58 protein-coding genes, 1 tRNA gene and 2 pseudogenes are annotated in these 55,839 nt (G+C 66.0%); 32 read left to right on the forward strand and 29 right to left on the reverse strand.

Annotated elements, in window-relative coordinates; all coding sequences use genetic code 11:
- A partial coding sequence (locus AB4Z47_RS16835) for an integrase core domain-containing protein (protein WP_441951937.1) occupies positions 1-119 on the forward strand: 119 nt, incomplete at its 5' end.
- Positions 120-146: 27 nt separating this feature from the next.
- Here AB4Z47_RS16835 and AB4Z47_RS16840 read toward each other — a convergent pair.
- On the reverse strand, positions 147-503 hold the full coding sequence (locus AB4Z47_RS16840; protein ID WP_441951799.1) for a hypothetical protein: 357 nt from the start codon (positions 501-503) through the stop codon (positions 147-149).
- Positions 504-747: 244 nt separating this feature from the next.
- Positions 748-1,611 carry a LysR family transcriptional regulator gene (locus AB4Z47_RS16845; RefSeq protein WP_441951802.1) on the reverse strand — a complete coding sequence of 288 codons (864 nt, stop codon included), beginning with the start codon at positions 1,609-1,611 and terminating at the stop codon, positions 748-750.
- Between the two features lie 81 nt (positions 1,612-1,692).
- On the opposite strand from AB4Z47_RS16845, the gene AB4Z47_RS16850 reads away from it, so the two are divergent.
- Together AB4Z47_RS16850 and AB4Z47_RS16855 are read left to right on the forward strand one after the other, a co-directional pair.
- Complete coding sequence (locus tag AB4Z47_RS16850; RefSeq protein ID WP_441951803.1) at positions 1,693-2,418, forward strand: SDR family oxidoreductase; 726 nt, start codon at positions 1,693-1,695, stop codon at positions 2,416-2,418.
- Between the two features lie 733 nt (positions 2,419-3,151).
- A complete protein-coding gene (locus AB4Z47_RS16855) occupies positions 3,152-3,664 on the forward strand; it encodes a hypothetical protein (RefSeq protein WP_441951804.1) in 513 nt (170 codons plus the stop codon).
- A gap of 45 nt (positions 3,665-3,709) precedes the next feature.
- Here AB4Z47_RS16855 and AB4Z47_RS16860 read toward each other — a convergent pair whose 3' ends face one another.
- The 4 genes from AB4Z47_RS16860 to AB4Z47_RS16875 are packed head-to-tail and all read right to left on the reverse strand — an operon-like array spanning position 3,710 to position 8,501.
- On the reverse strand, positions 3,710-4,798 hold the full coding sequence (locus AB4Z47_RS16860) for a hypothetical protein (protein WP_441951805.1): 1,089 nt from the start codon (positions 4,796-4,798) through the stop codon (positions 3,710-3,712).
- Entirely contained in the window at positions 4,795-7,068 is a 2,274-nt protein-coding gene (locus AB4Z47_RS16865; RefSeq protein ID WP_441951807.1) for a hypothetical protein, read from the reverse strand. Before AB4Z47_RS16865 ends, AB4Z47_RS16860 begins: the two co-directional genes overlap by 4 nt.
- A complete protein-coding gene (locus tag AB4Z47_RS16870; RefSeq protein WP_441951808.1) occupies positions 7,065-7,805 on the reverse strand; it encodes a hypothetical protein in 741 nt (246 codons plus the stop codon). The genes AB4Z47_RS16865 and AB4Z47_RS16870 overlap by 4 nt, the downstream gene beginning before the upstream one ends.
- A gap of 51 nt (positions 7,806-7,856) precedes the next feature.
- Positions 7,857-8,501, reverse strand: coding sequence for a Crp/Fnr family transcriptional regulator (locus AB4Z47_RS16875; RefSeq protein ID WP_441951810.1), 645 nt, complete (start codon positions 8,499-8,501; stop codon positions 7,857-7,859).
- 713 nt (positions 8,502-9,214) lie between these two features.
- On the opposite strand from AB4Z47_RS16875, the gene AB4Z47_RS16880 reads away from it, so the two are divergent.
- Together AB4Z47_RS16880 and AB4Z47_RS16885 are read left to right on the forward strand one after the other, a co-directional pair.
- Positions 9,215-9,403: a DUF2637 domain-containing protein gene (locus tag AB4Z47_RS16880; RefSeq protein ID WP_441951811.1), complete on the forward strand. Its 189-nt coding sequence runs from the start codon at positions 9,215-9,217 to the stop codon at positions 9,401-9,403.
- Positions 9,404-9,427: 24 nt separating this feature from the next.
- Positions 9,428-9,871: a hypothetical protein gene (locus AB4Z47_RS16885; RefSeq protein ID WP_441951812.1), complete on the forward strand. Its 444-nt coding sequence runs from the start codon at positions 9,428-9,430 to the stop codon at positions 9,869-9,871.
- Positions 9,872-10,086: 215 nt separating this feature from the next.
- Here AB4Z47_RS16885 and AB4Z47_RS16890 read toward each other — a convergent pair whose 3' ends face one another.
- Positions 10,087-11,409, reverse strand: coding sequence for a hypothetical protein (locus tag AB4Z47_RS16890; protein ID WP_441951813.1), 1,323 nt, complete (start codon positions 11,407-11,409; stop codon positions 10,087-10,089).
- A 183-nt stretch (positions 11,410-11,592) separates the two neighbouring features.
- Here AB4Z47_RS16890 and AB4Z47_RS16895 point away from each other — a divergent pair, with 183 nt between their 5' ends.
- The 8 genes and pseudogenes from AB4Z47_RS16895 to AB4Z47_RS16930 all read left to right on the forward strand — a co-directional run bounded on the left by AB4Z47_RS16895 (position 11,593) and on the right by AB4Z47_RS16930 (position 18,848).
- Positions 11,593-12,234 (forward strand): class I SAM-dependent methyltransferase, encoded by a 642-nt coding sequence (locus AB4Z47_RS16895; RefSeq protein ID WP_441951815.1) that lies wholly within the window; start codon positions 11,593-11,595, stop codon positions 12,232-12,234.
- Positions 12,235-12,971: 737 nt separating this feature from the next.
- A complete protein-coding gene (locus tag AB4Z47_RS16900; protein WP_441951817.1) occupies positions 12,972-13,328 on the forward strand; it encodes a YciI family protein in 357 nt (118 codons plus the stop codon).
- On the forward strand, positions 13,325-14,500 hold the full coding sequence (locus AB4Z47_RS16905; RefSeq protein WP_441951939.1) for an RNA polymerase sigma factor: 1,176 nt from the start codon (positions 13,325-13,327) through the stop codon (positions 14,498-14,500). Before AB4Z47_RS16900 ends, AB4Z47_RS16905 begins: the two co-directional genes overlap by 4 nt.
- A 221-nt stretch (positions 14,501-14,721) precedes the next feature.
- Positions 14,722-14,882, forward strand: a pseudogene (locus AB4Z47_RS16910) (helix-turn-helix domain-containing protein); the annotation flags it as partial.
- A 217-nt stretch (positions 14,883-15,099) separates the two neighbouring features.
- Positions 15,100-15,762 carry a diguanylate cyclase domain-containing protein gene (locus AB4Z47_RS16915; RefSeq protein ID WP_441951819.1) on the forward strand — a complete coding sequence of 221 codons (663 nt, stop codon included), beginning with the start codon at positions 15,100-15,102 and terminating at the stop codon, positions 15,760-15,762.
- 432 nt (positions 15,763-16,194) lie between these two features.
- Positions 16,195-17,715: a class I adenylate-forming enzyme family protein gene (locus tag AB4Z47_RS16920; protein ID WP_441951821.1), complete on the forward strand. Its 1,521-nt coding sequence runs from the start codon at positions 16,195-16,197 to the stop codon at positions 17,713-17,715.
- A gap of 69 nt (positions 17,716-17,784) precedes the next feature.
- Positions 17,785-18,030: an aldo/keto reductase gene (locus AB4Z47_RS16925; RefSeq protein WP_441951941.1), complete on the forward strand. Its 246-nt coding sequence runs from the start codon at positions 17,785-17,787 to the stop codon at positions 18,028-18,030.
- 335 nt (positions 18,031-18,365) lie between these two features.
- Positions 18,366-18,848: a polyketide cyclase gene (locus AB4Z47_RS16930; protein WP_441951823.1), complete on the forward strand. Its 483-nt coding sequence runs from the start codon at positions 18,366-18,368 to the stop codon at positions 18,846-18,848.
- 414 nt (positions 18,849-19,262) lie between these two features.
- Here the strand turns inward: AB4Z47_RS16930 and AB4Z47_RS16935 are convergent, their stop codons facing one another.
- From AB4Z47_RS16935 to AB4Z47_RS16945, 3 genes are all read right to left on the reverse strand, one after another.
- Positions 19,263-20,009: a class I SAM-dependent methyltransferase gene (locus AB4Z47_RS16935; protein ID WP_441951825.1), complete on the reverse strand. Its 747-nt coding sequence runs from the start codon at positions 20,007-20,009 to the stop codon at positions 19,263-19,265.
- Entirely contained in the window at positions 20,006-20,206 is a 201-nt protein-coding gene (locus tag AB4Z47_RS16940) for a hypothetical protein (protein ID WP_441951827.1), read from the reverse strand. The genes AB4Z47_RS16935 and AB4Z47_RS16940 overlap by 4 nt, the downstream gene beginning before the upstream one ends.
- Before the next feature lie 183 nt (positions 20,207-20,389).
- Positions 20,390-20,749 (reverse strand): hypothetical protein, encoded by a 360-nt coding sequence (locus AB4Z47_RS16945; protein ID WP_441951828.1) that lies wholly within the window; start codon positions 20,747-20,749, stop codon positions 20,390-20,392.
- Positions 20,750-21,683: 934 nt separating this feature from the next.
- Here AB4Z47_RS16945 and AB4Z47_RS16950 point away from each other — a divergent pair.
- From AB4Z47_RS16950 to AB4Z47_RS16965, 4 genes and pseudogenes are all read left to right on the forward strand, one after another.
- The gene (locus AB4Z47_RS16950; RefSeq protein ID WP_441951829.1) at positions 21,684-23,171 is read left to right on the forward strand and encodes an aminotransferase class V-fold PLP-dependent enzyme; all 1,488 of its coding nucleotides are present in this window, start codon (positions 21,684-21,686) and stop codon (positions 23,169-23,171) included.
- Between the two features lie 283 nt (positions 23,172-23,454).
- Positions 23,455-23,664 (forward strand): annotated as a pseudogene (locus AB4Z47_RS16955) (transposase); the annotation flags it as partial.
- 22 nt (positions 23,665-23,686) lie between these two features.
- The gene (locus tag AB4Z47_RS16960; RefSeq protein WP_441951831.1) at positions 23,687-24,415 is read left to right on the forward strand and encodes a transposase; all 729 of its coding nucleotides are present in this window, start codon (positions 23,687-23,689) and stop codon (positions 24,413-24,415) included.
- A gap of 106 nt (positions 24,416-24,521) precedes the next feature.
- Complete coding sequence (locus AB4Z47_RS16965) at positions 24,522-24,941, forward strand: IS110 family transposase (protein WP_441951942.1); 420 nt, start codon at positions 24,522-24,524, stop codon at positions 24,939-24,941.
- Between the two features lie 192 nt (positions 24,942-25,133).
- On the opposite strand, the gene AB4Z47_RS16970 is transcribed toward AB4Z47_RS16965, so the two are convergent.
- The 5 genes from AB4Z47_RS16970 to AB4Z47_RS16990 form a co-directional block, all read right to left on the reverse strand.
- Positions 25,134-25,206 (reverse strand) — tRNA-Ala (locus AB4Z47_RS16970).
- An 89-nt stretch (positions 25,207-25,295) separates the two neighbouring features.
- A complete protein-coding gene (gene sepX / locus AB4Z47_RS16975) occupies positions 25,296-26,390 on the reverse strand; it encodes a divisome protein SepX/GlpR (RefSeq protein ID WP_441951833.1) in 1,095 nt (364 codons plus the stop codon).
- 273 nt (positions 26,391-26,663) lie between these two features.
- Complete coding sequence (locus tag AB4Z47_RS16980) at positions 26,664-27,314, reverse strand: GNAT family N-acetyltransferase (RefSeq protein ID WP_441951835.1); 651 nt, start codon at positions 27,312-27,314, stop codon at positions 26,664-26,666.
- A gap of 12 nt (positions 27,315-27,326) precedes the next feature.
- Complete coding sequence (gene glp / locus AB4Z47_RS16985; RefSeq protein WP_441951836.1) at positions 27,327-28,583, reverse strand: molybdotransferase-like divisome protein Glp; 1,257 nt, start codon at positions 28,581-28,583, stop codon at positions 27,327-27,329.
- A 139-nt stretch (positions 28,584-28,722) separates the two neighbouring features.
- A complete protein-coding gene (locus AB4Z47_RS16990; RefSeq protein ID WP_441951838.1) occupies positions 28,723-29,679 on the reverse strand; it encodes a UTP--glucose-1-phosphate uridylyltransferase in 957 nt (318 codons plus the stop codon).
- A gap of 69 nt (positions 29,680-29,748) precedes the next feature.
- Between AB4Z47_RS16990 and AB4Z47_RS16995 the strand changes: the two genes are divergently transcribed.
- The 4 genes from AB4Z47_RS16995 (at position 29,749) to mscL (ending at position 32,023) form a co-directional block, all read left to right on the forward strand.
- Positions 29,749-30,357 carry a 5-formyltetrahydrofolate cyclo-ligase gene (locus AB4Z47_RS16995; RefSeq protein ID WP_441951840.1) on the forward strand — a complete coding sequence of 203 codons (609 nt, stop codon included), beginning with the start codon at positions 29,749-29,751 and terminating at the stop codon, positions 30,355-30,357.
- Positions 30,358-30,426: 69 nt separating this feature from the next.
- Positions 30,427-30,738, forward strand: coding sequence for an FmdB family zinc ribbon protein (locus AB4Z47_RS17000; protein WP_441951842.1), 312 nt, complete (start codon positions 30,427-30,429; stop codon positions 30,736-30,738).
- An 87-nt stretch (positions 30,739-30,825) separates the two neighbouring features.
- Complete coding sequence (locus AB4Z47_RS17005; RefSeq protein ID WP_441951844.1) at positions 30,826-31,491, forward strand: SAF domain-containing protein; 666 nt, start codon at positions 30,826-30,828, stop codon at positions 31,489-31,491.
- A 127-nt stretch (positions 31,492-31,618) separates the two neighbouring features.
- Complete coding sequence (gene mscL / locus AB4Z47_RS17010; RefSeq protein WP_441951846.1) at positions 31,619-32,023, forward strand: large conductance mechanosensitive channel protein MscL; 405 nt, start codon at positions 31,619-31,621, stop codon at positions 32,021-32,023.
- Between the two features lie 78 nt (positions 32,024-32,101).
- Here mscL and AB4Z47_RS17015 read toward each other — a convergent pair whose 3' ends face one another.
- The 7 genes from AB4Z47_RS17015 to AB4Z47_RS17045 all read right to left on the reverse strand — a co-directional run bounded on the left by AB4Z47_RS17015 (position 32,102) and on the right by AB4Z47_RS17045 (position 39,863).
- Positions 32,102-32,773: an MspA family porin gene (locus tag AB4Z47_RS17015; RefSeq protein ID WP_441951848.1), complete on the reverse strand. Its 672-nt coding sequence runs from the start codon at positions 32,771-32,773 to the stop codon at positions 32,102-32,104.
- Positions 32,774-33,220: 447 nt separating this feature from the next.
- Positions 33,221-33,892, reverse strand: coding sequence for an MspA family porin (locus tag AB4Z47_RS17020; RefSeq protein WP_441951850.1), 672 nt, complete (start codon positions 33,890-33,892; stop codon positions 33,221-33,223).
- Between the two features lie 66 nt (positions 33,893-33,958).
- Complete coding sequence (locus AB4Z47_RS17025; protein WP_441951852.1) at positions 33,959-34,633, reverse strand: MspA family porin; 675 nt, start codon at positions 34,631-34,633, stop codon at positions 33,959-33,961.
- 694 nt (positions 34,634-35,327) lie between these two features.
- The gene (locus AB4Z47_RS17030) at positions 35,328-35,822 is read right to left on the reverse strand and encodes a MogA/MoaB family molybdenum cofactor biosynthesis protein (protein ID WP_195044576.1); all 495 of its coding nucleotides are present in this window, start codon (positions 35,820-35,822) and stop codon (positions 35,328-35,330) included.
- A gap of 101 nt (positions 35,823-35,923) precedes the next feature.
- Complete coding sequence (locus AB4Z47_RS17035) at positions 35,924-37,342, reverse strand: S1C family serine protease (protein WP_441951854.1); 1,419 nt, start codon at positions 37,340-37,342, stop codon at positions 35,924-35,926.
- 369 nt (positions 37,343-37,711) lie between these two features.
- On the reverse strand, positions 37,712-39,166 hold the full coding sequence (locus AB4Z47_RS17040) for an ATP-binding protein (RefSeq protein ID WP_441951856.1): 1,455 nt from the start codon (positions 39,164-39,166) through the stop codon (positions 37,712-37,714).
- A gap of 10 nt (positions 39,167-39,176) precedes the next feature.
- The gene (locus AB4Z47_RS17045) at positions 39,177-39,863 is read right to left on the reverse strand and encodes a response regulator transcription factor (protein ID WP_327110216.1); all 687 of its coding nucleotides are present in this window, start codon (positions 39,861-39,863) and stop codon (positions 39,177-39,179) included.
- 357 nt (positions 39,864-40,220) lie between these two features.
- Between AB4Z47_RS17045 and AB4Z47_RS17050 the strand changes: the two genes are divergently transcribed.
- From AB4Z47_RS17050 to AB4Z47_RS17075, 6 genes are all read left to right on the forward strand, one after another.
- Positions 40,221-42,977 (forward strand): ATP-binding protein, encoded by a 2,757-nt coding sequence (locus AB4Z47_RS17050; protein ID WP_441951857.1) that lies wholly within the window; start codon positions 40,221-40,223, stop codon positions 42,975-42,977.
- Entirely contained in the window at positions 42,974-43,384 is a 411-nt protein-coding gene (locus AB4Z47_RS17055; protein WP_327110218.1) for a roadblock/LC7 domain-containing protein, read from the forward strand. The genes AB4Z47_RS17050 and AB4Z47_RS17055 overlap by 4 nt, the downstream gene beginning before the upstream one ends.
- A gap of 7 nt (positions 43,385-43,391) precedes the next feature.
- Complete coding sequence (locus tag AB4Z47_RS17060; protein WP_441951859.1) at positions 43,392-43,763, forward strand: DUF742 domain-containing protein; 372 nt, start codon at positions 43,392-43,394, stop codon at positions 43,761-43,763.
- A gap of 100 nt (positions 43,764-43,863) precedes the next feature.
- Positions 43,864-44,421: a GTP-binding protein gene (locus tag AB4Z47_RS17065; protein ID WP_357270899.1), complete on the forward strand. Its 558-nt coding sequence runs from the start codon at positions 43,864-43,866 to the stop codon at positions 44,419-44,421.
- Positions 44,414-45,226 carry an MHYT domain-containing protein gene (locus AB4Z47_RS17070; RefSeq protein ID WP_441951861.1) on the forward strand — a complete coding sequence of 271 codons (813 nt, stop codon included), beginning with the start codon at positions 44,414-44,416 and terminating at the stop codon, positions 45,224-45,226. The genes AB4Z47_RS17065 and AB4Z47_RS17070 overlap by 8 nt, the downstream gene beginning before the upstream one ends.
- A 232-nt stretch (positions 45,227-45,458) precedes the next feature.
- Positions 45,459-46,022: a hypothetical protein gene (locus AB4Z47_RS17075; RefSeq protein ID WP_441951863.1), complete on the forward strand. Its 564-nt coding sequence runs from the start codon at positions 45,459-45,461 to the stop codon at positions 46,020-46,022.
- Between the two features lie 938 nt (positions 46,023-46,960).
- On the opposite strand, the gene rpmF is transcribed toward AB4Z47_RS17075, so the two are convergent.
- The 3 genes from rpmF to mrf are packed head-to-tail and all read right to left on the reverse strand — an operon-like array spanning position 46,961 to position 48,697.
- Positions 46,961-47,119, reverse strand: a complete 159-nt coding sequence (gene rpmF / locus AB4Z47_RS17080) for a 50S ribosomal protein L32 (RefSeq protein WP_441951865.1) — start codon at positions 47,117-47,119, stop codon at positions 46,961-46,963.
- A gap of 1 nt (position 47,120) precedes the next feature.
- A complete protein-coding gene (locus tag AB4Z47_RS17085; protein ID WP_441951866.1) occupies positions 47,121-47,387 on the reverse strand; it encodes a type B 50S ribosomal protein L31 in 267 nt (88 codons plus the stop codon).
- A complete protein-coding gene (gene mrf, locus AB4Z47_RS17090; protein WP_441951867.1) occupies positions 47,384-48,697 on the reverse strand; it encodes a ribosome hibernation factor-recruiting GTPase MRF in 1,314 nt (437 codons plus the stop codon). The genes AB4Z47_RS17085 and mrf overlap by 4 nt, the downstream gene beginning before the upstream one ends.
- Before the next feature lie 101 nt (positions 48,698-48,798).
- Between mrf and rpmB the strand changes: the two genes are divergently transcribed.
- The 5 genes from rpmB to AB4Z47_RS17115 all read left to right on the forward strand — a co-directional run bounded on the left by rpmB (position 48,799) and on the right by AB4Z47_RS17115 (position 50,426).
- Positions 48,799-49,035, forward strand: a complete 237-nt coding sequence (rpmB, locus tag AB4Z47_RS17095) for a 50S ribosomal protein L28 (protein ID WP_441951869.1) — start codon at positions 48,799-48,801, stop codon at positions 49,033-49,035.
- An 11-nt stretch (positions 49,036-49,046) separates the two neighbouring features.
- Positions 49,047-49,217, forward strand: a complete 171-nt coding sequence (rpmG, locus tag AB4Z47_RS17100; RefSeq protein WP_195094943.1) for a 50S ribosomal protein L33 — start codon at positions 49,047-49,049, stop codon at positions 49,215-49,217.
- Between the two features lies 1 nt (position 49,218).
- Complete coding sequence (rpsN, locus tag AB4Z47_RS17105; RefSeq protein ID WP_441951871.1) at positions 49,219-49,524, forward strand: 30S ribosomal protein S14; 306 nt, start codon at positions 49,219-49,221, stop codon at positions 49,522-49,524.
- 35 nt (positions 49,525-49,559) lie between these two features.
- Positions 49,560-49,814 (forward strand): 30S ribosomal protein S18, encoded by a 255-nt coding sequence (gene rpsR, locus AB4Z47_RS17110; protein WP_024802192.1) that lies wholly within the window; start codon positions 49,560-49,562, stop codon positions 49,812-49,814.
- A 150-nt stretch (positions 49,815-49,964) separates the two neighbouring features.
- On the forward strand, positions 49,965-50,426 hold the full coding sequence (locus tag AB4Z47_RS17115; RefSeq protein WP_441951872.1) for a hypothetical protein: 462 nt from the start codon (positions 49,965-49,967) through the stop codon (positions 50,424-50,426).
- Between the two features lie 207 nt (positions 50,427-50,633).
- On the opposite strand, the gene purH is transcribed toward AB4Z47_RS17115, so the two are convergent.
- The 4 genes from purH to AB4Z47_RS17135 form a co-directional block, all read right to left on the reverse strand.
- On the reverse strand, positions 50,634-52,205 hold the full coding sequence (purH, locus tag AB4Z47_RS17120) for a bifunctional phosphoribosylaminoimidazolecarboxamide formyltransferase/IMP cyclohydrolase (RefSeq protein ID WP_441951874.1): 1,572 nt from the start codon (positions 52,203-52,205) through the stop codon (positions 50,634-50,636).
- On the reverse strand, positions 52,202-52,834 hold the full coding sequence (purN, locus tag AB4Z47_RS17125) for a phosphoribosylglycinamide formyltransferase (protein ID WP_441951875.1): 633 nt from the start codon (positions 52,832-52,834) through the stop codon (positions 52,202-52,204). The genes purH and purN overlap by 4 nt, the downstream gene beginning before the upstream one ends.
- Positions 52,835-52,916: 82 nt before the next feature.
- A complete protein-coding gene (locus AB4Z47_RS17130; RefSeq protein WP_441951877.1) occupies positions 52,917-54,410 on the reverse strand; it encodes a cell division protein PerM in 1,494 nt (497 codons plus the stop codon).
- 84 nt (positions 54,411-54,494) lie between these two features.
- The gene (locus AB4Z47_RS17135) at positions 54,495-55,556 is read right to left on the reverse strand and encodes a DUF5336 domain-containing protein (RefSeq protein ID WP_441951878.1); all 1,062 of its coding nucleotides are present in this window, start codon (positions 55,554-55,556) and stop codon (positions 54,495-54,497) included.
- Positions 55,557-55,839: the final 283 nt, after the last annotated feature.

Genomic DNA, 55,839 nt, shown 5'->3' on the forward strand with positions numbered 1-55,839 from the left:
TTGCTGCGGTTGGCAATTGGATCCACAAGTACAACCATGATCGACGGCACTCCGCCCTCGGGATGCTCAGCCCCCTACGCTACGAGCAGTCCCTGACAGACGCAGCAAAAGCTGCTTGAACCCCTGTCCACCATTCGGGGTAAACCTCATGTAGCGTCCTTGCCGGGGATCTGCTCGCTCGGATAAACACCGCGTTGCCAGGTCAGCAGGCTCAGGTGTTCGAAGATATCTCTGACCGGCCGGGTCGCGTCGTAGACGGCGGCGTCGAAGAGGCGTTCATCGATCATCCAGCCGAGCGCGGGCAGCGAGCGTCGGACGAAGCACTGTGGGTCGTCGGCGTCGCCGGTGAGTGCGAGCAGGTACAGCAGGCCGCCGTGTTGCTGGTAGAGCTCCTTGGACAGGCTGGGGACGCGGTCGGCGAGGCAGTGCCAGAAGTCGATCGGGTCGTAGTGCAGCGCACGGGCTTTGGTGGTGGGAAGCAGTTGGCCGCGGTGCTCACCCAACTGTCCGAGCGCCTCTACAGTCGTGGTCTGCGTACTCGCCCTACCGCTAGGTGCCCGGCGCAGCAGGTATCGATCAGCAAGCTGGCTCGGCTGCTGCGTGACCGCTACTACCTCGGCTACCTCCCCTATCGAGGTGAAGAGCTATCCGGCCGACACGAACGCGGCATTTCCGGATGTTTCCCGAGACTTCGGTGACGCGAGGCGGTCGCGTGGCCCAGGAACCACGATGTCGGAGCGGTATCGGCTAGAGGCGTATCGCGGTGCGAACGAGGTCGGCGACGGCTTTGGATCTGCTGTGTGGCGGCCAGGCGATGACGGTCGTGACAGCCGGTGCGTCAGGCGCCGGCACAATGGCGTGATCGTCACGCAGCTGGGTTCGGACCGACTCGGGCAGGACCGCGCAGGTCCGTCCGAGCGCGATCAGCTGGGACAGCTGGGTATGGTCGCGAACCTGCGGACCGGGGCCGTCCGGATAGCTCCCATCCCGTCGAGGCCAGCGCGGCAGGGGCAGGTCCGTCAGGGCGGAGACCTCGGCTATCGACATGTGGGACCGGTTGGCGAGGGGGTGCCCCGCGGGCAGGACCACGACCTGCTGTTCGGTGTACAGGTCCTCGGTGTCGAATCCGGCCGTCGTGTCGAAGGGTCGGTGGAGCAGAGCAACGTCGGCACGCCCGTCGCGCAGCAGTCCTTCCTGCTCTCCGGGCCCGCACAGCATCACCTCGACGGCGACAGCGCCCGGTTCGGCGGCGTAGGCGTCCAGCAGCTTCGACAACAGTTCGCTGGACGCTCCGGCCTTTGCGGCCAGCACCACACCGGGCCGGTCGGCAGCGGCGCGGCGAGTGCGGCGCTCCGCGGCTTCGACCGCGGCAAGCGCGGCCCGGGCCTCCCGCAGAAGCACCGATCCGGCCTCGGTCAAGGCGATTGCGCGAGCGGTGCGGTGGAGCAAAACCACTCCGAGCCGCCGTTCGAGCTGCTGGATCGCCCGCGATAGCGGTGGCTGCGCCATTGCGAGCCGCTGTGCCGCCCGCCCGAAGTGCAACTCCTCGGCGACGGCGACGAAGTATCGCAACTCCCGCGTCTCCACCATCTCATCGTATCCGGCGCTCACCGCGACCGATATCCGTGCGGTATGGCCGCCTACCCATTCGGTCTTGGACGCGCCACCCGAGTCCGAACCAGGATCGACGGTATGAGTGAACAGACGATCGTGCTGGTGACCGGTGCGAACAAAGGAATCGGATACGAGATCGCGGCGGGCCTGGGCGCCCTCGGCTGGCGAATCGGTGTGGGCGCGCGGGATCAGCAACGCCGCGACACCGCGGTGGAGAAGCTGCGCGCGGCCGGGACGGATGCGTTCGGCGTACCGCTCGACGTGACCGACGACGCGAGTGTGGCCGCCGCGGCCGAGCTGATCGCCGACCGTGCCGGAGGCCTCGATGTCCTTGTCAACAACGCCGCGATCACGGGCGGTATGCCGCAGACACCCACCACGGTCGGTCCCGCGACCGTGCGATCTGTCGTAGAAACCAACGTGATCGGGGTCATCCGCGTCACCAACGCGATGCTGCCCATGCTGCGCCGCTCGGCATCGCCGCGGATCGTGAACATGTCCAGCAGCGTCGGCTCCCTCACTCTGCAGACCACGCCCGGCACCGAAACGGGCCCGATTTCCGCTGCGTACTCGGTGTCGAAGACCTTTCTAAACGCCGTCACCGTCCAATACGTCAAGGAACTGAGCGACACCAACATCCTGATCAATGCCGGCTGTCCCGGTTTCACCGCCACCGACCTCAACGGCTTCCGCGGTGTCCGCACTCCCCAACAGGGCGCGGCGATCGCGATTCACCTGGCGACCCTGCCCAACGACGGACCGACCGGCGGATTCTTCGACGACGCTGGAACAGTGCCCTGGTGACTGGCTCGCCGGCGGATCCCGTGCGACCACGAGTGAACCCGGCGTATGGCAGGTCCGGGTTCACATCACCACGTGCCCCGAGAGGTGGTACTCGGCAAGGGCTCCCCGCGCGGGCAGGACAAACCGGCCAGCGCGGACGGCGAATACATCCTGTATTCGGCACGAGCGCTCACTCGTTCCAGCTATGGCCAGCGCACGTGCCACCGCCGACTTCCGCCATCGACAGCCACGAGCCCATCCGGAAGCTTGTGCACGATATGCCGCGGCTGTGCGCGCTGAAGCACGGAAGTGGTTCGGATAACTACCCGAACGCAGCAAAGCTGCAGGCCGCTGAACTGCAGCTTTGCCACTCTGTGGGCCTAACGCTTCACAACGCGAACACCCTGACGGCCGATGGCCCTGAGACTCGGATCAGACCGGTAGGCGTTCGGTAGGTAAAAACCACGGCGTGAACTGCTGAATTTCACTGAGTTGTCGGCGATCGGCGCTCCGCTGGTGCATTGGAGACCACCGCGCGCACCCTAGGCGTCGGCGGCAGCGCGGCAATAGATGACCGCGCAGCGGATCTCGTCGACCTTGGCGCGCAGAAATCGCGCACGAGCCGAAGGGCTGCTCCGGTATCGGCGACGTCGTCACCGACCAGGACCCGCGCCCGCCAGATCGACCTCCGAGTGTGCACTTGTACGTGGAAACCATTGTGTCGCACTGGTGTTCTGGTCATATGAAACCTGGCATGGTGAAGACGGCTCGCAGGAAACTCCGAATGGGGCGGCTCGGTCCAGCTGAGGATCTGTCCACGGGGCTTCGGACGGTGTCGGAGATCAATCGCGTCATCGCCGCAACCGATACGAAGGTCGGATTGCTGCTGACCGCGAACGGATTCGCGCTGACGGGGCTGATTGCGGCCTCCCGCATGCACACGACCGTGCTCACGTGCGTGGTGGCCGCCACCCTCGGGGTGTCGCTGCTGGTGTGCATGTTGTACTTGGCCGCCACCCTGCGGCCGAACCTGCGCGGCGCCGGGGCCGGGAACTGGTTCAGCTTCCCGACCTTTCCCACCGAGATCGACCGGCGTCCGAGCGTTGCGGTACTGGCCGATCACGCGTGGCGGGAGGCCGCGGTGCTCGCCGAGGTCGCCCGCGGCAAATATCGCAGGTTCGCGGTGGCTTTGCGGTGGAGTGCGGTGAGCCTGATCGCGTTCGTGGTCTGGTTCATCGTGTCGTCGCTGTCCGGTATCGGCGGATGACGGACCGACGGGGACGGGGATGCGTTGGCCCACTGTGGAATCAGGTCAGATGCCTTCGTCCTCGTCGTCTTCCTCGTCGTCGTCCGGCTCGGTGTCCAGAGCGCTTAGCGTTGCGGTGTCGGCGATGATCGATGACGCGCTCAGCTCTATGTGCGGCTTCGAGGCGGAATCTGCTACCGCAGTCAGCTTGGTGGCGCCGTCGATGAGCGCGTTGACTTTCGCCAGAAGCTGGTCGCCGTCCCGCTTGTTCAGCATGCCCTTGTCGAGCAACAGGGTGATGATCTCCCGCGCGCTCTGCTTGTTGATGTCGTGCTGGACGGCCAGCTGCTCGATCACATTACCGACATCGTCCCTGCGGGAAGCCAGCTGTAGCGCGAACATGCTGAGATCGCCGTCGCGCAGCGCTTGCAGATAGTGATCCATCCGGATCTGCTCGCGCTCGATGTAGTTCTGCCCCTTCAAGTTGGCGATCTCGTGCTCGAACTTGGCAGACTGCAGGTTCAGGCCGTGTCCGGCGTCGTTCTCCTCATGTTTGAGTTCCGTGTCGCGCAGCATGACGTTGTGCTCGGCGAGCCGACGTTCCTCGGCCCGCCGGTCCATGGTCCGGTGCCGGAGATGGCCGAGGGTTTCCGCATCCGGCCGCAGCTGCACCCGGCATTCCAGCAAGGTCAGTCCGTAGCCCAATTCGATGGGGTGGGAAGCGAAGAATGAATTCACATGCTGCTCGGCGTCGAGGAACTGGTCGACGTCGAACTTGCGGCCCATCGTCCGAAGGTGTTGTTCGACGATCGGACGGTAAACCAACTCCGCAGCCTGCACATTGTCCCGGATCGCCCGCACCGGATCGGTGATCCGCCAGGACAGGTGCGTCTGGACGACGAAGTTGAGCGCGTTCTCGGCGGTGGGTACCTCGACCTGGAATGACGCGTGATGGACCGCGACATTCACCCAGAACACCCCGGCGGGCCGGGTTCCGAATAGGGCAGCCGGTTTTCGTTCGATCGGCGCCAGGCGGCCGTTCCGGTCCAGCGAGATGGTCAGCCAATATCCGCCCGACTGCGGGCGGAATTGACGCCAGCTTTCGCCGGACATCGCCAGGTAGCGGACCAATATCTCCGGATGGTTCGTATTCATTCCGTTCTTTCCTTCGAATCGAGTTGTTTCGAGTCGAGTCGTCCCATCGAATCCAGGATCGTGAGCAGCTCCTGCACCGCGCGCCGGGGCCCCTTGGGTTCGGCGGCCCATTCCTTCAGGTGGTAGGGAAGAATCTCGTTGTCTTGCATGGTATTTCCGAGATCGAACAGGAAGCGCGCGAGTGGTTCGCGCAGATTCGGGTCCTTCTCGGCGATGCCGGCCCAGTCCTGGATCTCGGCATAGGTGTCGGGTGGATGGCCAGGACTTTCCATCAGGCGGGCGAACAGGGCGATGATGGCCTCACGACGTGTCCCGGTCAGGCACACTGCCACAGGCCACTCGAGTAGGCCCTGCTCGGTTCGTACGCGCCGGTAGCGGCTCAGGTCCAGCGCGCACCGTAATCCGGTGTCGCGCAATCGAGGACGGGCCGCGGGTCTGGTCCAGCGCAGCAGTTCACTCAGGATCCGGTCGGTGAGCCCGCCCGACCAGAACAGCTGGGCCATCGAGAACGATGCGGCCAGCCGGAGTGAGAACCGGGTGCTTCGCGCCGCGCGTCGCAGCCGTGGAATGGCAGTCTCGGGCATCGCCTGCCCGATCTCGCTGCCCAGTGTCCGCGCGGCGGTGACGCGCAATGCCAGCGGCTGGTCACGCTGCAACCAGGTGTCGAGCATTCGTGAAACGAGCGGAGCGAGATCGGAATACAGGAATGGGAACTGCAACGCGGCCATCGCGGCAGCCCGGTTGTAGCGTGTGCCGCTGCGCGCCCACGGTTCGATGACCTCCGTGCGCGCATGCTCGAACTCGAAGGTGGACAGCAGGCCGGCTGCCACTCCCGCGTGCACACAGACCCTGAGATCGGAGCTGCTCCCTAGTGTCCGCAGCCACTCGCGCACCAGCTCGTGGGCGGTGTGATACTCCTGCCATACCCGGTCGAGGACCTTGGGTGGGTAGCTGGGATCGGTGAATTCGACTACGTGGACCGGGATTTCACCATAGACGGTGTTCTCGGTCGACCGGTACGACCGCGCCCGCGCCGCGGCGATGAGTTCACTGTTGCGTAATCCGAACACCGGCCATGCGGGTGTTTCGTCGGGCTGCTCTTCGCTGGCGATGAACCGGGCCAGCGTGCGGGCCGCGTCGGACACGATGTACAGCGGCATTCCGTTGAAGACCGCCAGTGCGATCGTGAAGGCGCGGGCTTCCAGGCTGGGCTGTTCGTCGAACCACTGCCGGAAACCCGCACCGATCGCGGCGTCATGACGGTCGCGAACCTCGGTGATTTCGGTGCGTTCGTCGGCAACATCGGCCAGCTCGTCGCCCAGCTGCGCGAGAACGCGCGCGGCCGGGCGGTCCCGGGTGTATCTGTCCAGAAGTGAGCCCACTTCGGGCAGGTCGAATATGTCGGCCGGATCGCGGTCCAGACGGCACCGCACGTGGTTGCGGACCAACTCGGCTGTGTCTGCGGGATCGCCGGCGTCGAGGAGGAATTCGCCGAGGTCGGGCGGCAGAGCGGTGGCGTCGTCCAACAGGACGATCATCAGGCAGTTCTGCTCACTCAGTCTCCCGCTCAGCTGCTCGAGGTGGAACCGATGCAGGTGCACCGCCTGATCAGGACCGAACGACTCCATCAGATATCCGGTGTGCCGGGTGAATTCGATCTCCAGCGAGCGAAGCTCCACGTCGGGTTCGAGGGTGTACACACTCGTCGTGGACTCTTCGTCCAGCGCGCGCAGCGCTACCGTCGTGCGCCCCCAGCCCTGTGGTGCGCGCAGGAGCAGTAGTGACTGCGCGCCGAGCCTTCGACGGATATCCTGAAATGCCTTTGGTTCCACAAAGATTCGGCGGATCAACTCAAGCCGCTCGGTGGTCACCTCGCCGCGCGCCACGGTCCGGTGGTTCGTGGTGGTCCCGAGGTTGTCGCGGCCCACCTGGGTGCCGATCGTTGCGTCGCCGCCGATGAAGTTGGTGGCGTGGATGAACACATGCCGTGCTCCGGGCGGGATGCCGCGCATCGCGCCGACCGCGTCGTACATGCTCGCGGCTGTCGCGCAGGTCTCATCGAGCAGGTCGTCGTCGGTGGTCTGCTCGGGCTGTTGGGTCTGTTCGTCCTGCCTGTTCTTGTCGTCCTGCTCGGCGGTGTCGGGGTTCCGGCCGATGTCGGTGGCGGGTTCCAGGGTGTCGCCGCCACGTGGCTTGGCGTTGGAATTCTCGGCTTCCTTACCGTCGGTCCGACCATCCCCGGGCGGTGTTTCGGGATCGGCCTCGCTCATGATCGCCCGTTGATGTTGTCGCCACCCACCTGAGTGCCGATGATCGCATTGCCGCCGACGAAGTTCTTGGTGTGGATGGTGGCGTCATTCGGTCCCGAGCCGGGTGTGCCCGTTCCGTTGGTGGAGCCCTTCGCGGATCCTGCTGGGACGGGATCGGATTGGGGTAGCGGCGGCTCCGGATATCCCGGTATGCGAATCCAGATCCGCTGGTCGCCGGTTTTCGAATGCATTGTGACACTGCGATATTCATCCGGTGTCACCGTGTCCCGGTAGCTGTGCCGGACCAAGCCGCCGAAAACCGGGTCCGAGACCACGACGACCGCGTCCGCTCGGGGTGAGCGCTCGAGCGCCCTCTTGACCGCTTCCACGGAGTTCATCCGGAACGTCGCGGTGAGAGCGTCGCTGGACCAGCCTTTGTCGTCCCTGCCGACATAACCTTCGTGAACCGCGATCCGCACCCGCAGCCAGTTCATCGGACCCGCTGCACTGTTGTGTTCGCGCACGCCGGTCAGCATTGCGCCGACGACCCGGTCGAGGACGTCCAGAACCGGAATGCCGAGTATCAGCATGACTCCGTCACCGCGATCCTCCTGAGCCACAAGGGCTTCAGGGTGTGATAACGCGCCATCGACGATGCGGTAGAGCGTTGCGCGCATGGCCTCGCCCTGCACATTGGTCAAGGATTCGGAATTCTCGACGTCCACGACGAGAAAGGAGCGGTGCGTGGGTTCGGGCATGACTTCTCCTGGTTTGTGTGACGTCCCTGTAGATCTGGCGGTCCCCCAGGTCTATCGGTGGGGGTCGCGCGTGTCTGCGTCCGAATACACATTCGGCAGACCTTCGGCGACTTCGGCGAGCAGGTCGGGCCGCAGCAGTTCCACGCAACGGCGAGTTGTTCTGACCGCGCCGATCTCACGCAGGTGCTTGAATCCCTTGGCCACCGCCTCGCGGGACGCGTTGGCCGCGTTGGCCAATTCGGTCTGAGTCAGTGGCAGGGCGATGACCACCCGATCCGCGTCGGGGCGCCCGTATCGCCGGGCGTATTCGAGCAGCAGCCGGGCCAGCCGCTCGGTGACGGTGTATGCGCCGTAGTCCAGGCGCTGCACGTCGGCCTCGCGCAGCCGGGTCACCACGGTGCGCAACAGATCGAACGTCAGCGCGCCGTCGCTGATCAGCAATGCGCGAAAAGCTCTGCCCTGCACAACAGTTGCGATGACCGGTGATATCGCGGTGATGGTCGCCGAGCGTGCACCCGTATCGATCGCGGAGAGCTCTCCGAGCAACTCGCCGGGGCCGCGGATGCCCAGGACGACCTGTTTTCCGCTCGGTGCGGACGAGCTCACTTTCACCCGGCCCGACTCGATCACCAGAACGTGATCGGACATATCGCCTTCGTGTAGCAATACCGCACCGATCGGCCAGCGATGCCGCACACCGGCTTCCAGCAGTTCCGTGCTGTCGAACCGAGGTAGAGTGTCGAAATGCAGTGTTGTTCCCCCTCGTGAGCCACTGTGTTCTACGGTGGCGACTCCGCGACAGAATAATCGATCGGTCAGCGCGTGTCGCCCGACTGGTTTGAGGTGAAGAGAATTGCGGGTGTGGGCGGGGGAGTACAAGGCTGGGTCGGTCAGCCGTTCGTGAGGGAGCGGTCGGTCGGCAATCTGGTCGTTGTCACGCGAACGGGCACAGCTGGGCTCGTGTAGCTGTGTGAGACTGTCGTGGTGACGGAGATCGATGAAGCTGTCGCGAATCTGCTGCGGCGAGGGTTTCTACTCGAATATGTTCCGCTCGCACGGAATGTCGTGGTCATCGCTGTTGACTGGCACCCACATCGCACCATCGGCCGGGCGGGAGCACCGTGTCCGGGCACCTGTCGAGTACGGCAGCTCCGCCCAGCGCAGCACGGAAATGGTTCAGATAACTACGCAAACGTGACGAAATCGCAGGCCGCTGACCTGCGGCTTTGCCGTTCTGTGGGCCTAAGACTCCACAACCCGAACACCCTGACAGTGGAGGGTCCTGAGATCCGGGTCAAGCCCGTAGGTCCCCGACGCACGGTCTCCGGTGGTGAGCGGTGATGGCGACCAGCAACCAGGATCACCAGCGGCCCCGGCGGAACCGGGCGCTGTGGATACAGTGCGCATGCGTGACGCTGGTTTGCCTAGGTGCGGCCTACGCCCCCTACCGGCACGGGCGCGAGTTCGCGCACCGGTTCGGCGCGGACGACCTGACGGCGGGTATCTGGCCGCTGATCGTGGACGGCATGATGATGACGGCCACGGTCGAGTTGTGGCAGACCAGCAAGCGACGGACCGGCGGCCGGTGGTCGGCGTGACTGGCGTTCCTGTCCGGGATCACCTTGTCCCTGTGCGCCAATATCGCCGCCGCGCCCGAGTTGAACGTGTTCGCGGTGGCTGCGTGCCCGCCCCTGGCGTTACTGCTGTCGGTCGAGCTGCTCAACCACGCGCTCAAGCAACACCGTGCCGAGACGGGCCGCGAGCCCGTAGACGAGACCACCGAGACCGAATGGCCGCCCCGTCTCGTAGTCGTCTCGGGTGGTTCTCGGCACGAGACGTCGACGGCCGAACAGAAGATGTGGGCGCACTACTGCGCCGAGCGAGCCGAGGGCCGGACACCAACTGGTGCGAAGCTGGATCGAATCGCCGGAACGAACAACTATGGGCGGCGCGTACTGCGGCGGCGGTGGCGTGAGTCGGGCCGAATCACCGGTGCCGGTCTACCGCCCAGCCGGGTGCGGTCGGCCCCGAACGCTCACGGATCGAGTGAGCTGTTGGCACGATGAGACTATGAGCGGCGGAGTTCTCTATGACGGCTGGTGTGGTGAGCCCGTCGCCTGGGCGCGGGCGGTACGAGCGGCTGGTTTTGATCGCGGAACTGGGCGCCGTCTGATCGCGAAACTTGACCTCACCTGTGGGACAGGGATGTTTGTGGTCATGAATTTCGACACCGCTTCCAGGGTTGCGGTTCAGGACGAGCGTGCTTCACCGCGGAGGTGTGTCAGCGCCGCTGCATGATTCGAGTCGTGGCGGCTCGACGGTTGGTGTCTTCCTCGGTCAGGTCGTCAGCGATCCGACCGATTCGCTCACGGACCTCGGGAATCAACATGTTCGCGTGGGCGATGGCGATTGCCCGCGTCTCGGACTCGCAGTCGTCGAGGCATTCAACTGCCCGCTCGTCGGCGAAATCCGCTGCAAGGCAGCTCAACGCCGCGGCGCACCGTTCGCGGAGACGCGAGTAGACGGTGTTATCGAAGATCTCTTCGACAGTCGCGATACCAGCGAAGTGGCCCAGGCGGGCGAGCCCGTCGACAAGGTCGCACTGCTCATAGATGTAACCGTTGCCACGGGCAACTGCTTCCACTAGAAGCTCGCGCAGCCAAGGAGCGTCAGACGTTTCGGCGATGTCAGCGATCAGAGACAACGCCACGGACCCGGCGTAGCCGTCGAGGGCGGTGTTCGCCCTGGCCCAAGCCAGTGCTCGAGGTGAGCGTAATTTGCCAAGGCATCTGCGCACCGCGATCCGCACGCGGTGGTTCTCACTCTGGAGCATGCCCGAGGCGATGCCTAAAAGCGTTGTCTCCCAGCACTCGTCGGTCAGCTCGGGCCCCGATATCGAAGTGATGAGGCCCGATTCGATTGCCGCTCGCAGCACCAGTTCGCGTTGTGCCGCGGACCGCGTGGCGCGATCGAACTTCGGTCGGCTGCCTGCCGACCGAGACCCTGCGGCCGCTGCGGCGACCCGCTCGATGCGCGCGCTAGCCCGCCGCCAGTCCGGCCAAGGTGGTGCGGACAAATTTCCGAGCCAACCGATGGTGGACCGCAGCTGTTCGTCGTCGGCGACCTCCAGCACGTCATCGAGTAACCCCTCGGCTTCGGGGTGGCCGGTGAACGGAATCAAGGAGCCGAGCACTTGTACGAGGTCCCGCCCCGAGCGCAGGGAGTGCCGCAGTTCGGTGACGCTGCCACCGACACCGCGATGGGCAAGCCGCTCGAAAACGCCTGTAGCGAGCCAGGTGTCGGAGTCTCCGCTCGCGTCCAGCGGTCCCGCAAATGCCGCGCGCAACCGAGAAAGATCGACCCCCAAGTCGACGACCAGAGTCGCGTATAGCCAACTGCGTTCCTCGACCTGGTGGTCCCATCGAGGGTCGTGAACGATGCAGTCGACCACAAAGTCGCCCGCCATCGCCCGCTCCGCATGCGCCGCGCCGTAGCAAGCTCCTCGCCCACGCTGGATCATCCCGAGCAACGTGCTCGGCTCCGCCCACGACGATTCAGCGGCCCCCGGGTCGTCCGTATCATCATCACGCCCGAGCACCGGCATGACGCGACCATAGACCCGCCGATCCCGAAGAGCCACCCGATTTATCGGTCCACCGTTCATACGGCACGGCTCCTCCCACCTGGCTCAGTGGCCTCCGTCGACAATTGGTGTCGAAATTCGCGATCAACTGACGCCAGATTTCGCGACCAAAGCCAGAGCGGCGTTGCCGGGTAGAGTCTGGCCGTGCTCGATTGGGATCACAACACCTATTACCACCGACTGCTGCTCCGCCGGATGCCACAGCACTGCCGACGGGTGCTGGATGTCGGCTGTGGTGCCGGGGCGTTCGCGGCTCGACTTGCCCAACGGGCTGAACAGGTCGACGCCGTCGATCGCTCCGCGGAGATGATCGAGGAGGCGAAGCGCCGCACCCCCAACAACGTGAACTGCGTTCTCGCTGATGTGCTGACCGACTCGCTGCCGGGCAAGGACTACGACGCGGTCTTCTCGATCACTGCACTGCACCACATGCCGTTGCAGGATGCACTGGCGGTACTCGCGGCTGCACTGCGGCCCGGCGGTGTCCTTGCTGCCATTGCCCTGCCTCGACCGGACCTGCGCCGGGAACTGCCTGTTGAGATCGTCGCGGCAGTTGGTTCCCGCCTGCTTGGCGTGGTGTTCCTGGCGAGAAAGTCGCTGGGAAGCAAAAGCGGGTTCGCGAAGGACTCCACCGGCTCGACCATGCCCGTCGTCATGGATCCGCCGCTGACCACCCGAGAGGTCGCCCACCGGGCCGCCGCGGTACTGCCTGGCGTGCAGGTGCGACGACTCCTGTTCTGGCGTTACCTTCTGGTCTGGCAGAAGCCGACCACCCCAGGCATGTGACAAGCGGGCATTCCGGCCATCTACCTGCTGGGTACTGGGCGGCATTCTGCTGTTGATCGCCGGCACCATCGGCCTGGCCAGTAGCGCGAACTCCGGCACCGGGTCGCCTACCAACCTGACACCAGCCGCGAGGAATGTCCGTGACACTCAAGGCACTTGGGTTTCTCCGCAAAGATCAATCAACCGACCTCGAGCGGACGCGGCGACGATTCGCGGGCTGGCCGATCGGGTCGATCAACCTTCGTCGAGATGCTCACGCCCGGTGATTGAGCGTTATCGGAGGCCGGGGTGAACTGCGCTCGGCGCTGGTCGTGTGGACCAGGACCATGCGGTCGTCGAACAGGTAGAACGACGCAGCCAAATAAACGAATTCGGCGTCGAGCGGGAGCACTTAGACCATGTCTCACGTCGTTGTAATTCGTTCGATGTGTGCCGTAACCGGTTGTGCCGCATGATGTCTGGTCGTGGTCGATAATGCGCTGTCCGCGGATCTGGAACAGGCCGACACCGCCGACCGCACACGAAAGCGGTCCCGGCAACCGACGTTACCGGGACCGCTTTCACCTGCCACTTGACAGAACAGGCCTACATATCAGTTGTTGCGGGTCAGGACGTTGGTGATGCGCTTGGCCCAACTTCGGCCGGGTCGGCGCTCGAAGAAGTTCTGCAGGAGCTGTCCCCTCCGATGCCTCGCGTTCGTCTCAATGTCGAGAGAAAATCCACCGAAGGAGGCACGCATGAAGTACGCACTGCTCATCTACCCGAAGCCCGGCAGCCACGAGGCTCTCAGTCCCGAGGAGTACGCACCTGTGAACGCGGCATACCTGGCGTTGCGGGACGATCCGAGATGTATCGGAGGAGCGCACCTGCAGGCGGCCGAGACGGCGACGACTGTGCGCCACGACCCGCGGGAGGCGCTGATCACTGACGGCCCGTTCGCTGACACGCGGGAGGTTCTCGGGGGGTACTACGTGCTCGAGGCTTCGGACTTGGACGATGCACTGGAGTTCGTCCAGCGGATCCCCGCAATACGGCTCGGCGGCGCGGTCGAGATCCGGCCACTTGTGGATATCCCGACCGAGGACGCGTTCTGATCGAGGACGTCTTCCGGCGCGAGTGGAGTCGTGTTCTGGCGTCACTGGTCGGCTTCCTCGGCGACTTCGATCTCGCCGAGGAAGCCGCGCAGGACGCCTTCGCGGTTGCGGCCGAGCGGTGGCCCCGTGACGGGGTGCCGCGGCACTCGGTCGCCTGGCTGGTGACCACCGGGCGAAACCGGGCCATCGACCGTCTGCGCCGCGAGCGGACGCTGGCTGACAAGTACCAGCTGCTCCACCACGATCGGGTGGTCCCGCACATGGATGACATCGACCTCGACGACAGCACGATCGCAGACGAGCGGCTGGAGTTGATCTTTACCTGCTGCCATCCGGCACTGGCGGTCGAAGCGCAGGTGGCGTTGACCCTGCGGGCCCTGGGAGGCCTCTCCACGGCCGAGATCGCGCGTGCCTTCGTCGTGTCCGAAGAGACGATGAAGCGCCGTCTCACACGGGCGAAGACGAAGATCAAGGCGACGGCGATCCCGTTCGCGGTGCCCGCCGACCGCAAGCTGCCGGACCGCCTGTCGGCGGTGCTGGCGGTGATCTACCTAATCTTCAATGAGGGCTACACCGAGCGCCCCGAACTCGCCACCGAGGCGATCCGCCTGGGTCGACTCCTCGTCGAGCTGATGCCCGACGAACCGGAGGCGTACGGCCTGCTCGCCCTAATGCTGCTCCACGAGTCGCGGCGCGACGCACGGGTCGTCGACGGCGAGCTGATCCCGCTCGCCGATCAGGACCGCTCCCGACACGACCGCGAGAAGATCGATGACGGCCGCTCCGCGCTCGACCGGGCGCTGTCGCTGCGCTCGAACGGCGGGCCGTACGTGCTCCAGGCAGCGATCGCGTCGCTGCAGTCCGAGAATGACATCGACTGGCACGAAGTCGAGATGCTTTACGAGACTCTCGAACGTCTCACCGGCTCGCCCATCGTCGCACTAAACCATGCGGTGGCGATCGCCGAGGCGGGCGCACCTGAGCGAGCACTCGAACTCGTCGACTCGCTCGACCTCGACAGGTACCGTTACCTTCACTCCACCCGCGCCGAGCTGCTGCGCCGCTGCGGCCGCGCCGACGACGCACACGAGGCGTACACGCGGGCACTTGGGCTGGCCACGACGGAACCCGAGCGTCGGTTCCTCGCCCGCCGGCGGTCGGACCTCGGCTAACCCGCGAACTTCGACGTCACAATTCGGCCCGCAAACGAAGCCGTAGACGACCGATTACAACCTGCGTCCCACGGCTGGCCCTAGATGCTCCGGGGCAGCGCAGCCGAGATTTCAACCAAAGCGCCGACGTACCGCAGCACGGAGCGGTCACCCACGCTTGGCGCAGGCGCTGGGGCCGCGGTGTCACAGGCGACTGGCGACCTACGAAAGGACCAGCCCTCGTGCACCACCGAAATGCGCCACAGTCGTTTGAAGGCTGTCGGCGTCTCATCGATCGCTGCCGAACCAGGCCGATCGCGCACGTTCAGCCGAGATGGGCATTTCGCGGGCGTGCGCGTCGAAGTGGGTGAACCGTTACCGCCGCCACGGCGAGCTCACGCTGGGTCTCGCCGGAATCGGGGTGCGGCACTGACGGCCCGATCAACTCGGTGTGCTCGATGTGGTGGGTTCGCTACTGGCCCAACTGCGGGCGCGTGCGATCGCCGAGGATCGTCTGCGGTACCCCACCCTGCACGACGATCTCACCGGTCTGGCCAACCGCAAGGCCCTACGCGATCATCTGGAGGAGCGGCTTCGCGCCGGCCGAGGGGCCGATCGCGGTGTTCCACATCCATCTGGACCGCGTCGGCGCACTCTCCAGCGTGCTCAGCCGTAGTGCCGGTGAAACCTATCTCCGCACGATGGCGACCCAGCTGCGCGAACGTCTGGGTCCTGCCGACGTGATCGCCGGGATCGGTGGCAACGAATTCGTCGTCGTAGCAGCGGAACCGACGGATTCCGCAACCGCGGAACAGGCGGGCGGGGCAATTCAGCGGCTGTTCGGACGACGCGTCGCGATCGGCGGCGAGGTGGTGGAGGACAGCGCGAGTGTCGGTGTGGCGGTGGGAATTCCGGGTACATCAGTCGGCACCGTGCTGCACCGCGCGGATCGCGCGCTGCTGTCGACCCGCGCCGCGGGCGGCAATATCGTTGCGGTGTTCACCGACGCCCTGCGCGCCCGGCTCGAACTGCAGGATGATATCGAACTCAACCTGCGCCCAGCGCTTGCCGACGGTTCGCTGGTGCTGCACTACCAGCCCGAGGTGGAACTGCGGACCGGCCGCATCACCGCGGATGGAAGCGCTGGTGCGCTGGCAGCATCCGACCCGGGATTGCTGCCACCCAGCTCGCGCCGAACGACTCTACGCGTGTTGTCCACGACCTCGTGTCCTCGGCGTCGTCGTCGACCAGGTTATCGACAGGGCGGTCGACGAGCGCAATAACGTTGCGCGACAATGCGTCTTGATCGACAAGTGACTGCACGACCATGCCCGATGTGGTCAGCGTGGATCACACCGTGACCGGTCGGCCGCGACGGCATGCGGGCTGTTGCCTGCGATCGAGACCATCACGCGGGTTCCGAGAACCAAGGAACAAGCATCCTTTCGAATCGCGTGACAACTCGAATGTGTCCTGGATACGATCCCGACAGCGTCTTCGGGACCCGCGACTGATCGCGGGACGGTGGGCACCTGTGCGGTAATCGCCTTTTCCCGAGCCCGAGCATCAGTGCCTGCACGGTTGCGACCAGCGAGAGATATGAATGCAGAAGAGATCGAACCGCTGGCCCCGTGATCTGGCACGCATGGGGACATCGACCATCCGGTACGCCGGGCAGATGGCTGCGGTAGCGGCCAGGATCTAGGGAGACGCCGATGACCATCCCTCACCCCCCGACGCTGGCCGGCCTTTTGGTCGGGCACGCCCGGGACCGCGCCGGATGCCGCGCGATCAGCGCGCCTGCGGGGTCGCAGACCTATGCGGAGTTCGCCCGGGACGTGGCGCGAATCGCGGACCGGCTGCACGCTGCCGGTCTACGCCGGGGAGACCGGATGGCAGTGCTCGCGCACAACGACTTGGCCTACGTTCAGCTCGTCTACGCCGCCTCCTGGGCCGGCATTGTGCTGGTCGGTCTGAACTGGCGGCTGACGGCGGCCGAGCTCCGGGCCGTTCTGGAGGACTGCAACCCGTCCCTGCTCTTCGCCGATCGGGAGTTGGCATCGGGGTTGGACCCACGGTGCCCAGTGGTCCGGCTGGATGGACCCGAAGGCTCCGAATTCGAGCGCTGGTATGCCGCAGGGGATTCCGGCTACGCGCCGGATGCCGATCAATCCGACGAGTCCCTCGTCCTGCTGGCCTACACGACCGGCACCACCGGCGAGCCCAAGGGCATTCAGCTGGTCGAGCGAAATCTGCGGGAGATGGCCCAGCAGGCCGCGGCAGCCTGGGCGCTGTACCCGGAGATGAGGTACATGGCCTGCCTGCCGATGTTCCGTATGAGCGGGATGAGCTCGGTGACGTGTTGCGTGCACCTGGGCGGCGAGGTGGTCATCCCGTCGGGGTCCTCGGTCGCCGCGATCGCCGGCGCCGTCGAGGACCGAGGTGTCACCCACACCAGCCTGGTGCCGACCCTGCTGGCCAGTCTGGTTGCCGAGAACGCCGCCGCGACCTTCGACCTGTCCAGTCTCGAGGTGATCATCTACGGCTCCGCGCCCTCGAGCAGCTCGCTGATCGACGAGGCGATGGAGATGCTGCCGCAGACCGGCTTTTCGCAGGGTTACGGCTTGACCGAAACCTGTGCCGGGGTGGCGGTCGCGCCGGTCTTGCGCCGGGGGGAGGTCGACCGGCATCCGGGGAGCGTGGGCCGCATCCACCCCAGCTGCGAGTGCCGGATCGTCGATGTTTCCACCGGTTGCGACGTCGGCACCGGCGAGGACGGCGAGATCTGGCTACGGACCGCGCAACTGACCACAGGATACTGGAACAAACCCGCGGAGACCGCGGCCGCGATATCCGCCGACGGCTGGTTCCGCACCGGCGATATCGGGATGATCGACAACGACGGATTCCTCTACGTCCACGACCGGCTGAAGAACATGATCATCATGGGCGGAGAGAACGTCTACTCGGTCGAGGTCGAGAACGCGATCGGCGCGCACCCTGCGGTGCTCGAGGCCGCCGTCGTCGGCGTACCCCACCCGCACTGGGGTGAGACCGTGAAAGCGGTCGTGGTGCTGCGCCACGGTCAGGAGCTCGACGAGACAGAACTGCTCGGCTGGCTCGAGGGTCGGCTTGCCGGCTACAAGCGCCCGCGGATCGTCGAGTTCGTCGGTGATCTTCCCAAGGCGGGCAGCGGCGAGATCCTGAAACGTGAACTCAGACACGGCAAGGGCTGACATGCCCGAAGTGGCTGCCGCAGCTGCAGTGGAGGTCCGCGCGACAGCCCAGAGCCGATAACGGAATACCTGGCATTTCGCCGACTCGGGGACCCGAATTCCGCGGGCGCGCATCGCAAGAGCCTGCACGGTACGGTGGAAGCCACTCTCCGGCAGCTGAATACGGACCACATCGATCTGCTCCAGCGGCACGTATGGGACTTCACGACCTCGGTCGAGGAAATCCTGTATGGCATTCCGGCGGCCGGTCGCCACTGGTCGCGCTGCGAATCGTCCGGCTCGGAGATCCGACCGGAAGCGACAGTGAAGATATGAACGAGTGCCTCCGGCGGTTCCTCAACGCAATCCCGCTGCGCGGCTGCGATATCCGAGAAATGAACGAGTGTCGACAGCAGCTTGGCAGGGGAATGTCCCTGCGCGGCTGCGACATCGGCTGCCGAGTTCTACGCATCACGCCGCGGAGGGTTATCCGCCGGCGTGCGGGAATGATATCCGAACGACGGGGCCGAAAAGGGATGACGTCCATCGAACTACGTTGTCCCGAACTATATCTCGGACCACGCGGCACGCCGGGGGCATCCCTGACCTCTCGTCGGTGGCGATCACCGAACCGCCTTTTGGATCAGCGTCCGCTCGACGATTGTGCGAGGATGAATCCCATGACTGAAGAACGGTTCGAGGTCCGACGGGAGATCGCGGCACAGCCGGCCGAGATCTTCGCCTTGCTGTGCTCACCCGAAGGGCATGTGTCGATCGACAGCACGGGCATGCTGCAGTCCGCAGAAGGCGAAGCCATCACCGCCGTCGGAGATGAATTCGTCGTGCATATGGATCGTGAATCGCTCAATGACTTTCCCGCGATGGGAAAGTACGACGTCACGGTGACCATCACCGCATTCGAAAAGGACGCCCATATCGCGTGGACTGTATCCCGAGAGGGCCAGGTGCCGATGATCGAACACCGCTACGGCTACCGCTTGGAACCCAGCGAGATCGGCACCTCGGTGACGTCGTACTACGACTGGAGTCAGATCCCAGCGACCTACCGCGACATGGGAATCTTCCCGATTCTTCCGGAATCCGTGCTGCGGGCCTCGCTCGGCCTGCTCGCCAGGGCCGTGGAGAAGAAGTAGGCGATCAGCCAGGCTGGTGGGCATCGTCAGCAGGTGCCTACCGCGCCGAGGAATTGCTGCCAGATGAGGTTCCTGCGGTCGGTGATAATTCGGAGAAGTCTCCGAACAATACGGCGGCAAGTGGGTTGCACACCAGAAGATCCGAATCGGTCGACAGCGCCGATACCGGACAGTCAGAAATCCGGTCCGTTGTCCGGAGCAGGCTGGAGCTCGCCAGCACAGGGACATATCCTCGTGGAATCAGCGATCCGGCAAGCAGTCGCACTGCGAGCCCCTGAAGGCGATCCGATCAGCGGTGCGATCCATCGCTCGGATGCCGAGATTGCAATGCACCGCAGTGAAACGCTTCGAAACACTGAGCCTTTCAGACCCACTGCCCTCGACCGGGTCGGTCGGCGTTGTGAAAGTGCCGCGCTACTTGGTTGCGACAATGACGGTTCTGCTGTCCAGGTCCACCGGACGGCCATGCAAGTCGCCCGCGAATGCCACGTGGCCGAATCCGGCTTCGTAGATTGCTGTCTCAAGTTGTGGGCGGGAATACATGTGGAGCCGACCCTGTCGGGACCATCCAGGGCGCTTCCAGTGTTGGTTGATTTCCTGGGTGGTCCAATCATATCGAGTGTGACCAACGAGATCGGACCGTTGAACGAGCTGCGTACTGATCAATTCGCTGCCGTTGCGTGCACGATGCTCGAAGCCTTCGAGGGTATCGATTTCCATGACGAGCTTGCCCCCGGGCACGAGAACGTCGGCCCAGGCCGCGAGGGCGGCAAGGTCTTCCTCGCGGGTGTCGAAGAAGCCGAAGCTGGTGAACAGGTTCAGAATTGCGTCGTATGGACCTGCGGGTGGCGTTCGCATATCTGTCAGGACGAAGGTGCAGTCAGGATATCGACGGCGGGCGTCGTCGAGTTGTTTCGGCGAGTTATCTATACCGACGACGCGATAGCCGCGCCGACTGAGCGGCCCGGCGTGACGGCCGAACCCGCAAGGGACATCGAGTATTCGCGCTCCGAGGGGCAAACGGAGCAGTGCGACAATCGCCTCGATCTCGCTCTCGGTGTCATCGTATCTGCCTAGGATGGTGAATGTTTCGCGGAAGCCTTCGTCGAAGAATTCATCTGCCCAGTTCTCTCGCGTGATGTGTCCGGAATTGGTCATCATGACCGGCCGGAAAAGTCTGTGACCCGAGATGAGCCACGGCGTAACGGCGGGATCATGCCACTGCCCTTCGGGACGATCTTCTCCACCGCCATACCGAGAGCGTGATCCACCACGTCGAGCGGGTCGGCCGGTTCCGATAGCGGAGCGTGACGCACGCCCGAGGTCGGGCTCGTCGGCTGCTCGATCGAAATCTTCATCGCTGGTTCCTCGAAAGCTCGATGGCCGTATTGCGATTCATGGCTGTAGAAACAGTGCGTTCGGTCCACGCGAGCATTGAGCTGTCCGGCCGTCACCGGACGCACGTACGGTCGGATAGTTGCCGCCGGGGGCGTAGCTCCCCGGTAGGGGAGCTACGCCGAACGGCTACCACGAAGCGCGGATCACTTCTGGTCGAGATCGACCAACTTGCAGACACACAGCGTTACTGTGTGGGCGAGAATGCCGCCGAAATACTGGGTGCAGAACTCCGCGTACCCGACCGGATCGCACTGGTGCGCATGCCACGCCGAGTCCACTTCCAGATCGTCGGGCAGGTAGTTGCCCTGCATGCCGCTGGCCCGGAAGCGCTCGAGCGACCGCTGGTAGCGGGCTACTCGATCGTCGATCTGCTCCTCGGTCAACGCCGCGGAGCCCGGCCAGAACAAGTGGCCCCAGCGCAGGTTCTCCTTGAGGTGTGTCGTGTCGAAATCCGCAGCAGGTACTTCGGTTTCAGCCGATGCGGCCGCGATACTAGTCGTCATAACCCGAACCCTCGATTCGCTTAGAACTCACTATGTCGGCCGACAAGTCTCCAGAAGTGCTGGAGTAATTAGAGTTTGATGTGTGGCAGATCACTAGTCAAGGGTGGGTTTTCCATCTTTGGGAGAGGCCATGCATGAACCTGTGTGCGACTCAATCGATTTGACCTACTATTCGGAGCCCAGGCGGGAACTCGTAGCTCGCCGGCTCCTCCGGAGTCATCCAGCGTCTGCCGACAACCAGAACGACCTGATCGTGTGCGCTGAACCGACAGGGCGCGGAGTCGCCGGGGAAGCGCTGACCGATGATGTAGAGGTGAGCGGTCTCGAACGGGGCAACTGGATCGGCCCCACCCGCGCCAGACGCACCCCAGTGGCAGGCAACGATGAGCACTGGAGGCCCTCGGCCCCGAACCCGTGACGGTTCGGAGTCGTTGCAACACCCCGTTGGAGTGAGCGTAGATGGTCGTCGAAAACTCCGGTGGGGGTTCGCCATCCGAGGGTTTTGATCTCGGTGGGTGTTGGGGACTCGTCGATCGCCATGGGTGCTGTACCGGGTGAGTAGGTCCGGTCGGTCGATCGTGCTGAGGTCGGCGCCGCTCGCGGGAGCGGCCCCTTGCAGGATGACCAGCGCGTCGGTGATCTCAGGGAATCACTCGATGACTGGGTAAGTGTCGGCGACACTCATGCGGATTCCGTTGCGGATGAGTGCGGCAGCGGAACAGCCGTGTACGACGATGCTGCCGCGTCGGGTGCTGCTTGACTCTCAGCGGTATCGGAGGTCTCGTTGTCTGGCTGGTTGGCAGCGACGAATGATCTTGCGGCCCAGGAAGGGAGACCACGTTGTCGCAGAACCACCAACGATGACAAGGACTCGCCTGATGCGGATGGGCTGACCGAGCCACCGCTGACCCACACGATAAGACAAGGACCTGCTATGAGCGGAGACGGCACGCGCACCGTCGGCGCACAGGAATTTCTGGCCGACTATCCGGAGTACATCACGACAACAGTGCTCGATGATCTCCGGGCCACCGAGTACGCATATCTGGATCGCAATCGGGACGTCTATCTCGACTACACCGGCGCGGGGCTGGCCGCAACCACCCAACATCAGGCACACAACGAGTGGATCTCTGCGGGCTGCCATGGCAATCCGCATTCGGACAACCCGACCTCACGGGCGGCGACGGCCGGGGTCGAGACTGCTCGGGCGTCCGTGCTCGCCCATTTCAACGCTCCAGCGCAGGACTTCACCGTGATCTTCACAGCGAACGCCACGGCGGCCTGTCGATTGGTCGGCGAGGCCTATCCCTTCGGCCGCGCGACACGTTTCGTCCTGACAGCCGACAACCATAATTCGGTCAATGGCATTCGAGAATTCGCCCGCTCGAGGCGGGCTCGAACGGAATACATCCCGATCGCGGGTTCCGAACTACGAGTGACCGAGTCTGCCGTCCGCGCCGCGCTGGAGCGCCGCACGGTGCAGGAATCACTATCGATGGCTATGGTGAACGGACGAGAAAGCAGCCGTGGGTTGTTCGCCTATCCGGCGCAGAGCAATTTCACCGGTGTTCAGCATCCGCTCGACTGGGTCGATATCGCACACGAGCATGGCTTCGATGTATTGCTGGACGCCGCAGCCTATCTGCCGACGCATGAGCTAGATCTCGCCGCCGTCCGAGCCGATTTCGTTCCCGTGAGCTGGTACAAGCTTTTCGGCTATCCGACCGGAGTCGGTTGTCTGATCGCCCGCCGCGACGCATTGTCCAGACTGCGGCGGCCCTGGTTCTCCGGCGGCACCATCCAGGCCGCCAGCGTCCAGGGAGGTTGGCACGCACCGGCCGCGGGATCTGCCGAATTCGAGGACGGCACCGTGAATTTCCTCGCCATACCGGATATCGAACATGGCCTCAACTGGCTGCGCGGGGTCGGCATCGATGTGATCGATCGGCGTACCCGCTGCCTGACCGGATGGCTTCTGGATCGGCTCCTGTCGCTCGAGCACGACAACGGGGCTTCCATGGTCCGAATCTATGGCCCGCGCAATATGATCAACCGCGGCGCGACGGTCGCGCTGAATATCCTCGACCCCTTCGGGGCCATCGTCGACGAGCGTCTGGTAGCGCGAGAATCCTCGGCGGCAGGGTTTTCGTTGCGCACGGGCTGCTTCTGTAATCCCGGCGTTGGGGAGGCCGCCTTCGACATCGGTCGGCCATCCTTGCTTCGCCTGTTCAAAAAGTCGGCTCTCTCGATCGATGCGTATATCACCGAACTCGGCCTGCCCACCGGTGGTGCTCTCCGCGTCTCCTTCGGGATCGCCTCCAGTTTTCAGGACGTCCAGCGATTTGTCGAATTCGTCGACACCACATACCGCAACCGTCCGTGTGAGACGCAGGGCCTCCCGCCACGCGAGAATTGCTGAGCTGTGCGCATTTCTCACCGAATCGAAAACGCGGTGCGCCTCTGATTCGGTCGATTTCGTGGAGGGTTCCGCGGAAGCGGCGAAGCGGTGCTGGCCTGCTGCTAGCCCGTGTCTCAATAGTGGGGTGAGTGGTGGGCGCCGCTGCGGGGCGCCCATCACTCGAGAGATTCGAATGATGTTGCCTGCGTCAGTGTGTCGGTGAGCAGATCGAGCGAGGTCTCCGGTATCTGGATTAGCGACCAAGCAACACCAGAACACCGGAGACCTCGTGACCAGCGTATCGGTGACGAGGCGAGCGGACCTGACCGACGCCCAGTGGGCGCGACTGGAACCGCTGCTGCCTCGTGGCAAGAAGACAGGACGCCCACCGAAATGGACCAAACGGCAGCTCATCGACGGGATCCGGTGGCGGACCCGTATCGGATCACCATGGCGGGACGTGCCCGAATGCTACGGGCATTGGAAGACGATCTACGCGCTGTTCCGGCGGTGGCAGCGAGCGGGGGGTGTGGGCGGTGATCTGGAAGATGCTGCAAGCCTTCGCCGACGCCGCCGGAGCCATTGTGTGGGAGGTGAGCGTGGACTCCACCATCTCACGGGCACACCGGCACGCCGCCGGTCCCCGCCACGACGGTCACCGCCAGGCCGAGCCGCCCGGCGGGGGTCGCCGACGTACCGGCCGATCACGCCCTCGGGCGGTCGCGGGGTGGCTGGAGACCACCAAGACCCACCTGACGTGCGAGCAAGGCCGCAAGGTCTTATCTATCGTGATCACCACTGGTCAGCGTGGTGACAGCCCGCAGTTCACCGCGGTGCTCAACGGCATCGCGGTGCCGCGCCTCGGGCGGGGCCGCCCGCACACGGGGCCAGGGCGGGTGCGGGCGGACAAGGCATACAGCTCTCGCGCCAACCGTGCTCACCTGCGCAGACACGGGATCAAGGCCACGATCCCGATCAAGGCCGACCAGGTGGTCAACCGTAACAAGAAAGGCTCGGCCGGCGGACGACCATCGGCTTTCGACGCCGAGGACTACAAAAAGCGTCACAGCGTGGAATGCGGAATCGGCCAGCTCGAGGAAACCGTGCCGTGGCAATCAGATACGACTGTGAGGATGAAGGGGTGCCGCCTCGGGCGGTGGTCTGACCCGCGTTACGACTGGCCATCGGGCCCTGAGTTTGATCTGTCGAGCACTGTTCGGGGCGGTGCTTGCTGCCGCCGGACCGGGGCCGATGTGTCCCGATAGGGGCCTTGCCGCAAGGCACCGTCACAGTCCTGACCATCCAAAACCCGGTGCGGCGTCGGCCAGCCCCGTTCCGGATCCGTCAGGAGACAACCGACCCGTGCCCAGCATGCCGCAAGACGCCCCCTCCGACTATGCCGACACCAGCGACGAAACGGTGGTGCTGGGTGTCGATACCCACAAAGATACCCACGTCGCCTTCCTTGTCGGCGTTCAAGGAAACGCGTTGGGGCACATTAGTTTTTCTACAACATCCGCCAGCTGTCGACAGCTGCTGGCGTGGGCGAAAAGCTTCGGCACCCTGCGACGCGCCGGAGTGGAAGGCACCAGCTCCTACGGCACCGCGCTGACCCGCTACCTTCAGGAAGCTGGCTTGCTCGTCTTGGAGGTCAACCAGCCCGACAAGGGAAATCGGCGCCGCCGCGGCAAGACCGACGTTATCGATGCCGAGGCCCGGCTACGCGAACGCGGCGTCCGCACTTGCGACACCCACGGACGAACCCGATCCTTACACGCCGCACAACAGTGAGCAGTCCACCCAGCCAGCCGACCGGACCCCAACGACTCCCGACGTGATCAACACCAGAACCAAGCAAGACACCTTACGGGACTAGAACCCAAAAATGGCCACTGACCAGGGACAATACGAAGGAGCTCGAAGCCTGCTCCCAAGCACGTCCGATGCAGCCCCCAGATCACGGCCATCATTCGAATTGAATTGTGGAGCTAAGGGGAATCGAACCCCTGACCTTCTCGATGCGAACGAGACGCGCTACCAACTGCGCTATAGCCCCGTGCGGCTCCGGGGAACCGCGCTGTGACACTGTATCAGGCCACCGGCGAAGTCTCCGAATCGGCGGGCCGACCTGCGCGGATGGTGGTGCTACTCGCCGGCGGCGCGGCGGATGTCGCCGCCGGCGCKGGTGCGCAGGGCGCGGGCGGTGGCGGGGTCGAAGGGGTCGAGGTGGTCGAACATGGGATCTTCGTCGTCGGGCTCCACGAGTGCGGAGCGGCGGCGGAGGGCGCGGGCGGTGTCGCGGTCCATGCTGCCGTGCGGTGCGCCGGCGCCGGCTCGGCGCGGGCGGTGGCCTGCGTCGCCGAGTTGCTGGCCGCGGGTGAGGCGGGCGGCCCGCCTGCGGCGGATCTCCTCTTCCATTCGTACCTGCTTGCGCAGGTAAGCGAGGTAGCTCACCAGCACGACCATGGCGAGCCCGGAGGCCCACCACAGCAGCGGGGTGAACACGACCGCGAGGGCGCCGCACAGGATGGCCGCGAGCACGAGGCCGAGCACGGCACGTTGACGGAAGGTGTAGCGGGCCGCGCGGGCGATGGCGTCGGCCTCAGGGTCGAAGCCGCCGCGGCCGCGGCGCGTGGGGACGAATTCGGTGTCGTCCGAATAGCTTTCGTCGTCTTCGTCGTCGGTCAGGCGGGCGGGCGCGGCGGAGCGCGCGGGCGGGATTCTGGCCGAGGACGGTCCGGGGTGGTATTCGCCCACGCCGTCATCATCGGTCGCCTCGTCGTTCCGCGCAGCGACTTCGGCGGCTTCGTCGTCCTCCGAGTCGTCGTCCTCCGAGTCGTAGTCGTCCGGTTCGGCGGCCTCGAGGTCGACGTCGGCTGCCTCGATGTCGTCCAATTCGGCGTCAGCGATGTCGAATTCCGCGGCCTCGGCGGCCGCGGTGGTGTCTTCCTCGTCAGTCTCGGTGACGGGCTCGTCGGCCGGTGTTGTCATCCGGTCCTCCGCATCATCGCTGTGGGAATACTTTCTCGGTACGCGGCGGGGCCGCCAGTTCGGGTCGGTTTCGTGCCCGGCAGCCGGGCCTTTCCTGAGACGTCGTTTGCCTCCACCACGGTGCAGGACCCTGGTCGCCAGCGCGGCGTCGGTGGTCCGGCGGATTCTCGGGTGGCGGTCGGCGAGAATCGGGAACAGGACGAAGACCCAGAGCACGACCAGACCGATCCACAGGATCGAATTCGGCATCTCGGTCAAGCACCTCCGTCCCCGCCTGGATTTGTCCGGCTCGGCCCGCGAGCGGTGCGTAACACGCCCCGCGTCCGTCCGGTCTCCATCCGACGCAGCGGCGTGGACGCCCGTCGCCTCGCAGGCTCCCTGCCGATGACGCAAGACGCACCATCGACGTCCGTAGGCTAATTCCGCGTAGCGGCAAGATCCGGCAGGCGCGCCGTGCACATCCGCCACACCCGTCACATTCCCACCACTCTCACCGCGCCTCGGTTCACCGGCGCGCCGGATTCACTGCAAGGCGGCGCGCCCCTCCCGAACCAGCCGGTCCAGAACTGTTCCGGCCACCTCCTCGACAGTCAGACCGACCAGCAGGTGATCCCGCCACGCACCGTCGACGTCGAGGTAGCGCCGCAGCAGCCCCTCCTCCCGGAACCCGACATTGCGCAATACCGCCTGGCTGGCCATATTCTCCGGTCGCACGGTCGCTTCGACCCGGTGCAGGCCGACCGGACCGAAGCAATGATCGAGGCCGAGCGCCAGCGCCGCGGTCGCGACCCCTTGTCCGCTGAGGTCCTTGGCGACCCAGTAGCCGATCCAGGCCGAGCGCAGCGCGCCGCGCACGATATTTCCGATGGTCAGCTGCCCGCTGAACGCGCCGTCGACCTCGATCACCAACGGGATCATCGCGCCACGCCGCGCCTCCGCCTTCAGGCTCGACCACAGCGAAGGCCAATTGGACGCGTGGTTGCGCGCCTCCCATGCACCGCGACCGGTCGGCTCCCACGGCTCGAGATGTGCCCTGTCGCGCACACGAATTCGGCTCCACGCCGCTGCGTCGCGCAGCCGCACCGGGCGCAAGGTCACCTGTCCCGCCGCGACACGGACCGGGCCGAGTCGCGCGGGCCACCCCGGATGCTGCGTGGCCCGGAAGACGTTCATCGCTTCCACGTCTCAGCCACGCTGTGCGAGAAAGGCGACCTGAACCTCGTCACCGGTGCGGATCTCGATGTCGTCCGGGTCGATCACGATCAGGCTGTTCGCCTCGGCGAGCGTCGCGAGCAGGTGCGAGGACGAGTTCGTTGCGCCGAGGGGCTGCACCAGGTAATCGCCGGTCGCCTCGTCGCGCATGAGCTGTGCCCGCAGATACCCCTTGCGCCCGGCCATGGAACTGATCGGCGTGATGGTCCTGGCCCGGATGATCCGGCGCATCGGATGCCTGCGCCCCAACGCGATTCGGATCAGCGGTCGCACCATCACCTCGAAGACCACCAGCGCACCGACCGGGTTGGATGGCAGCAGAAAGGTCGGCACCTCGTCGCGACCGAGCTTGCCGAAACCTTGCACCGATCCAGGATGCATGGCCACGCGGGTGATTTCGAGTTCACCCAGCCCCTCGAGCGCCTCACAGACCTGCTCGGAGGCCCAGCCGCCGACCGCGCCCGCGATGACGACGACCTCGGAGCGCACCAACTGCCCCTCGACGACGTCGCGCAGCCTGCGCGGATCGGAACTCACGATGCCGACGCGGTTCACGTCCGCGCCCGCGTCGCGCGCGGCCGCGGCCAGCGCGTAGGAATTCACGTCGTACACCTGCCCCGGGCCAGGTGCGCGATCGATGTCTATCAGCTCGCCGCCCACCACGATCACCGACAGCCGCGGACGTGGGTGAACCAGCACCTTGTCCTGCCCGACCGCGGCGAGCAGACCTACCTGGGCCGCACCGATGATGGTTCCCGCGCGCACCGCGACGTCGCCCGGCTGTACGTCGTCGCCGATGCGCCGCACGTAATCGCCGGAGCGCACCGGCTCGTACACCTTGATCCTGGCCCGCCCGCCGTCGGTGAAGTCCAGCGGGAGCACGGCGTCCGCGAGAGTCGGCATCGGTGCGCCGGTGTCCACGCGAACAGTTTGACGCGGCTGCAGCCGAATCGGCTGACGCGATCCGGCCACCACCTCGCCGACGACGGGGAGCGTCAGGTCGACGAGATCACCGTCCTCGTTGCGGATGTCGGCGCCCGCGGAGGCGACGTCGACGCTGCGCACCGCGTAACCGTCGATCGCGGCCTGATCGAAGCCGGGCAGCGGCCGCTCGGTGACGACGTCCTCGGCGCACAGCAGGCCCTGGGCCTCGGAAATCGCGACCCGAACCGGCCGAGGCGCGACCGCCGCTGCGGTCACCTTGATCTGCTGATCCTCAACCGAGCGCATCCAGCCCTTCCTGATCCTCTCCGCACTCCATCCGACTCCGCCGCATCGTGATCGCGCGGCGAAGCCGCGTTCGCGCGCACCGCGGTGAACCCTCATTCGTACCCGACGGTCCACGCTCGGCGAAACCCGACCGGACCCGTCAGTCGTAGGTCGTCAGCTGCGGATCCCAGTCCGGACCGAGGCGGTGCTGCAGCCACTCCCGTAGGGCCGGGCCGTATTCCTCGCGTTCCAATGCGAAATCGACCGCAGCACGAAGATAACCGCCCGGGTTGCCCAAATCGTGGCGCGACCCACGGTGCACTACGACGTGTACCGGATGCCCCTCGGAGATGAGCTGTGCGACGGCGTCGGTGAGTTGCAGCTCGCCGCCAGCGCCGGGCTCGATGCGGCGCAGCGCATCGAAGATGGCGCGGTCCAAGAGGTATCGGCCCGCGGCGGCGAAGGTCGATGGCGCGTCGGCGAGGGCAGGCTTCTCCACCATTCCGTTGACGCGCAGCACATTCGGGTTCACAGCGTCGGGCACCGTCGCGACGTCGAACACACCGTAGGCGCTGACTTCGTTCTTCGGTACGTCGATGGCGCACAGCACCGTTCCGCCGCGCTTGCGACGCACCCGGCTCATCACGTCGAGCACACCGCAGGGCAGCACGAGGTCATCCGGCAGCAGTACCGCGATCGCGTCCTCGTCGTCGTCGAGGACCTTCTCCGCCTGGGCGACCGCGTGACCGAGCCCGAGCGGCTCCTCCTGCACGACGGAAGTGACGTCGAGCAGTCCCGGCGCCTTGCGCACCTTCTCCAGCAGGTGGAACTTCCCGCGCTCGGCGAGCGTGCTCTCCAGCACCAGGTCCTCGACGAAGTGCGCCACCACGCCGTCCTTGCCAGGGGAGGTGACCAGCACCAGCCGCTCGGCGCCCGAGCTCGCGGCCTCGGTGGCGACCAGTTCGATACCGGGGGTGTCCACCACTGGAAGGAGTTCCTTGGGCACCGTCTTGGTCGCGGGCAGGAACCGTGTTCCGAGCCCGGCCGCGGGCACCACGGCCGTGCGGAAGCACGACACCACCGCGGTGTCACCAGGCTGTCCAGCCTTTGCTGTCATGCGCATACCCTATCCGTCCATCACGCCGCCGGATCGGCATCGCGCCGACCCGGGTACCGGGGTGAGCCTATGGTGATCACCGTGGAGATGCCCGACGAGCGCGACAAACATGCATGGCGCGCCGAACTGCTCGCCCGGCGGGCTGTGGTGAGCGCCACGGAACGGGAGCACGAGGCACTCGAGTTGGCCGCGGCGGTCGGCTCGCTCGGCGCGCGCGAGTGCGTCTGTGCGTACGTGCCGGCCGGGAGCGAGCCTGGGTCGACGGCAATGCTGGACGCGTTGCGGGCGGGTGGCGCGCAGGTAATGCTGCCGGTCACCGGTCCGCCCGGCCCGCTGAGCTGGGCCGAGTACGCCGGGGAGGAGACACTGCGCCGAGCGCGCTATGGACTGCTGGAGCCGAGCGGTGCGGTGCTGCCGCCTGCCGCTGTCGGGCGGGCCGAGCTGATCCTGGTCCCCGCTCTCGCCGTCGACCGGCGTGGCGTCCGCCTCGGACGCGGCGCCGGCTACTACGACCGCACGCTGTCGGCCGCACGCCCAGACGCCCGGCTGATCGCGGTGATAAGAGACGACGAACTCGTCGACCTGCTGCCGGAGGAACCCCATGATCTGCGCATGGGCTGGGCCCTCACTCCGCATCACGGACTGCAACGACTGGGTGGCGATGTGGCCGCGGAATGAAACACCGATTGGCGGTGTTGGCACTGTCGGCTGTAGAGTGCCAGTTTGACGAACCCGCGGGAGGATCCTGTGCCAACTTACTCGTATGCGTGCACCCAGTGTGATAACCGCTTCGACATCGTTCAGTCCTTCTCCGACGAGGCCCTGAGCGTGTGCTCGGAGTGCTCGGGGAAGCTGCGCAAGCTGTTCAACTCGGTCGGCATCGTCTTCAAGGGCAGCGGCTTCTACCGGACAGACAGCCGCGGCGGCGCCTCCACCGCGAGCGAGCCCGCCAAGTCCGACAGCGGCTCGAGCAGCTCGTCCCCTGATTCCAGCTCGTCCTCTGATTCCAGCTCGTCCAGCAGCTCCTCCGCGTCGACCAGCACCGCTGTGGCCAGCTGATTCGACGGTTTTCCACAGCCGTTCCACTATCCACAGCCTGCCGTTCGCCAGGCCGGGCAGGCATACGCCCGGCCATAGGATTCGGCCATGACTCGCGCACTCGCCGACCTCGGCCGGGGCGGCTGGAACCCGCCGTGGCAGCGCCCGCCCTGGGCTGACGCCCTGCTCGCCCGTCGGCTGCTTGCCGCCGCTCTCGCCGTACTCGCGGCCTTCCTTTTCTTCCGCGGCAACCCTGGCGCCGAGCGAACGACGGTCGTCGTCGCAGACCGTAATCTCGCGCCGGGACGTCTTCTGGAAGCCGGCGACCTGCGCTCGGCGCCGCGCGAAGCGAGCACACTGCCCGCAGGCGCGGTAGCCGATCCGTCCGCGCTGATCGGTGCGACACTGACCGGCGCCATGCACCAGGGCGAGGTCTTCACCGACCTGCGAGTCGTCGGTCCACGGCTGGCCGCGGCGGCCACCGGCGCGCGAGACGCCAGGATCGTTCCGATCCGCCTGGCCGATACCGCGGTCGCCGAAATCCTGCGCGCGGGCGACCGCGTCGACGTGGTCGGCGCCGAGGAATCGAATGGACCCGGCACCCGACCGGCCAGAACTCTGGCTGCCGACGCCGCCGTCATCCTGGTCTCCAGCCCTGGCGACGGGCGTAGCGCCGCCGAACAACGCGTGGTGCTTGTCGCGATGGACGCCGAACACGCGACCGCCGTGGCCGTCGCCTCGCTGCGCACGGCGCTCACCGTCGTCTTCCATTGACCGAGGACATACCGATCAGTTGAGTTAACCCGCAATTTGCTATTTAGATCATCTAGCATCTGGAATACCGGCAGGCGGGGCCGCCGAGCACGACTGGTCAGCTCCACACGAAGAGGAGACATCGGCAATGCTCAAGGGTTTCAAGGAGTTTCTGTTCCGCGGAAATGTCATCGACCTGGTGGTTTCCGTGGTCATCGGCATCGCTTTCGTTGCGATCATCACTGCGTTCACGAATGCCGTCATCAATCCGATCCTCGCCGTCTTCTACGGCAATGACGAGAAACATATCGGTTTCTGGCTGATTGCCGAAAAGCCGGAGACATTCGTTCAGGTCGGTCCGATCATCACGGCTGTACTCAACTTCCTCATCATCGCCGCAGTGCTGTACCTCGCGCTCGTGCTGCCCGCGACGCACCTGAAGAAGCGGTCGCGGCCCGACGACACCACACTCACCGATTCGGAGGTGATGATTCAGATCCGCGACCTGCTCACCGAGAGCCAGACCAGCGGGGGCGGCCGGCACGAGTTCTGAAATTTCCTGCGCCGCAGGATGAAACGGGCCCGTCGTGACGACGGGCCCGTTCGCGCTGTGCGGGTGGGTGTTCGGCGCTCAACCGAGACTGAATGGCGCTCCCCACAGCGTCACCCAGGTGATGACGTTTTCGGTCTCCACTTCGACGCTGACGAACGCCCGCGCCTGTGCGTAGCCGCCGCAGCCGGACAGGCCGATGGTCTCGTCCGTCCAGGTGACCGAGCCACTGTCGCCCCTGAACCGGACACGCTTCTTATGCGACTCGTTGCCGAAGTCGTCCGCCTGCTCGAGGTCGAGCACATAGAACGACTTCGCCTGGCCAGGGCCGAGCGACAGAATGCCGCCCGTATTCGCACCGGCACTCGGCCGCACGTTCTGCCCATCGCTCCAGTTGACACCGCCGTCGACACCGCCGGTGGCACCACCGCCCGCGATATTGACCTGGCATCCCACGGTGTAGCCGGGGAAGATGGATCCGCCTGCCGCGCCGGACAACTCGACCTGAGCACTGCCGGACACCCACGCATTGCGGTGCACCGGTGTCGCACCGAGCGACGGACTGAGGGTGGCGGACTCGCCGACCAGCCGAATCGTCACCACGGTGCCGTCGGACAGCGTCTTGGTGAGCTCGCCGCCCGGCAGGGGGACAAAGGTGTCGGCGTCGGCCGCACCGGTCGATAGCAGACCCATAGTGACGACCGCGGACGCGCACAGCCCGGCCGCGCGCGCCAGCTTCTTACGATCGATCATGACGTAGTTACCCCTCGGAGGATCGAGTTCGCTTCAGCGAAAAGAGATTTCAAGGATCTTACCGACGTCGGCCGATGCTGAACGGCATCCCGTAGGGGGCGACCTTCGCATAACGCTCGCCGACGATCTCGACAACCCGTGTGCGACCGCGCTCGGGCATACCGGCGCAGCCTTGGATCCGGATCTCGACATCCTGGCAATCCGTGAATGTTCTGTCCACCAAGCGATCTGCCGACCATCGCATTGTCGCGCGATTTCGGACAAATGCCGCCATACGGTGTCAACCGGACTTTTCAGGAACTTTGAGCAAGTTGTTTCGAAAAGCAAGCGATGCCGTTAGCATCGCGGGTGATGTTCTGTGGCAATCGATTTCACAAGGAAATGGGGCCGTCGCAGCTGCGACGGCCCCATTTCCTTGATATCTGCGGGTCTTTCACCCGCGTTCGCTCAGCCGAGGCTGAAGGGCTGGCCCCACAGCGTCACCCAGGTGATGACGTTGTCGGTCTCGACCTCGACACTGACGAACGCCCGCGCTTGCGCGTAGCCGCCGCAGCCGGACAGCCCGATGGTCTCGTCGGACCAGGTGACCGAGCCGCTGGTGCCCTTGAAGGCGTTGCGAGTCTTGTGCGCCTCGTTGCCGAAGTCGTCGGCCTGCTCGAGATCGAGGACGTAGAAGGACTTCGCCTGGCCGGGGCCGAGCGTCAGGTTGCCGCCGGAGTTCGCGCCGACGCCGCCGGTGACACTCTGTCCGTCGCTCCAGTCCATGTTGCCGTCGACACCGCCGGTGGCGCCGCCACCGGCGATGTTGACCTGGCAGCCCACGGTGTATCCCGGGAAGATCTTGCCGCCGGCCGTGCCGGACAGCTCGACCTGGGCGCTACCGGACACCCACGCGTTGCGGTGCACCGGGGTGGAGCCCAGGGACGGGTTGATGTTGGCCGACTCGCCGACAAGACGAATGGTCACCACGGTGCCGTCGGACAGCGTTTTGGTGAGCTCGCCGCCAGGCAGAGGGACAAAGGTGTCGGCATCGGCCGCACCGGTGGAGAACAGGCCCATGGCGATGGTGGCAGCGGCGCCGACACCGGCCATCCGTGCCAACTTCTTACGGTTGATCATGGTTGGTACCCCTCGAGGGTTGAGTCCGCTTCAGCGGGAAGTTTGTTCGTTTGGATTCGACAGACGTCAGCCGATACTGAAGGGCATCCCGTAGAGGGTGGTCTTCGAGTAGTGGTCGCCGATGATCTCGACAACCGTGTAGGCACGCGCCTGGGCGTAGCCCGCGCAGCCCTGGATCTGGATCTCCGCGTCCTGGTACTCGACCGAGTAGACACCCGGCTTGAGGATGTCCTTGTAGTCGATCTGAACGAACTTGACTTCACCGGGGCCGAGGTTGAGGCCGATCGAGCCACCGGCGCTGGCGCCGCTGAGGTTGACGCTACCGGACACGCCCGCGGAGATCGCGTCGTCGGCGATGCTGATCTGGCAGCCGACGACGTAGCCGGTGCTCAGCTGAGACGCGCCGTGGGTGGAGGAGTTGTTGGTGCCGGGGCCTCCGGCCGGACCGTTGTTGGGGCCGACGGTGCCTTCCGGCGTGACGGAGACGTCGGCAGCGGCGTTGCCCGACACCCAGACGACGCGACCAGCGCCGTTTGCGGCCATAGAGGGCGAAATCAGCGCACGCTCTCCCGTCCGCGTGATCGTCACGCCAGGCCCCGCCTTCTGGCCGTCCGGCAACGGCACGAAGGTATCGGCATTGGCAGCACCGGTCGAAAGCAGGCCCATGGCAACGGCCGCGGCAGCGCCGACGCCCGCGACGCGGGCACCGCGGCGCACACCAATGGTGCGGTTCTCGCTCATACTTCCCCTCATCAGGTTAAAACAGTCAACCTCGACCATCGAGGCTGGACAGTGGTCCTCTCAGGCCCAGCTCAGTGTTTCGCTCCATTGTTGCCGACGTGTAACCGGCTGTTATTTCGGCGCAACGGTCCAGCTGGCAGTGGAACCGAGCCGGGTTCCGCCAGGCCGCCACGCACGCGTAGTACCCGGGCCTTCGGGGTCCAATGGTGGTGGCTCGATGGCGACATTAAACGCTCGATAACCGCACTGCAACGTAGGGTTTCGTAAAGTTCAACGTGATGTGGACCACAGTTGCGAACATCTGAATATGGCGTGACGTGCATGAATGCCGGACCACTCTGCCGAGGTCGACGCATTCGCTCGAGAATCGACACCGAAGCCCCAGTGATCGAGTACGGGACGAAGCCGTAAAGATCTCGCGGTAATTACTTTGATTCGGAAGTAATTACGGGTGGATCACGAGGCGAGGGGCCGCAAATACGTAGCTACTACGTAGATAACTGGGCTCAACCGTGATGCGGAGGAACCTGAGCGCGCAGCCAATCGTCAGAGGACCGGCCGTCGTCGCGGTCGTCGCCGCGCTCGTCGCTCGTGGTCTCGGGGAGAGCATCCCCGAAAATCTTCGCGAGACGCGCAGCATCCCTCGCCCGGCGCGCCGCCGGGCGAGGGTCGTCGGAGGGCATGGCGGCTGTGATTATTCGACCAATCCGGACAGCTCACCGATCACCCTGCTGGCGAGCGGCCCGAGCGTGGCCATACCGTCGCGAATCGCGGACCGAGTGCCAGGCAGATTGACCACCAGGGTGCTTCCGGACACGCCTGCCACCCCACGGGACAGACCCGCGTCCAGCGAACCCGCTACCCGTCCGGAGGAGCGCAGAGCCTCACTGATTCCCGGCAGTTCACGGTCGAGCACTTGCGAGGTGGCCTCCGGCGTGACGTCGCGCGGGGACATACCTGTGCCGCCGACCGAGATCACCAGGTCGACACCGCCGATCACCGCGGTGTTGAGCGCGTTGCGGATCTCCACCTCATCGGCCTGCACCGACACCGACGCGTCCACGAGGAAACCCGCCTCGGTGAGCAGCTCGGTGACCAGCGGGCCGAGCGAGTCAACACCTCCATGCGCCGTTCGATCGTCGACGACCACCACCAGAGCACGCCCCGCCACAGGAGCATCGATTTCCATGCTGCTCACCGTAGCGCCTGCGTCGAGCAGCTCGGCGGCCGCGCCGAGAACGTCGGCGTCGACCTCGACCAACTGGGCCCGTCCACCGGGTAGCACTCGCATCATCGGCCACCGTCCGCGGGCGCGCCGGTGAGGGTGACCTCGACTGTCTTGGGGTTGTTGCCTTGTTCGTCGGTGTAGGTGATCTTCACCTTGTCTCCTGGTTGGTGGGAGCGGACCGCGGCGACGAGAGCGTTCCCGGAATCGATCGGCCGGTCGTCGACCTTCGTGACGATCGAGCCGGCGGGGATTCCCGCCTTGGCGGCCGGGCCGTCGGGCGTGGGCTCCAGCACCCTGGCGCCGGTGACGGTGTCCTGCGGCCGGATCTTGATGCCGATCTGCGCATAGGTCGCGTGGCCGGTCTTGATCAACTCGTCGGCGACCCGCCGGGCCTGGTCCACCGGGATCGCGAAGCCGAGGCCGATGGAGCCACTCTGCTGTCCGCTCGTCTGGTCGGCCCCCAGACTGGCGATGGCGGTGTTGATGCCGATCAACTTGCCGCTGCCATCGACGAGGGCACCGCCGGAGTTGCCCGGGTTGATCGCGGCGTCGGTCTGGACGGCGTCGATCACCGGCTGCGCCGCCGTCGGGCTCCGGTCGCCCTCGCCCATGGTGGAGACCGGGCGGTTCAGCGCCGACACGATGCCGGTGGTGACCGTGCCCGCCAGGCCGAGCGGCGAGCCGATCGCGACAACCGGCTGGCCGACCTGCAGGTTCGCCGATGTGCCCAATTCGATCGGGGTCAGGCCGGACTTGCCCGAGACCTTGACGACCGCCAGGTCGGAGACCGGATCGGCGCCGACCAGCGTCGCAGGGGCGGTACTACCGTCGGAGAACCTGACCTCCATCTTGGCATTCGGGCCGCCACCCGAGGCCACGTGATTGTTCGTCAGGATGAGGCCGTCGGAGGACAGCACCACCCCGGAGCCCTCGCCTTCCGCCTTGCTGCTCGCCACCTTGATCATGACCACGCTCGGCAGTACCTTCTGCGCTACCGCCTGGGTGGATCCGGCCGGAGTGTTGGAGACATTGCCGATATTCGGCTTCGGCGCATCCAACGCGTTGACGACCGGTGCGCGCCCGTCATCGTTGCGGGTGCTCAGCGCCCCGACCGCGCCGCCGAGACCACCGCTGAGCAGAGCGAGCGCTACCGCGCCGACGACGAGGCCGGTGCGGAACGGGCGGTGCGGAACGGCAGGATGGGCACCGTAGGCGGCACCCTGCGAGGGGTCGAAGGGCGCGGCGTACTGCGGGCGTGGGAACTGCTGGGTCGGATCATGCTGCGGCGGGTACTGCGCCTGCGGGCCATAACCGTGGCCGTGCGCCTCCTGCGGCTTGAATACTCCGCCGTGCGGCGCGTATCCGGCCGCACCGAACGGAGCGTCTGCCGGTGCGCCGTGGATCTGCTCGGTCGGCTGGTGGTCCGATCCAGCGTTCGCCGTCCCCGGCTCCTCCGGGCGATCCTTCGAATCCTCGGTCATGGACTCCTCGTTTCTGCTCACGTCTGCCCCGACCAGCTTGACGACGACGACTGAGAACGGACTGAGACCGCGCTTTCAGTTTTCCGAGATCTGTCCTTGCGTCCCGGTGGCACCACCGGACCACAGAACTATCGGCAACCCCTCATCCCGTCGGAAAGTACGATACGCAGATCCGGAGCCACAGCCCCTTCCCCGTCTCGGCGATACGCCACCGCGTTGTGAAAGCAAATCTCGGGTCGATCCCCGAAATACCTTACTTTCGGTAAATATATTCAGTACCGGCCTGATCATTGCTGGAGAAATTGGCGGCCTCGGCACTTCGTTCCACCGCGACGGGCTCCGCCGGCCACCTGACGCGATTCACCTCGGTCACTCGGACGCGGGTGCCCCAGCCTCGCCCGGCAACACGATGCGGACCAATGTGCCACCGCGATCCGAGGTATCGATGACGATGGTGCCGCCGTGTTTTGTCACCACCTGCTTCACGATCGCCAAGCCCAGGCCAGAGCCCGGCAGCGACCGGGACGACGTAGTCCGATAGAAGCGCTCGAACACCAGCTCACGCTCCCCCGAGGCAATTCCGGGACCTGCGTCGTCGATGGACAGCTCGAGCAGACCCGGACCCGTCTCGCGCATACCGACATGGACCGGCGCGCCGATGGGGTTCCACTTCGCCGCATTGTCGAGAACGTTGAGCACCGCGCGCTCCAGACCCGCTTCGTGCCCATAGACGAACCACGGACGCAGTTCCGCGACGAACTCGATTCCGGTCCGACGGCGCCGGGCGCGCTCCAGTGCGCGCTCGGCCACCTCCCCGAGATCCACGCGCTCGTAGACGGTTTCCGGTGCATCTTCGCGAGCCAGGTCGACCAGGTCGCCCACCAGCGTCGACAACTCTTCGATCTGGGCGATGACATCCGAACGCAATCCGGCCATATCCTCATCCGGTATTCGAGGCGCGCCCGGACGGCCGGATGCGATGAGCAGCTCCATATTCGTACGCAATGACGTAAGCGGCGTACGCAATTCGTGCCCGGCATCGGCGACCAGCCTGCGCTGCCGATCGCGCGACTCGGTCAAGGCGCGCAGCATGGTGTTGAAACTCTCGGTGAGTCGGGCGAGTTCGTCGTCTCCGGTCACGGGGATCGGCGTGAGGTCGTCAGTTCGCGCGATCCGCTCGGTCGCCGCGGTCAATCGTCCGATCGGGCGCAATCCGGTGCGGCCGACCGCAGTGCCTGCCGCGGCGGCCAATACTACACCGCACGCGCCGACCACGATCAGCAACCAGGCGAGCCGGTCGAGCACCTCACGGGTCGGATCCAGCCGCTGGGAGATAACCAGCGTCGCACCGAGGTTGGTCCGGACGGCCAGCACGCGCTGGTTGCCGACCGTTCGCAGCGACGAGCTCGCCTCGCCGTGGGCCACCGCGAGCTCTTGCGAGCCAACCGGCGGATCGGTCGATTGTGGCGGCGAATACGGCTTGAGGTCGGGAAAAATCAGTGCGATACCGGTGTCGTTGTAGAAGGCGGTGGCGACCATCAGATTCTGGATATTGAATCCGTACGGGTTGCTGGCGATCACGGCACTGGCCCGGTTACGCAGCTGGGCGTCCACGTCGGCGTACAACGCCCGCGCCACCAAGGCGTAGGCCGCGATCGAGGTCACCGCCACCGCGATCGCCACGACGGAGGCAGCGAGCAGAGTGACCCGCCAGCGCAGCGAGACCGAGCGGGTCAGCGGCATCGGCGGCCGCATGTCGGCGGGCTCCGGCGGCCGCTGGCCGATCGCAGCGACCACCGGGCGTTTGGGACCTGTTCCTGCCATGACCGGCGGCCTACGGGGGTGTTTCCCGTAGCACGTAGCCGACGCCGCGCACGGTGTGGATAAGCCGCGATTCCCCCTCGGATTCGGTCTTGCGGCGCAGGTAGCCGATGTACACCTCGAGGGCGTTTCCCGAGGTCGGAAAGTCGTAGCCCCACACTTCCTCGAGGATGCGGCTGCGGGTGAGCACTCGGCGCGGGTTCGCCATCAGCATTTCCAGCAGCGAGAACTCGGTTCGGGTGAGACTAATCTGGCGGGCGCCGCGGGACACCTCGCGTGTCACCGGATCCAGCGACAGATCGGCGAACTTCATTGCCTCCGAGACATCACCCGGATCGACAGCCGTACGTCGCAGCAAAGCACGCAGCCGCGCCAGCAATTCCTCCAGCGCGAATGGTTTCGGCAAATAGTCGTCGGCCCCGGCATCGAGTCCGGCAACCCGTTCGGACACCGAATCACGCGCCGTCAGAACCAGAATCGGGAGATCATCACCCGTGCTGCGCAGGCGCCGGCAGACTTCGAGCCCGTCCAGCCGAGGCATCATCACATCCAACACGAGCGCATCCGGTCGCTGTACGGTTGCTTTCTCCAGCGCGTCGACGCCATCCACCGCGAGATCGACGGAGTAGCCGTTGAAGGTGAGCGACCGGCGCAGTGATTCCCGGACGGCGCGATCGTCGTCGACTACCAGAATGCGCATGCCACCAGTTTGACCGCACCGACTGAGAGGTAACTGAGAGGGTCATCGATGACACGCCGCGGCGCGCCTCGGCAAGCGGCCTTCGGCGCGTCACGCCGGCCGACCTCGGTGACCAGCAGCTTCCAACGCGGTGCCGAGATGTTGACTCGTCCCTATCGCATTCCGATGCGAATCATGTTCTCTATAGCCATATTCGGTAATTTGCGGACCGGATCCCCCGGATTGCCGATGATCACTCTGCACGGTATGTTCCGTGCGGTAAAAAGAAGACCTCTAGTTGGTTCTTTGCGGGTTGAATCAATACTGAACAGCCACGCGCAACCGAGGTCACTCGTGAAGCGGAGGCGACGGAAGCGGATGGAAGCTGCACCGGGGTCCTGGCAATTCAGCCTGTCGAACTGGTCGGTCACCCGCAAGGTCGGCGTGGTGCTCGTGCTTCCCGTGCTCTTGGCCACCGTCTTCGCCGTACTCCGAATCAACAATGAACTGCGTACCATGGCGCAGCTGGACGCGGCCACCGAACAAGCCATCATCATCCGTCCGATCATCAAGTTCGGTTCGGCCACCGAGCAACTCGGCGTCATCGCGACCGCCACGTGGGGCAACACCGCCGACCCGCAGACCGACGCCGCGCTGACGAAGTTCGACCAGGCGCTGGCCGATCTGGAGTCCGCGCTGCACACCACAAAGGCGACCGGCCGAGTCACCTCGGAACTCTCCTCGGCCGTCGCGACCGGCACGACCATGCGCAACAGTCTGCGCAACGGCTCACCTGCGATGGTCGGCGAACAGGCCGATGAGATCATGGTGCGCATCGGCAACGCGCTCGCACTGTCCCCGTCCGTGGACGACCTCGTCATCCAGCGATACTTCCAGCAGTTGGCATCGGTCCAGACCGCGCGCCGCGTGCTCACCCAGCAGCGCATGCTGATCGGCTCGCCGGACGCGGGCCGTAATCCGAGCGTGCGGCCGCGGGTGCTGGTCGCCGCCGGCGCCGAGATCACCATGATCTACCAGTACGCGCAGATTCTGCCGGACTACGCAGGCAACATGCGCCCGCTGCTCGACGCGGTGCAGACCCGTCTCGGCACGTTCAGCCAGAACGTCGCCGACCCGGCGACCAATCCCGCCGTGCTCGACTCGCTGCTGGTCAGTTCCGACACCTACGAGAAGACCACAGCGCAGCTGATCGACACCATCGACAAGGCACTGGCCGTCCGCACCATCGATGCGCAGACCGGCGCGCTGCGCGAGACGACGATCGTCATCGGCATGCTCCTCGCGGGCCTCGCGTTGGCCCTCTCCGTAGCGCGCACCCTGGTCGTCCCGGTCCGCCGCCTGCGCCGCGATGCGCTCGAGGTCGCGCATATCAAGCTGCCCGACGAGCTCGCTGTGGTACGCGCGGGCGGCACCACCCCGGAGATCACCCCGGTCGCGGTGCACACGACCGACGAGATCGGCCAGCTGGCCCGCGCCGTCGACGAGATCCACGAGCAGGCCCTCAACCTCGCCGCCGACCAGGCCCGGATGCGCCTGCAGATCGGGAACATGTTCGAAACCCTCTCCCGCCGCAGCCAATCTCTGGTCGAACAGCAGTTGGCGCTGATCGAGGACCTCGAGCACGATGAGGACGACACCGACCGGCTGCAGAGCCTGTTCCGCCTCGACCACCTGGCCACCCGCATGCGCCGCAACGGCGACAACCTGCTCGTGCTGGCAGGTACCGCGCTGCGCCGAGGTCTGCTGCACCCGGTGCCGCTGTCGGACATGCTGTGGAGCGCGGTCTCCCAGGTCGAGGACTACCAGCGCGCCGAGATCGGCACGGTGCCCGACGGCATCGTCGCGGGCGAGCCCGCGGTGGACATCGAGCACCTGCTCGCTGAGCTGATCGACAACGCGCTGCGCTACTCCCCGCCGACCACACCGGTCACGGTAACCGTGTCACGCGCGGTAGACGGCGGCTACCTGATCGAGATCACCGACCGCGGTCTCGGCATGTCCCCGGAGGACCTGCAGACGACCAATGACCGGCTCGCCTCCGGTGGTGAGGTCACCGTCGAGACCGCGCGCCGCATGGGTCTCTTCGTCGTCGGCCGACTGGCCAAGCGGCACACCATCACGGTCAGCCTGCGGCGAACCTCGACGTTGGCGCAGCAGCCCGGCATCACCGCCAGCGTCCATCTACCCGGCGCTCTGGTCGCGCCGCCGATGGACGCCACCGACCCGGCAGGCAAGCCGCTCGACCTCACCGTCGAGCATCAGCTGCCCCCGCTCGCCCCATCTCCCGCGCCGCAGCGGAACCTCGTGCCGGTGCCGAGCCCGCCGCAGCGCGACACAGCGCGGTTCGGCGTGACGAGTTCCGGCTTGCCGCAGCGCCGACCGGCCATTCGCGTCGCCGACGCACCCGACCAGCCTGCGGTCTCCGCTCCGGTCGGCCGCAGCGAAGACCCGGTGGATCAGCCCTCCACGCAGCCGTGGCCGGTGATCACGCCCCGTGCGGAGTCCGACCGCTCGCCGATGGGTCCGCCGACGCCCGCCGCGAACGAGCAGTCCGGCGACGGGGCACAGAAATCCACGCGCACAGATCTGTGGTCGGAGGTCGACGACAACGACGAGATCACGGGTCCGAACCCGACCGTGCCGAGACAGACCGCCGCACCCCAGACCACCGCCCGGTCCGGCCTTCCGATCCGGAAGCCGACCACCCCACCCGCCGACGCGCCGCAAGCCGGGACACCAGAACCCGCGACGACCACATCCGACCGGCTGGGGCCGGTCGCCGGCGCGTCCCCAACCCCGATCTACCAGCGCATGGTCTCGGAATGGCTGGTCGAGCCCTCTACCTCGCAATCGTCGGACAGCACGTGGTCCTCGCCTGGTGACGCGGGCTGGCTGGCCGCCGAGGATGCCAGCCACCCGACGACGTCCGCGCGTACCGTCGGCGGCCTGCCGATTCGCAGGCCGGGCGCCCAGTTGGTTCCCGGTGGCCTGGCACCGACGGACGAAGCCGTGCCTCGTGATCCCGAAGAAATTCGCAACAACTTGACCAGGCATCTCAGTGGGGTCCGCAGCGGGCGGGCCAATGCGCAGTACAACGACGGAGGGCTCGCATGACCAACGCGAACAACAGCACCACGGACGAGAATCTGAATTGGCTGGTCGCCCGCTTCACCCGGGATGTGCCCGGTGTGTCCCACGCGGTGCTGGTGTCAGCGGACGGCTTATTGCAGGCCACCAGCCCGAATTTACCCAGCGATCGAGCCGAGCAGCTCGCCGCCGTCACCGCGGGGCTGGCCAGCCTCTCCATGGGCGCAGCCTCCTTATTCGACGGCGGCAAGGTGATGCAGTCGATCGTGGAGATGCAGCGCGGCTACCTGCTGGTGATGAGCGTCGGCAACGGCTCGCACCTGGCCGTGCTGGCGAACAAGTCACACGACATCGGCCGCATCGGCTACGAGATGGCACTGTTGGTCGATCGGGTGGGCTCGGTGGTCACCGCCACCGCCCGTACCGCTGTCTGAGTGTGAGATGTCCAACCCATACGGCCCCGGACCACGACCAGCCACGCGCGTCCGGCCCTATGCCCTGACCTCAGGGCGTACCGAACCGGCGGTCGACCTGCCGCTCGAGGCGGTGATCGAAACCCTGTCGTACACTGCACATCTCGACTGGCCGACCGGCGACATCCGTACTGAGATACTGCGGCTCGGCGCGCACCAGCTGTCGGTCGCGGAGATCGCGGCACATCTTGACCGGCCCCTCGGCATGGTCCGGGTGGTGATCGGCGATCTCGTCGTCGACGGCACCGTGCGCGTGCATTCGACCCTGACCGACGAGGCGAGCTATGACGAGCGTCGTTCCCTAATGGAGAGGACATTGCGTGGACTCCGCGCCCTATAAGAATCCGGGGCCCAGTGGAAATCCCGGGCCGAGTGGGAATTCCGGACCGGGCGGCACCTCGGGGCCGGACGGCGTCGACAAACGGGTCGCTTCGACGAAGATCGTCGTCGCGGGCGGCTTCGGCGCGGGGAAGACCACATTCGTCGGTGCCGTGTCGGAGATAGTTCCGCTGCGCACCGAGGCGATGGTGACTCGCTTCTCCGACGGTATCGACGATCTCGCCGACACGCCGGAGAAGGAAACCACCACGGTCGCGATGGATTTCGGCCGAATCATCCTGCCCGGCAACCTGGTGCTTTATCTGTTCGGCACCCCTGGTCAGCGGCGTTTCTGGTTCATGTGGGACGACCTGATCCGCGGCGCGATCGGCGCCGTGGTGCTGATCGACACCCGGCGGCTGGAGGACAGCTTCGCCGCGGTCGACTTCTTCGAAGCCCGCAAGCTTCCGTTCCTGATCGCGGTGAACCGATTTCCCGATGCGCCGCGCTTTCCCATCGCCGAACTGCGCGAAGCGCTTTCGGTGCGCGAGGGCGTGCCGATCGTGGACATCGATGCGCGCAACGCGCTCGAGGTGCGACAGTCGCTGGCCGCGGTCACCGAGTACGCGATCGCCCAGCTGAAATCGGGCGAGCTGGAAGGAACCGCCCGGCATGCATGAGGTCGCGGTGCTGGCCGCAGCCAACGACGCGAGCCCGGCCGTCGACCAGTTCGCCATGGGCTACTGGCTGGTCGTGCTGTCGTTGGGAATCTCGCTGCTCGGCGCGTTGGTCGGGTTGGCGTGTGTTGTGCACGCGGCGCGCTCAGCGCAGTTCCGGCTGGTGTGGCTGGCCTCCGCGGCGGTGTCGCTCGGCGGCGTCGGGGTGTGGCTCGCCACGTCGGTAGCCATGCTCGGCCTGAAAGTGCCTGGTAGCGCGATTCGTTACGACTCGGGCAGGTTGGTCGCGGCCATGGTTGTCTCGGTAGTGACGGTGTTCGCGACATTGCTGATCATCGGACGCAGCCTGCGCCTTCCGCTCCTGTTCCCCGGCGGCCTGGTGTTGGGTCTCGGCATCGGCCTGACGCACTATCTCGGCATCGGCTCGATCGACATCCAGGGTTCGGTCGGCGTGACGATTTGGCTGGCCACCATCTCGGCCGTGATCGCGGTGATCACGGCGACGGCGACGCTGTGGTCGTTCCAGGCGCTGCGTCTCCCGCTGGCCCGGACCGTCACATTGCTTCTGTTCAGCGTCGGCGTGGCCTCGACGTACTACACCGCGCTTGCCGCATTGCATTTCGATGTGGATCGGTCGGCGAAGGTGCCTTCGGGTGTTGAGTTGTTCGACTTCGTATTCCCGATGTTCGTGATCGGCTTGCTGACGCTGGCGGTGCCGATCTCCGCGGTCCTGATCGCTCCGGACCGCCGCGAGTTCGCGACAGCGGCGAAGAAGCCCCCGCGGCCGAGGCTGGAGCCCGCGCGCTGACGCGAAAGCGCTTGATCGGACGAATCACACTGAAGCCGAACTGATTCCGCTGCTGCCGGGTCGGCCGATTTCCACTGAAAGGGTCCTGGCGTACACATCGGATGCGCAGTCCGGTCGGCTCCGGTTCCACGATGCCCCGGAATTCGGCGGTGGACCGACTTACAGTGGGAATCATGCGTTTCGGCCTCGACCCCGCCGCCGAACGTCCAAAAGCCGTGGCGGGCTCGACTTCATGGTGCGGAACCTGTCCGAACGGCGGCCGCGACCTGCCCGGCAACTGCTGACCGCGGCTGAGGTGGACGACCACGGGCGCACGGCATTTCGAGAATTCGGTGGACAGGAGGACCCGGGCGTGACGCCGGAACAAGAGGCAGTGCTGCGCGACATCCAGATTCAGCTGCGCGGGCCCGACCTGTCCGGCTGGCCACAGCTGGGCACCGAAGCGAACGGCCGTCATCGCACGCTGGTGGACGGGCTGGCCGCGGCACTGATCCGGATCGAGCAGTTGGAGCGCGAGTCCGCCGAAATGCGAACGCAGATAGGCGAATTGCGTACCGAAATCAGCGAACTGGAGGCTACGACTGCCGAACTCGCCGACCAGGTGGAGCGGTGCGACGGGCGGCATTGGCCGTGGCCGCTGTCCCTGGTCGAGGGCCCCGCTGCACTGATCGGTGAGCAGTTGGCCCGGCTGGAGGCGCTGTTGCCGGACTTGCCCGGTTTCCCGGGTCACGGTGGCGACGATCGGTGCGCCCCCGGCGACAGCACCGGCCCCGCGGAGCTGACCTCGAAGAACTGACCGCCACACAGACAGAACCGCCGGTGCACACGCAATCGACTGCGAGAGAAAGGAATCGGAAGATCGAAATCGGCGAGAAGCCGGAAAGTTTGGCGATGAGCGGGTTCTCCTGGGGGCCAGGAGAACCCGCCCTCCCGCATGAGGGTACCGGTGTCAGGCCACGAATGCATCACTTCCGCAGGACTTTTCCGCCTACAAAAACGAACTCGTAGTAGGTATTCTATCCGCTAGCTATCCTGCCGCAATCATTTCATACGCCATGTTGCCATGTGGCCGACGCCACATTGGTAGCCATGAGATTGCCGCTTCGCCGCGCCTCACCCACAAAATTTTTCCTCAATTCGCGATGTCACTCGTCCAGTCGATCGACCATCGTCCGGCGCGTTCGGCACCACGGCATCACCTGGCGAGATCTCATGCGCCCACACGAGGCGCTCACGCGGCCCCGCATCGAGCTTCATCCGCAGGAGTTCGCATCGCCGTCGACATGATGCTCGAAAAGAAATACGAGAACGAGGAATCGTCTCCGCCCCTCCCTATGCCCTGGCGGTCACACCGAAACGCACGACAAGCAGCTGCCGGACGCCCTGAAGATCAAGACGATCGGCGATCTGGCCGGCAACAAGCGCCACGGCTGGAAAGCCCAGAGCAACGAGCAACGAGCAACGAGCACCAGGTTTGCCGCTGACACAACCACTCGGCCTCACCCCCGCTTCCGAGCGAAGCTGTTCAGGGGCGCTGCGCGCTCCGCCGTGGGTGGGGAAATTCGCTATTTTCGTGTCAGCGAGACCTAGCATTCCCCTGTTCGCGGCCCGGCTCGCGTCCGAGCGGCCGACGTGTCCGCGACGAAGTCGCCAGCGTCGGCCGCTCGGACACGAGCCACAAAGGGGCCGCGAACCCGCCGCGCCCGCGCGGCCAAAAACACAGCAAAAACACAATCAGATCAGGCCGCGCCGCACGGCCGCGACCAGCCTGCGCGGCACTTGGCGCACGACACCCCCGACAGTCACCGGTACCAGATCCGGAGGGGTCGCTTTCCAGTTCGCCCGGCGGCTGCGGGTGTTCGACCGCGACATCTTCCGCTTCGGAACCGCCATGTCAGACCTCCCTCTTGCGCGCGACGCGCTTGCCGTACTTGCGCTCGAACTTCTCCACCCGGCCCTGGGCGTCCAGCACGCGGTGCGCGCCGGTCCAGAACGGGTGCGAGTCTGCGGTCACATCCACCGTCAGCAGTGGGTAGGTGTTGCCGTCTGTCCACTGCACGGTGCGCGCGCTGGTGGCGGTGGATCGAGTGCGGAACCGTTTTCCGGTGCTCGCGTCCTCGAAGACCACCGGGTGGTATTCCGGATGGATCCCCTTCTTCATTTCGCCTCTCCTCTCGAGCTCTTCCCGTCTTCTGCAGGCACGACCGCCGTGTCGTCGCTCTCGCAGGGGTCGGCGTGCCACTCCCCGAATGGGTCCTCCCATTCCGCAACCCGATCCGGCGCCCGCTCGACCAGCCGCAGTTCCTCGTCCTCCACCAGCGCCCAGTGCAGCGCCGCGCGGATTTCGGCGGGGTCGGCGTCGTGTACCAGGATCGCCAGCGAGATGTCTCGGTCTCCGAAACGCTCGTCCCAGCGCATCGCGGCCATCGCCCTCCGCTCCGGATCAGCCTCGGCCAATTCGTCCTCGGACATGGCTGCCAGCCAACGCCCCGCGCCGCCGACTCGCAGGCCGCCGCCCGCGGACTCCAGCCACACCACCTCGTCGGGCTGGGTAGCCAGCCAGATCCGCCCGCGAGCGGTCACCACGCCGTCGAACAGTACGTCCAGTGCCTCGTGCAGGCGGGCGGGGTGGAACGGCCTTCCAGCGGCGAATTCCATGAGCACGACGCCGTAGTCACTGGTCAATGGCGGCCGGCCGCGCAGAAGCGGTGCGTGCGCGTCCAAGACCCGGCCGCGCCGCGAGTCGACGGGGACGCGCTCGAGCAGTGTCTCGACCCATGCGAGCGTGAGTTCGCGCGGATCGTCCGCCCAGGCGACCGGCGCACCAGGCACCAGGCGGGCCAGCACCGCGGCGAGCTTGTCCCGACCCGCCTGCGCGCCGCCCACAGCGACCACCACATCGGCGAATTCGACCTGACCGACGGCGAGCTGCGCGACCGTCCGGTCGTCGTCGGCGCAGGCGAGACCACGCTCGGCGAGGGTCTCCTCACCGGTGGCATCGGCGAGCCAGGCGGCGGAGTCCAGGCAGGTGAGTACCGCCTGCACGCGCACGTCTCGCCCGGCCGGACCGTCGAGCCGACCGATCACGCCGGTCACCTCCACCTGCTCGATGGCCTGGCACACGGCTTCCGCCTCGAAGGCGGGGTCCAGCGCGAGCACGATGCGGTCGACCGAGTCGCGCTGGGCGAGCGTGCACAACAGTGGAAGCAGGTCCATGCGCAGCGTGCAGGAGACGCAGCCGTGCGCGAGTTCGAGCACGGCCGAGTTCTCCTGTGTCGCCGTGCGCACTGTGCGGTGCACGACGCCTTCCCGCAGCTGGGCGAGATCGTGCCGGACGACGACGGTGCCCGCTGTCTCACGCAGCGCGGCGGCCGCGTGATCCACGCCGTCCGCGGCGAGTCCCGTGAAACCGGCGAGCACCACCACGGGCGTCCTCCGGTCGGGCTCGGGTGGGAACAGGGCGGAATCCACCGATACCCCTTTCGGTAACGATTTTCATTTGCTGTTGAGCAACGGTACATTGTCGAACAGCCGTTGTCGAAAATGATTGTCATCTACTGGAGGGAGTCCGCATGTCGGCCCACTGCCAGGTCTCCGGACGCAAACCCGGATTCGGCAAGTCCGTGTCGCACTCACACAAGCGGACCAGCCGGCGCTGGAACCCGAACATTCAGCGCAAGACCTACTACCTGCCCAGCGAGGGCCGTCGCATCACGCTGACGGTCTCCGCCAAGGGCATCAAGACCATCGACCGGGACGGAATCGAGGCTGTGGTGGCCCGCATCCGGGCGCGCGGCGACAAGATCTGAGGAGCATTCCCATGGCATCGAAATCGACCGACATCCGCCCGATCGTCAAGCTGAAGTCGACGGCGGGCACCGGGTACACCTATGTGACCCGCAAGAACCGCCGCAACGACCCGGACCGCATGGTGCTGCGCAAGTACGACCCGGTAGTGCGCAAGCACGTCGACTTCCGCGAGGAGCGCTGAGATGGCCAAGAAGTCGAAGATCGCGCGCGACCAACAGCGCAGGGCAATCGTGGCACGCTACGCCGAACGTCGCGCCGAACTGAAGGAACTCATCCGAAAGCCGGACACATCGGACAGCGGTCGCGCGGCCGCCCAGGCCGAACTGCGACAACAGCCGCGAGACGCCAGTCCGGTAAGATTGCGCAATCGGGACGCCGCCGACGGACGACCGCGCGGTCATCTCCGGAAGTTCGGACTCTCCCGTGTGCGTGTGCGCGAGATGGCCCACCGGGGCGAGTTGCCCGGTGTGCACAAATCGAGCTGGTAAACAAACCACTGATCTCGTGAGAAGGAACCCGTCATATGGCAGTCAAGCGAGCACCGTCTAAGAAGGTTCGCGCCGAGCAGGCCCGCCGTCCGAAGAAGAACCCGCTCATCGCCGCGGGTATCGAGACGGTCGACTACAAAGACGTGAACCTGCTGCGTACGTTCATCTCCGACCGCGGCAAAATTCGCAGCCGCCGAGTCACCGGACTCACCCCGCAGCAGCAGCGTCAGGTCGCTATTGCGGTGAAGAACGCCCGTGAGATGGCGCTACTGCCGTTCACCAGCCGGTAGGCGCGAACTCCGACACGAACGGAAAACGCAAGACCCCCGATGTGCGAGCAGCACCGGGGGTCTTTGTCGTTGCTACCGAGGAAGCCGAATCACGCGGGATGGGCAGCAGCTCGCGCCGAGTCGACCGCCAGGCGGACTAGGGTTGAGGGTATGGATCGGATCCCGGCCGGACGCGCCGTCGCAGCTGTCACCATAGTGCTCGTCTGTCTCACCGCCGCGGGCTGTGGTGGCTCGAACAACGATGGAGCACAGCAGAACACGAGCACGACGAGTGTATCGGCGCCGACTACGCCGACGGAAGACCCGAAAGGGAACCAGGGCAACGAGTTCACTGCCGACCCGACCATCGTCAGCCCGCACCCGATCCCGTTCAGATCATGGACGAGGTTGGCGGACAACCGAATTGCGGTGAATTTCGAGACCGGAGCGCCGGAGTGCTACGGCGTGGACACATCGGTCACCGAGACCGATGCGGCAGTGACCATCGAACTGCGCTCAGGCACCCGCGCAGACGCAGTGGGCCGAATGTGCACGATGATAGCGGTTTTCGGCACCTTGGAGGTGCAGTTGAAAGCGCCGCTCGGCAACCGGACAGTACTCAGCGCGGTCTAGTAGGAAGACGGTCCAAGTGCAGGGGCGCTCACCCCGCGCGCGTTCTCAACGTGTCGGACAGCGCGGCGAAATCACGGTAGCTGCCCATTAGATCCCCACTCTGCCGCCGGGCCAGGCGCGGGTCTTCGCCATGGCGGTCGCTCGACGAGAACCGAACGCCGTGTCGGACCGGTGGTCCGACACGGCGTTCCCGGTCGACTGCCGACCTCAGTGGGCGAAGTGGCGGGCGCCGGTGAGGTAGAGGGTTACGCCCGCTTCGCGGGCGAGGTCGATCGTCTCCTGGTCGCGGACGGAGCCGCCGGGCTGGACGATGGCGCGGACACCGGCCTGGATCAGGGTTTGCGGGCCGTCGGGGAACGGGAAGTAGGCGTCGGAGGCGGCCACCGAGCCCGTGGCGCGATCTCCGGCCCGCTGGACCGCGAGGCCGACCGCGTCCACCCGATTGACCTGCCCCATGCCGACGCCAACGGACGCGCCGTCGTGGGCGAGCAGGATCGCGTTGGACTTCACGGCACGGCAGGCGCGCCAGGCGAATTCGAGATCGGACAGGGTTTCCGGGTCGGCTGACTCGCCCGCGGCCAGGGTCCAGTTGGCCGGGTTGTCGCCGGTGGCGTCGAGCACGTCGCGCTGCTGCAGCAGGACACCTCCGCTGATCGGGCGCAGTTCGGCGCCCGCGCGACGCGGCGGCTGCGCGACCAGGATGCGCACGTTCTTCTTGCGCTGCAACACTTCCACGGCACCGTCGGCGTAGGACGGGGCGACGATCACCTCGGTGAAGATCTCGGCGACCTGCTCGGCCATCTCTACCGTGACCTCGCGGTTCGCTGCGATCACGCCGCCGAACGCGCTGACCGGGTCGCAGGCGTGCGCCTTGCGGTGTGCCTCGGCGATGTCGGCGCCGAGCGCGATCCCACAGGGGTTGGCATGCTTGATGATCGCGACGGCAGGAGCTTCGTGGTCGAATGCGGCACGCCAGGCCGCGTCGGCATCGACATAGTTGTTGTACGACATCTCCTTGCCGTGCAACTGCTGTGCCTGCGCCAGTCCGAGGCTGCCGTCGCCGTTGGTGTACAGCGCGGCGGCCTGATGCGGATTCTCGCCGTAGCGCAGCACCGCCGACTGCTCCCAGGTGCCGCCGAGCCACTCGGGGAACTGGATGGCCGCGTCGGCGGGCTCGCCGGCGGCGGCGAGCACGTTGGTCATCCAGCTGGCAACCGCCACGTCGTAGCTTGCGGTGTGCTGGAAAGCCTTGGCCGCCAATGCGGTCCGCTCGGCCAGTGTGAAGCCGCCGGACTTCACCGCAGCCAGCACATCGTCGTAGTCGCCGCTGTCGACGACCACGGCCACCGAGGGATGGTTCTTCGCCGCGGCGCGCACCATGGACGGACCGCCGATATCGATCTGTTCGACGCACTCGTCCTGGCTCGCCCCGCTCGCCACGGTCTGGCTGAACGGATAGAGGTTGACCACCACCAGTTGGAAAGCCTCGACTCCGAGTTCGACCAGCTGATCCACGTGCTCCTGCTTGCGTGAATCGGCCAGGATGCCCGCGTGCACCCGCGGGTGCAGCGTCTTGACCCGGCCGTCCAGGGTCTCCGGAAATCCGGTCAGGTCCTCGACCTTGGTCACCGGGATACCCGCGTCGGCGATCTTGCCCGCGGTGGATCCGGTCGAGACCAGCTCGATGCCCGCGGCGTGCAGACCGGTCGCGAGCTCGATGAGACCCGTCTTGTCGTAGACGCTCACCAGCGCCCTGCCGATCGGCTTGCGTTCACTCACCGGAGAACTCGCTCATCTGGGATAACTGCCTTTCTTCCGTCGGAGACAATGCCTCGCGTCGCGACGGCGGCGACAACCTCCGCCAGCAACCGCCGCTCGACAACCTTGATGCGTTCGTGCAGGGTGGCCTCGTCGTCCCCGGGCAAGACCGCGACCGCCTCCTGCGCGAGGATCGGCCCCGTGTCCACACCCGCGTCGACCAGATGGACGGTGGAGCCGGTGACCCGCACACCGTAGGCCAGCGCGTCGCGCACCCCGTGCGCGCCAGGGAAGGCGGGCAGCAACGCCGGGTGGGTGTTGATGATCCGGCCGCCGAACCGGTCCAGGAAAGCGGGACCGAGAAGTTTCATGAAACCTGCCGACACCACGAGGTCGGGGTCGTAGGCGGCGACCGCGTCGGTGAGCGCGGCATCCCATGCTGCGCGGTCCGGAAAGTCCTTCAATGCCACCCGGAAGTGCGGCACGCCCACAGCATCGGCGTGCCCGGTGGCGGGGCAGCTGCGGTCGACGCCGACCGCGACGACCTTTGCCGGGTAGCCGACCGCAGAGGTGGCATCCAGGAGCGCACGCAGCAGCGAACCGGTACCCGACGCGAGCACGACGACGGTCGCCGGGGCCGCTGCGGGCATCCACGAGGCGTGCGGAGACGTCAGCGCTCTACTCCTGCGGTCGATCGGATGGCGGACGGATGCGGCACCGCCGGGTTAGAGCCTAACGACCGTCTACCCGGTCGCTGTCCGGCAGGTCCGCCTCGACCACCTCGGCGTCGACGATGTCAGGTGTGTTTTCGACGTGATACCTGCGAGTGGTCGCGATCGCCCGCTGTTCGTCCACGAGTTCACCTTCCAGCTCCGGCCCGTCGTGGCCGTACGCGTCGTCGTGGTGGTCCACGTCGGCGTAGTAGTCGTCGTCGTATTCCTCGTCGGCGTAGTAGTCCGCGCCCTCGTCGTAGTAGTCGTCGTCGTCGTACGGATCGGTGTAGTCGGCAGGCGGCGCACCGACCGGGTCGATATACCACCGGGCAAACGTCAAACCCACGTATCCGGGGATGGCGAGCCACGCGAAAGTGATCATCGCGAAGATCGGCAGGTCGAGCCCGACCCGACCGAACGTGCCGAGCTCACCGCCCGCGACGGCGCCGAGCACCGTCAAAGCGAAAGCGGCCAGCCCCGCCGAGGTCAGCGTGGCCCAGGGCGCGGTGATCCGGTCGGTCGAGGTGCGAGCACAGTCCAACCCGCCGAGCACCCCGATCGCCGCAGGGACGAGCAACAGCACCACCCACCACCCCGCCGCGGGGCCGGTGGGCACCGAAGCAAGCAGCGGCACAGCCGGAATGGGACCGCCCACGACGGAGAACACCCCGAACGAGGCGACGCCGAACTGCGCGCTGGATCCGACCAGCACACCGACGGCCTGGACCGCAAGGTTCGGCAGATAGGCCAGCGAGAGCAGGGTCAAGCCGATCACTCCCGCGGCGTTGCCGGCCGACTGATAGGTGTCGCCCAGCCGAGAGATATGAGCGAGGAACGACACGACTACGACCGCGGTGGCGCAGGCCAGTAAGCGAAAGACGGACCGGCCCGCGCCATAGAGTCCCGAGACGACCCAGTCGGGCAAGCTCGGCAGCACGAAAAGCCGGCGCCTGATGCGGGTCGCGATACCTGCGACAGCAGCGAGCAGATACAACCCGCCCACCCAAGCGAACGCGGCAAGGGTGTTGGGCGGTTGCAGCGCGATGACACCGGAGGCGTCCTCGGCGACCGCCAGACAGATCGCGGTGACCAGCAGCGGACCGGCTAGCGCGGCGCCGACGATCCAGCCGAGATCGGCCCTCGTGCTGTTCGATTCCACGGCGCGTGCGCATTCGCGGCCGGCAATCCAGACCAGCAGCGCGGTGGGCAGCAGCGGGAGCAGGCCGAGCGGAGTCTTACCGATCACCAGCGGAACCTGATGCATACCCAGCCATCCGGCGGCGATCGCACCCGAGGTACCAGCCAGATCACTTCCCGCGGACAGCAGTGCGCCGAGCGCCAGAATGATCATGGTGATCAGTGCGAACGTCGCGGGCCGTCCGGCGACCAAGACAAGCACCCTGGCTCGTTCCGGGGTAAGCGACAGAAACCCGGTCTCGTCCGCGTCAGGGCGTGGTCGCGACGCCCGCGACCCGCCCGTCCGGCGCGCCGGGAAGTTTCTGGGGTAGCTCATGGCTTTCGAGCGTGGCAGCTTCCCCGGCGCGACCGGGTCAGGCGCGCCGTGTGCGACCGCCGCGCCGGGGAAGGTGCCGCTGTGTTACTTGTTGTTGTCGTCCGAGGGACGGAATGCCTGCGTAGCGTCGGAGGACGGATCACTCCCCTGCTCGCCGCCGAACGGCTGGCCCTGCTGGCTCGGCTGGCCCTGCTGCTGACCAAAGCTCGGCGAACCGTACGGCGACTGCTGGCCGGGCTGCTGACCACCGAACTGCTGGGTCGCGCTCTCGTCCGGGCGCGGCTGCGCGCCGTAGGGCGAGCTCGGCTGTGCGGCGCCGTAGGCAGTGGTCGGCTGGCTCTGCCCGTAGGGCGACTGCGGCTGACCGTAGGACTGGCCCGGCTGGCCCTGGCCGTAGACCGGCTGACCCGGCTGGTTCTGCCCGTAGGGCGAAGGCTGCGACGGGAACTGCGGCGTACCGGACGGGCCGCCGAAGCCGGACTGCCCGTAGGGGCTGCCCTGTCCGTAGCCGGGCTGACTCGGCTGGCTCTGCCCGAAGGACGGCTGGCCCTGACCGAACGGCGGCTGCTGGCCGTAGGCGCCCTGCCCGAAACCGCTCGGGGTGGCCGGGCGCGGCGCGGGCGCCTTCAGAATGCCCGCCTCGAACAGCAGCGCGCTGATCGCCAGCGCGGCCTGCACGAAAGCCAGCACGAGCACGACGTACGCGCCCCACTTCAGCACGGTGCCCGCACCGAAATTGAAGGACTGGAACAGGAGCGCGAAAAAGCCCGCAGTCGATGCCGCGGCGGCCGCCCCGATCCAGCTCTGCTTCGGCAGCAGGGACAGACCCGCGAACAGACCTCCGAGCAGCAGCAGTCCGAGCAGTGGCGAGCCGGACGCCACCTCGAACAACTTCGCCGTCTCCTGGCTGCTCACCCGGGTGCCACCGAAGTCGACCGGCTTGCTGCCGAGGAACGGGAGAAAGCCGAGCAGGAAGTTGATCACACCGAGCGCCGCTACGCCGACCGCAAGAAAGAACGGCAGACCTTTGGCATCGGAACCGGTAGCGCTCGAACCTGAACTCGCACCACCCGTGGACGGACCTTGGCTGGTTGGTGCGGAGGGCGCGGGTTGGTTGTACCCGGAGCCCCCGGTCGGGTATGACATGTCGTCGTCTCCTAGGTCGAGTCGTTCAGGGTCTTCACGGCTGGATCTCTCTCTTCTGACGCTACTGCACTCCCCCGCTCAGGTCACCCGTAACCGACCGGCCGGACTGCCCGTTTTGCCCTTTCCCGGCAGGTCGCGCGCCGTTTGCGGGTGGGCGCCGGAGCACGCGATCAAAGCCGCGACGCTCCGGGGCGAGTCGTCGCTCAGGCGTGCTGCTCGATGTATCAGGAAATTCCCCGCCGACACCGTCGTAATCGGCCGATTCTTCTGCCGTCCATGTCGA

Source organism: Nocardia sp. 2TAF39 (genome assembly GCF_052114905.1).
Classification (GTDB): domain Bacteria; phylum Actinomycetota; class Actinomycetes; order Mycobacteriales; family Mycobacteriaceae; genus Nocardia.

Coding starts and splice junctions, on each gene's coding strand:
- AB4Z47_RS17015 (WP_441951848.1), bottom strand. CDS start 32,773: ATGATCGATCGTAAGAAGCTGGCGCGCGCGGCCGGGCTGTGCGCGTCC.
- AB4Z47_RS16920 (WP_441951821.1), top strand. CDS start 16,195: ATGACCATCCCTCACCCCCCGACGCTGGCCGGCCTTTTGGTCGGGCAC.
- AB4Z47_RS16850 (WP_441951803.1), top strand. CDS start 1,693: ATGAGTGAACAGACGATCGTGCTGGTGACCGGTGCGAACAAAGGAATC.
- AB4Z47_RS16890 (WP_441951813.1), bottom strand. CDS start 11,409: ATGCCGGTGCTCGGGCGTGATGATGATACGGACGACCCGGGGGCCGCT.
- AB4Z47_RS16855 (WP_441951804.1), top strand. CDS start 3,152: ATGGTGAAGACGGCTCGCAGGAAACTCCGAATGGGGCGGCTCGGTCCA.
- AB4Z47_RS16860 (WP_441951805.1), bottom strand. CDS start 4,798: ATGAATACGAACCATCCGGAGATATTGGTCCGCTACCTGGCGATGTCC.
- rpsR (WP_024802192.1), top strand. CDS start 49,560: ATGGCAGTCAAGCGAGCACCGTCTAAGAAGGTTCGCGCCGAGCAGGCC.
- AB4Z47_RS16980 (WP_441951835.1), bottom strand. CDS start 27,314: ATGAACGTCTTCCGGGCCACGCAGCATCCGGGGTGGCCCGCGCGACTC.
- AB4Z47_RS16965 (WP_441951942.1), top strand. CDS start 24,522: ATGCCGCAAGACGCCCCCTCCGACTATGCCGACACCAGCGACGAAACG.
- AB4Z47_RS17045 (WP_327110216.1), bottom strand. CDS start 39,863: ATGCGCATTCTGGTAGTCGACGACGATCGCGCCGTCCGGGAATCACTG.
- AB4Z47_RS16935 (WP_441951825.1), bottom strand. CDS start 20,009: ATGATGACCAATTCCGGACACATCACGCGAGAGAACTGGGCAGATGAA.
- AB4Z47_RS17075 (WP_441951863.1), top strand. CDS start 45,459: ATGGTGCGGAACCTGTCCGAACGGCGGCCGCGACCTGCCCGGCAACTG.
- mscL (WP_441951846.1), top strand. CDS start 31,619: ATGCTCAAGGGTTTCAAGGAGTTTCTGTTCCGCGGAAATGTCATCGAC.
- AB4Z47_RS17040 (WP_441951856.1), bottom strand. CDS start 39,166: ATGGCAGGAACAGGTCCCAAACGCCCGGTGGTCGCTGCGATCGGCCAG.
- AB4Z47_RS17050 (WP_441951857.1), top strand. CDS start 40,221: ATGGAAGCTGCACCGGGGTCCTGGCAATTCAGCCTGTCGAACTGGTCG.
- rpmG (WP_195094943.1), top strand. CDS start 49,047: ATGGCATCGAAATCGACCGACATCCGCCCGATCGTCAAGCTGAAGTCG.
- AB4Z47_RS16990 (WP_441951838.1), bottom strand. CDS start 29,679: ATGACAGCAAAGGCTGGACAGCCTGGTGACACCGCGGTGGTGTCGTGC.
- AB4Z47_RS17070 (WP_441951861.1), top strand. CDS start 44,414: ATGCATGAGGTCGCGGTGCTGGCCGCAGCCAACGACGCGAGCCCGGCC.
- purN (WP_441951875.1), bottom strand. CDS start 52,834: ATGCCCGCAGCGGCCCCGGCGACCGTCGTCGTGCTCGCGTCGGGTACC.
- AB4Z47_RS17115 (WP_441951872.1), top strand. CDS start 49,965: ATGGATCGGATCCCGGCCGGACGCGCCGTCGCAGCTGTCACCATAGTG.
- AB4Z47_RS17085 (WP_441951866.1), bottom strand. CDS start 47,387: ATGAAGAAGGGGATCCATCCGGAATACCACCCGGTGGTCTTCGAGGAC.
- AB4Z47_RS16870 (WP_441951808.1), bottom strand. CDS start 7,805: ATGCCCGAACCCACGCACCGCTCCTTTCTCGTCGTGGACGTCGAGAAT.
- AB4Z47_RS16865 (WP_441951807.1), bottom strand. CDS start 7,068: ATGAGCGAGGCCGATCCCGAAACACCGCCCGGGGATGGTCGGACCGAC.
- AB4Z47_RS17025 (WP_441951852.1), bottom strand. CDS start 34,633: ATGAGCGAGAACCGCACCATTGGTGTGCGCCGCGGTGCCCGCGTCGCG.
- AB4Z47_RS17055 (WP_327110218.1), top strand. CDS start 42,974: ATGACCAACGCGAACAACAGCACCACGGACGAGAATCTGAATTGGCTG.
- AB4Z47_RS16945 (WP_441951828.1), bottom strand. CDS start 20,749: ATGACGACTAGTATCGCGGCCGCATCGGCTGAAACCGAAGTACCTGCT.
- AB4Z47_RS17005 (WP_441951844.1), top strand. CDS start 30,826: ATGACTCGCGCACTCGCCGACCTCGGCCGGGGCGGCTGGAACCCGCCG.
- glp (WP_441951836.1), bottom strand. CDS start 28,583: ATGCGCTCGGTTGAGGATCAGCAGATCAAGGTGACCGCAGCGGCGGTC.
- AB4Z47_RS16950 (WP_441951829.1), top strand. CDS start 21,684: ATGAGCGGAGACGGCACGCGCACCGTCGGCGCACAGGAATTTCTGGCC.
- AB4Z47_RS16930 (WP_441951823.1), top strand. CDS start 18,366: ATGAATCCCATGACTGAAGAACGGTTCGAGGTCCGACGGGAGATCGCG.
- AB4Z47_RS17135 (WP_441951878.1), bottom strand. CDS start 55,556: ATGTCATACCCGACCGGGGGCTCCGGGTACAACCAACCCGCGCCCTCC.
- AB4Z47_RS17060 (WP_441951859.1), top strand. CDS start 43,392: ATGTCCAACCCATACGGCCCCGGACCACGACCAGCCACGCGCGTCCGG.
- AB4Z47_RS17035 (WP_441951854.1), bottom strand. CDS start 37,342: ATGACCGAGGATTCGAAGGATCGCCCGGAGGAGCCGGGGACGGCGAAC.
- rpmB (WP_441951869.1), top strand. CDS start 48,799: ATGTCGGCCCACTGCCAGGTCTCCGGACGCAAACCCGGATTCGGCAAG.
- AB4Z47_RS17130 (WP_441951877.1), bottom strand. CDS start 54,410: ATGAGCTACCCCAGAAACTTCCCGGCGCGCCGGACGGGCGGGTCGCGG.
- rpmF (WP_441951865.1), bottom strand. CDS start 47,119: ATGGCGGTTCCGAAGCGGAAGATGTCGCGGTCGAACACCCGCAGCCGC.
- rpsN (WP_441951871.1), top strand. CDS start 49,219: ATGGCCAAGAAGTCGAAGATCGCGCGCGACCAACAGCGCAGGGCAATC.
- AB4Z47_RS17020 (WP_441951850.1), bottom strand. CDS start 33,892: ATGATCAACCGTAAGAAGTTGGCACGGATGGCCGGTGTCGGCGCCGCT.
- AB4Z47_RS16995 (WP_441951840.1), top strand. CDS start 29,749: ATGGTGATCACCGTGGAGATGCCCGACGAGCGCGACAAACATGCATGG.
- AB4Z47_RS16940 (WP_441951827.1), bottom strand. CDS start 20,206: ATGAAGATTTCGATCGAGCAGCCGACGAGCCCGACCTCGGGCGTGCGT.
- AB4Z47_RS17030 (WP_195044576.1), bottom strand. CDS start 35,822: ATGGAAATCGATGCTCCTGTGGCGGGGCGTGCTCTGGTGGTGGTCGTC.
- AB4Z47_RS16900 (WP_441951817.1), top strand. CDS start 12,972: ATGAAGTACGCACTGCTCATCTACCCGAAGCCCGGCAGCCACGAGGCT.